Raw genomic sequence first — 57,054 nt, forward strand, 5'->3', positions numbered from 1 at the left:
GATGCGACCAACGTGGCCATGCGCATGGACCGCGTCGACGGGGGTTTTCGCCTCAACGGCCGCAAGTGGTTCACCTCCAACGGCATGCACCCGAACCTGCGGGTGCTCATCGTCATGGGCAAGACCTCGCCGGATGCCGAGACCCACCGCCAGCAGTCGATGCTCGTCGTCCCGGCGGACGCGCCGGGCGTGACGGTGGTCCGGGACCTGCCGGTGTTCGGGTTCCACGACCGCGAGGGGCACGCGGAGGTGCTTTTCGACGACGTGTTCGTCCCCGACTCCGACGTCCTGCGCGGTGAAGGAGAGGGCTTCCGCATCGCCCAGGACCGGTTGGGGCCGGGCCGGATCCATCACTGCATGCGCGCGATCGGGATGGCCGAGCGGGCGCTGGAGCTGATGTGCCGGCGGGCCATGGAGCGCACGACGTTCGGGGTGCGCCTGGCCGACCGCGACAACGTCCGCGACCGCATCGCCCGGGCGCGCATCGACATCGAGATGGCGCGGTTGCTGACCCTCAAGGCCGCGTGGCTCATGGACGAGGCCGGCAACAAGGCCGCGCGCCAGGAGATCGCCGCGATCAAGGTCGCCGTTCCGGCCACCGCGTTGCGCATCGTCGACGAGGCGATCCAGGTCTTCGGCGGCGAAGGCGTCACCGACGACGTGCCGCTGGCGCACTTCTGGGCCGGCCTGCGGGCGCTGCGGCTGGCCGACGGCCCCGACGAAGTCCACCTGATGACCATCGCGCGCGGCGAATTGCGCCGATACCGTGGAGGGCAGGAACAGAGAGGCGAGAAGCGATGAACACGCGAACCGGACACGACGGCGACGTCACCCCCTTCGACGAGGCGCGGCTGGCGCAGTGGCTCGAATCCCTGCCCGGCGCCACCCGCGGGCCCGTGCGGCTGGAGCGGTTGGGCGCCGGCCAGTCGAACCTGACCTATCTGGCACGGGATGCGGAGGGGCACGTGGTCGTCGTCAGGCGGCCCCCGATGGGCGCGCTGCAGTCGTCGGCCCATGACGTCGCCCGGGAGGGGCGGATCATGGCGGCGCTGGCCGGCACCGGGGTGCCGGTGCCCGCGATCCTCGGCGTGCGGTCGGAGCCCGACGTCGCGGAGGTGCCCGTGGTGGCCATGGAGCTTGTCGACGGACTGGCCGTGACCTCTCCGGCGATCGCCGAGGAGATGCCGGTGGCGGCGCGCCGGGCGGTCGGGGAGGGGCTCGTCGATGCGATGGCCGCCATCCACGCCGTCGACCTTTCCGACGTGGGGCTCGGCGGGCTGTCCTCGCACGAGCCGTACGCCCCGCGGCAGCTGCGCCGCTGGTCGGGGCAGTGGGACAAGACGAAGACCCGCGAGTCGGCGGCGCTCGACGACCTGACCCAGCGGCTGTGGGACGGCGTGCCGGAGCAGGACGCGACGGTGCTGGTCCACGGTGACCTGCACCTGGGCAACGTCATGTGCGATCTGGGCACCGGCGAGGTCAAGGCCGTCGTGGACTGGGAGCTGGCGACCCTGGGCGATCCGCTCGCGGACGTGGGCACGCTGCTGGCGTATTGGCCCGAGCGCGACGGGCTGGTGCTGCCCGGGTTCGCCGCCGCGTTGGAAGACGGGTTTCCCACCGGGCCCGAACTCGCCGACCGCTACCTCGCGGCGACCGGCCGCGACCGCGCCGCGCTGGAGTATTGGCGTGTGCTGGGCCTGTGGAAGGTGGCCATCATCGCCGAGGGCGTGGTCCGCCGCGTCCGCGACATGCCCGCCAACGCCGCTCCCGCTGGCGCCCCGACCGCCGAGATGGTCGACGGCCTCATCGCCTACGCCGCCGGCGCCGCCGACCGCGCGGGGTTGTAGCGCCTAGCTTCCGAATCTCTGCGCCACCAAGCGTTCCAGTGCCTTGCGGGCCACGGCGCCGTCGGTCGTGCGCCAGAACGGCGGCATGGAGGCGGCGATCCACGAGCCGTAGCGCTGGGTGGCCAGCCGCGGATCGAGCACGGCGACGACGCCCCGGTCGTCGACCGAACGCAGCAGGCGGCCCGCGCCCTGCGCCATGAGCAGCGCGGCATGGGTGGCGGAGACCTCCATGAACCCCGAGCGCCCGGCCTGGTTCGCCGCATCCGACCGCGCCGACAGCAGCGGGTCATCGGGGCGGGGGAACGGGATGCGGTCGATGACCACCAGCGACAGCGCCGGCCCCGGCACGTCCACGCCCTGCCACAGGGTCAGGGTGCCGAACAGGCAGGAGTTCTCCGAGTTGGCGAACTGCTCCACCAGATTGCCGATCGCATCATCGCCCTGGCACAGCACGTCGAAGGGCACGCGCTTTCGCATCTCCTCGGCCGCCGCCTCCGCGCCCCGGCGCGACGAAAACAATCCCAGCGTGCGACCGCCGGCGGCGGTGATGAGCTTCGCCAACTCGTCCATGATCGCCGGATCCGTGCCATCGCGGCCGGGCTTGGGCAGATGGCGGGCGACGTAGAGGATGCCGGACTTCGCGGGATCGAACGGGGTGCCCACGTCCATGCCGTCCCACTGGCCCTTCGGCAGGCCCCACGTGGCGGCCATGGCGTCGAAACGCCCGCCCAGCGCCAGCGTCGCCGACGTCAGCACCACGGTGTTTTCACTGAACAGGCGGTCGCGCAGCAGATCCGACACCGTCAGCGGCGCCACGCACAGTGCGCGGCGGTCGGTCATCCACACCACGTCGCCGTCGTCGAGCGCGAGCATCCGCACTGCGGCGTCGTGCATGTTCTCCAGCGCGGCGCGGACGGTCTGGCGCTCGGTGGCGTCGCCCTCCTGGCCCGTGGCCAGCGCCGTCTGCGTCTTCCACAGCGCATCGCGCAGGGCGGTCAGCGGCACGCCGGCTTCCGGGGGGATGTCGTCCCAGCGGCCGACGCCGCCGTCGCCAAGCGACACGAGGGCCTCCTGCAGCATGCCCGCCGCATCCTCCAGATCCCCCGCCTGCTCGGCGGCGCCGACCTTCTTCGCGCGCTTGGCCGTCAGGGTGATGCCGGTGGCGGTGAGCTCCTCGGTGGCCACGGAGGTGATGCGGCCGTCGAGCTCGTGGGCCTCGTCGACGATGACGTACTCGTGCTCCGGCAGGATCAGCCCGTCCGACATGGCGTCGATGGCCAGCAGCGCATGGTTGGTCACCACGACGTCGACGTCGGCGGCGCGGGCCTTGGCGGCCTCGGCGAAACAGGACTCGCCCATCGGGCACTTGGCCGCGCCGACGCACTCGCGGGAGGTCACCGACACCTGGCGCCACGCCATGTCGGACACGCCGCGGTCGAGGCTGTCGCGGTCGCCGTCCTCGGTCTCGTTGGCCCATTCGCGCAGCGTGAGCACCTGCGCGGCCGTGCGCGACAGGGCGGAGGGATCGATGAGCGCGCCGGTGTCGCCGATGTCGGCGCCGGGGCCCTCGTCCAGCGGCACCTCGGCAACCTTGTTCTGGCAGAGGTAATTGTTGCGGCCCTTGAGGATGGCGAACGTCGGCCGCCGGTCCAGGTGCGGCTCCAGCGCGTCGGCCAGGCGCGGCAGATCGCGCTCGACGAGCTGGCGCTGCAGCGCGATCGTCGCCGTGGACACGATCACCGCGCGGCCGTCGGCCATCGCCCGCACGATCGCGGGCACCAGGTACGCCAGCGACTTGCCCGTGCCGGTGCCCGCCTGGACGGCCAGGTGGCGGCCGTTTTCCATCGCTTCGTGGGCGGCGCGTGCCATCTTCACCTGCCCGGCGCGCTCCTTGCCGCCGAGCGCGGCGACGGCGTGGCCGAGCAGCTCCTCGACGCGGTCGGCGCCCTCCCGCTCCGCCTCACCGCCGTCGGCCACCGCCTCAGACACCGGCTCAGACACCGGCGAAGCGCACGTGGAGGACGGGCTCGTCGCGCGACAGCGCCAGGCCCTCCCACGGCAGGGAGATCAGGGCGCGGGCCAGGTGGTCGCGGCTGTCCTCGAGGGTGGGCAGGCCGTCGGCGAGTTCGCCGCCGCGGACCATGGGGATGGTCAGGTCGATGGCGTCGAGCGTGCCGGTGTCGGGGGCGTCGGAGCCCAGCGGGTAGGCGATTTCCTCCACGGCCGTGCCGGAACGCCGGCACGCGCGGATGGCCGCCTTGGCCCCGCCGTGGCTCTTCTTGTCGCGGGACCGCTTTGCGACGGGCACGCCGTCGACCTCGACCAGCTTGTACACGAGCCCCGCCGTGGGAGCCCCCGAGCCGGTGACCACCGACGTGCCCACGCCGTAGACGTCGACGGGTTCGGCGCGCAGCGCGGCGATGGCGAATTCGTCGAGGTCGGAGGAGACGACGATGCGGGTGTTGTGGGCGCCCAGGCCGTCGAGCTGCTGGCGGACCTGGCGGGCCAGCACGCCCAGGTCGCCGGAGTCGATGCGCACGGCGCCGAGCTCGGGGCCGGCGACCTCGATGGCGGTGGCCACGCCGGCGGTGATGTCGTAGGTGTCCACCAGCAGCGTGGTGTCCAGGCCGAGGGTGTCCACCTGGGCGCGGAAGGCGCCGGCCTCGTCCGGGGTGCCGTCGGCGTTGGTGTGCAGCAGCGTCCACGAGTGGGCGGCGGTGCCCGACGCCGGGATGGCGTAGCGGGCGGCGGCCTCCAGGTTCGACGTCGCCGTGAACCCGGCCAGGTAGGAGGCGCGGGCGGCGGTGACGGCGGCGTGCTCGTGGGTGCGGCGCGAGCCCATCTCGATGATCGGGCGGCCGCCGGCGGCGGTGACCATGCGCGCCGCGGCCGAGGCGATGGCGGAGTCGGCGTTGAGGATGGACAGGATCACCGTCTCCAGGATCACGCACTCGGCGAAGGTGCCGCGCACGGTGAGGATCGGGGAGGCGGGGAAGTACAGCTCGCCCTCGCGGTAGCCGTCGATGTCGCCGGTGAAGCGGAATTCGCGCAGGTAGCCCAGCGTCGCGTCGTCGAGGAAGTCGAGCGTGGCCAGCTGGTCCTCCGTGAACCGGAAGCGGCGGATCGCGTCGAGGACGCGCGCGGTGCCGGCGACCACGCCGTAGCGGCGCTCGTTGGGCAGGCGGCGCCCGAAGACCTCGAACGCGCATTGCCTGTCCGCCGTGCCGTCGCGAAGCGACGCCTGGAGCATGGTCAGCTCGTACTTGTCCGTCAGCAGGGCGGTCGACTCGGTGAGGGGGGTCGTCGGATTCGTCACGGGGACGAGTCTAGTCCGGCGCGCGGGCGGGGTGGCCCGGTGCACGGGATCGCGCTCGTCGTTATCCTTGGGCCCATGACCATGCCAGCCGCCACCCCGATGGGCGTCATCGACGCCGAGACCGTGACCGAGTCGAATCGGCCATGGCAGTGCATCGTGTGGGATGACCCGGTCAATTCCATGAGCTACGTGACCTACGTGTTCCAGATGCTTTTCGGCATGGACCGCAAGAAGGCCCACGAGCTGATGCTCACGGTGCACAACGAGGGCAAGGCCATCGTGTCGTCGGGCGAGCGGGACAAGGTGGAGTCGGACGTGAAGAAGCTGCACAAGGCGGGCCTGTGGGCCACCATGCAGCAAGCGGATTGAGATCAGCCGATCAGAGGAGAGAGCCCATGCGCCCCTGGAAGAGGAAGCGGGGGATGCTGCGAGGCGGGACCCGGTACGTCACGGTCCTGGAGCCGGCGGAGCGGACGCTGCTGGGGGAGTTGTCCGCCACCGTCGCCGATGCCCTGATCGGGCGGGCGCGGTCGGCGCCGAAGGATGAGCTGGCGGAGCTGACGGGCATGCCGTCGGGGCATGCGGAGGCGCCGGAGGATCCGCGGCTGGCGCGCCTGCTGCCGGATTTCGCCGCCGAGGGCGATGAGTCGGTCGAGGGCGAGAATCAGCTGATGCGCCAGTTGCACGAGTCGGACATCGTCAAGGGCAAGTTGACGGATCTGCGCGCGATCATCGAGGCCCTGGAGCCGGCGGACAACGGCCAGGTGTCGTTGACGGAGGAGCAGGCCAACCAGTGGATCGGGGCGATCAACAGCCTGCGCCTGTACCTGCATGCGGCGCTGGAGGGCCACGATGGGCCGATCGCGAAGGCGGAGGAGACCGACGCGATGTACCAGTGGCTCAGCTACAACCAGGAGTCGCTGGTCCAGGAGCTGATGCGGGAATGACCGCGGGTGCGGTCCACGTCGCGTCGGCGTCGTTCGGGGGCCGCTTGACGACGGGCCCGGCCGCCTCCCCGTCCCACCTGCCCGGAGTGTCGGTCGGCCATGCCTCGGCCGCCGACACCGGCGTGACCGTGGTGGTCTGCCCCGAGGGGGCGGTGGCGGCGGTGGACGTGCGCGGCGGCGGGCCGGGGACGCGGGAGACCGATCTGCTCGATCCGCGCAATACGGTGCGGGAGGCCCACGCCATCGTGTTGGCGGGCGGGTCCGCCTTCGGGTTGGCCGCCGCCGACGGCGTGATGCGCGGCCTGGCCGAGCGCGGCCACGGGTTCGGGGTGACCGAGGAGTTCCCCGACGTCCGCGTGCCCATCGTGCCCGCCGCCGTGATCTTCGATCTGCTGCTGGGCTCCCGCGAGGTGCCGGATTCCGAGTTGGGGCGCGCTGCCCTGGACGCGGCGCTGGACGGTGGCGGGGAACACGCTGAAGGAGCGACTTCCGGCTGCGTCGGCGCAGGCACCGGCGCGATGGCCGGGGCACTCAAGGGAGGCGTCGGCCAGGCGGCGGTGACGTTGGCCGATGGCTCGACCGTCGCCGCCATCGTCGTGGCCAACCCGATGGGCGCCGTCGCCGGTCCCGACGGGCGCCTGTGGTCGGATCCCGGCCGCGGCGCCATCCCCGAGGAGGCGCTGGCCGCCCTCGGCGAGAAGTTCCTGGGGCTGACCAAGGTGCCTGTGCCGAAGGCCGGCAGCGAAGAAGATTCCGGGAGCACCCTCAACACCACGATCGGATGCATCGTCACCGATGCGGCGCTGACGCAGGATCAGGCCCAGCGGCTGGCGATGTCCGGCCACGACGGCATGGCCCGCGCCATCCGCCCCTCCCACCTGCCCATGGACGGCGACACCCTCTTCTGCCTGGCGACGGGAACGTTCCGCGGCGCCGGCGCGTTGGAGGGGGAGAAGGATGCCGCCGCTCCGGTGGATCCCGCGGCGCTGGCCCTGCTGGCCGCTGCCGCCGCGGATGCCGTCGAGCACGCCATCGTCGACGCCGTGGCGTCGGCGCGGACGCGGGCCGGGGTGCCCGCGTTCGCCGAATTGGCGGGCGCCGCGAACCCAGAAGACACAGAAGACACCGAGAGGACCCGACCACAGTGACCATGCAGCCCGGAGCACGGGGACGACGGCCCGACCCCGACGCGTGGGGCCCGGGCTACGGCGCGCCCGTGCCCGCCCGCCGCCGCACCACGGCGCTGGCGCCGAGGACCGCCGACGGCGGCATCGGTTCCGCGCTCGGCGCCGGCATCGGGTTCACGGTGCTGACGTGGGTGGCGTTCTTCGTCAACCAGATCTTCTTTTTCGGGCCAGACAATTTGAACCAGCGGTTCGGGCTGCGGCCGCTGGACCCCCAGGGCCTGTGGGGCATCCTCTTCGCCCCGTTCCTCCACGCCGACATGCAGCACCTCATGGCCAACACCGTGCCCGCGGCGCTGTTCGCGGCGCTGATCGCCTTCACGTCGAAGAAGCTGTGGCTGCAGGTCACCGCCGTGGTGATGGTCGTTTCGGGCGCGGCCACGTGGTTCATCGGCGGCATTGGCACCGCCCACGTCGGCGCCTCCGGCCTGGTCTACGGCTGGCTGGCGTTCCTCATCGTCCGCGGGTTCTACAACCGCGCGCCGGGCCAGATCCTGCTGGGCATGATCCTCGGCTTCGGCTACTCCGGCCTGATCTGGGGCGTGTTCCCCACGGAGATCGGCGTGAGCTGGCAGATGCACCTGTTCGGGGCCATCGGCGGCATCCTCGCCGCCTCCATGCTCAAGCGCGGGAGGGCGGGGCGATGAGCGTCGCAAAGCACGTGGACGACCACCCGGACATTGGCCGCACGGCCCCGATCGGGGTCTTCGACTCCGGCGTCGGCGGGCTGACCGTGGCGCGCGCGATCGTCGACCAGCTGCCGCACGAATCGATGATCTACGTCGGCGACACCGCCAACGGCCCGTACGGCCCGCTGCGCATCGCCGACGTGCGCCGGCATGCCGAGGCCATCGCGGATGACCTGGTCGAGCGCGGCTGCAAGATGATCGTCATCGCCTGCAACACCGCGTCGGCCGCCTTCCTGCGCGATGCCCGCGAGCGGTACCCGATCCCCGTGGTCGAGGTGATCCTGCCGGCCGTGCGCCGCGCGGTGTCGGCGACGCGCAACGGCAAAGTCGGGGTCATCGGCACCGCCGCGACGATCCGCTCGCGCGCGTACCAGGACCTTTTCGACGCCGTGCCCGGCGTCGACGTCTCCGCAACGGATTGCCCGCGGTTCGTCGATTTCGTCGAGCGCGGCATCACCTCCGGCCGGCAGATCCTGGGGCTGGCCGAGGGCTACCTCGCCCCGCTGCAGGCCGACGGCGTGGACACCCTGGTGCTCGGCTGCACCCACTACCCGCTGCTGTCCGGCGTCGTGCAGCTGGCCATGGGCGACGACGTCACGCTGGTGTCCTCGGCCGAGGAGACCGCCAAGGACGTGCTGCGCACGCTGACCTCGCTGGACCTGCTCGCCGACCCGGAGACCGACCCCGCGCCGACGCGGGTGTTCGAGTCGACGGGCGACCCGGAGATGTTCCAGAAGCTCGCCGCCCGATTCCTCGGCCCCGCGATCTCCGACGTCACCGTCCACGGCGGGCGCTGAGGCCCCGGGCAGACGGCGGGGCGGGGGACCGAATCCGGCCCGCGGCGGAGCGTCGACATGCCCCATGCCCGGCCGCCGTGGCATTGTGGGGATATGAAAGTGACGGTACTGGGATGCACGGGGAGCATGTGCGGCCCCGACGCGGCCGCCTCCGGGTTCCTCGTCGAGTCGGGCGACGGGGCCGATGACCGGGCGTTCGTCATCGACTTCGGCCCGGGCGTATTGGGGCAGCTGCAGAAGTACCGCGACCCCGCCGAAGTGGACATCGTGCTGTCGCACCTGCACGCCGACCACTGCCTGGACATCCCCGGGCTGCTGGTGTGGCGCAGGTTCCACCCGACCAAGCCGTCGGCCCACCGCAACCTGCTGTGGGGCCCGGCCGACTCCGCCGACCGGCTGGGGCACGCCTCCGCCGAAACCGGCGACGGGTTCGACGACATCGGCGACACCTTCGACGTCCGCGCCATCGGCGAGGGCGCGCCCTTCGAACTCGCGGGCCTGACCGTCGAGCCGATCCCCATGGTCCACCGCATCGAGGCCTACGGCTTCCGCGTCACCGGCCCGAACGGAACCATCGCCTACACCGGCGACACGGGCTGGACCGACACCGTCGTCGACCTGGCGCGCGACGCCGACGTGTTCATCTGCGAGGCCACGTGGTGCGGCGACGGCGAGGGCAAGCCCGCCGACATGCACATGTCCGGCGCCGAAGCCGGCCGCGCGGCGGCGCTGGGCGGGGCGAAGAAGCTCGTGCTCACCCACATCCCTCCCTACGGCGACCCGGAGGGCGCGCTGGCCGCCGCCCGCGCCGAATTCGACGGGCCCGTGGAACTGGCGCGCCCCGGGATGGTGCTCGAACCGTAGGCCGGTACCGTTGGGGCCATGACTTCTGATTTCACCCGCGCCGACGGCCGCGCCGGCGACGAGATGCGCAAGGTTTCCATCACCCGCGGTTTCACCGACAACCCGGCGGGCTCGGTGCTGGTGTGCTTCGGCAACACCCGCGTGATGTGCACGGCCTCCGTCGAGCAGTCCGTGCCCCGCTTCAAGCGCGATTCCGGCGAGGGCTGGCTGACCGCCGAGTACTCGATGCTGCCGGCCGCCACCCACGACCGCATGCCGCGCGAGTCGATGCGCGGCAAGGTCAAGGGCCGCACCCACGAGATTTCCCGCCTGGTCGGCCGCGCCCTGCGCGCGGCGGTGGACCTGGGGCAGCTGGGCGAGAACACCATCAACATCGACTGCGACGTGCTGCAGGCAGACGGCGGCACCCGCACCGCCGCGATCACCGGCGCCTACGTCGCCCTGGCCGATGCGCTGACCTACCTCCACGCCGCCGGCGCCGTGCCGGGCGCGCCGCTGAAGGCGCCGGTCGCCGCGGTGTCGGTGGGCGTCATCGACGGCCGCGTCTGCCTGGACCTGCCGTACGAGGAGGACTCCCGCGCCGACGTCGACCTCAACGTGGTCATGACCGCCGAGGGCAAGTACGTGGAGATCCAGGGCACCGGCGAGGCCGCCACCTTCGGCCGCGACGAGCTCGACGCGATGCTCGACGTCGCCGGCAAGGGCCTGCGCGAGCTCATCGCCCTGCAGCAGGAGGTCCTGCGCGCGCCGTACCCGGGGGAGCTTCCCGACGGCCGCGTGCGCGCCTGAACGCCGCCCCACCCCGGATTCCGGCCCCGGCATGTTTCCGGCATGTTTCACGGGCCTCACGTTTTGACGGCGATGTGCGCCGCACGGCGAAACGTACGTGACGTGAAGCCCGCATGGTGGAAAACTGGTGGGTGGACGACGCACCTACCGTCGCGTCGGCGGCGCCACCCGCCGCCGGGAATCCGACCACGGGAAGGGGAACGGCGATGAAACTTCTGGTCGCCACCCGCAACAAGAAGAAGCTGGGCGAACTGTCCCGGCTGCTCGAGGGAGCCGGCGTCGAAGGCGTCGAGCTGCTGTCCATCGACGACGTCGACGAGTACCCCGAACGGCCGGAGGACGGCCGCACCTTCGAGGCCAATGCGCTGATCAAGGCCCACGACGGTGCCGACGCCACCGGGCTTCCCTGCCTGGCCGACGATTCCGGCCTGTCGGTCGACGAGCTCAACGGCATGCCCGGCGTGCTCTCCGCCCGCTGGTCCGGCGGCCACGGCGATGACGCGGCAAACAACACGCTCCTGCTCGGCCAGCTGCGCGACATCCCCGAGAAGCGCCGCGGCGCGTCCTTCGTCTCCTCCGTGGTGCTGGTCGTGCCCGGCGCCGGCGAGATCGGCGACGGCGTCGCCCCCGACTCCGGCGACGGCGACCTGGTCCTGTCCTTCCACGGCGAATGGCGCGGCCGGGTGCTCACCGAGCCGCGCGGCGACGGCGGCTTCGGCTACGACCCGCTGTTCGTCCCCCGCGAGGAGGACTCCCGCGTCAAGGCCGGCCGCGACGGCGACACCGCCGGGGCCGAGCCCCGCACCGCCGCCGAGCTGCCGCCGGAGGAAAAGGACGCCATCAGCCACCGCGGCCGCGCGCTGCGCCAGCTCGTCCCGGAGCTCGCCCGCCTCGCCGGCTCGCAGGGCTGACCGCACCACCGTTGCAGCCCGCCCCTGCACCAACGACACCGCGCCCCGCGTTCCAGGTGATGGAATGCGGGGCGCGGGGCGTCGTAAAGCAGTGTTCTAATCCAAGTTGAACGTCGCCTTCACCTCGTCGCGGCGCTTGCGCTCCACGATGAAGGACAGCAGCGGCACGACGCCGCCCAGCGCCGTGATGATCCACTTCGCCGGCGTCCACCGGGCCTTCGTGCCCAAGTTCACGATCGCGATGAGGAACGCCATGTACGCGAACCCGTGCACCTGCGCCACGAAGAAGAACCAGCCCGGGGCCTCCTGGCCCTCCGGCATGATCACGTACTTGTAGACCATCTCCGCCACCAGCACCAACAACATCACGCCCGTGATGTAGGCGGTGATGGAAAAAGCGGTCAGCGCGGTCTTGACGCGCTTCTGCCGGTTCGGGTGGATCGCGCGGCCATCGGTGGCGGGCGCGGTCTCCATGGCGGACCTGCCCTGGCGGGCCTGGTTCGGGTCGGTCACTTCTTCTCCTCGTCGACGTCCGCGCCGGGGCGCGTGGGCAGGAAGTCCTCGGGGATCTCCGTCATGTCGCCGCCGCGGTGCTCGACGCCGGCTTCCTCGTTGCCCTGGAACTTCTCCCGCTCATACTGCATGTACTTGCGGTACGCCCAGATGAAGAAAATGCCGAACGCCGGCCACTGCAGCGCATAGCCCAGGTTCTGGAAGGAGCTGGTGGAGCTCCAGCGGCTGAGCTGCCAATAGGCCAGCGCGAGCGTCGCGATGACCGCCGCGGCCAGGAAAATCAGCTGGATCACGCGGGTGCGCCGCTTGAACGGGCCGTGCGCGTTTCCGTGCTCGCGACCGTCGGGGTGCGGCTGGGACTTCTGCCTGGTGGATGACACGCCCACCACCCTAACCGGTTACCATTGTCGAAGCCCGCGTCGCCCCGCGGAAATCCCCCTCGGGGGATCGGGGCAGGTGGGCGGGCGCCCGTGGCGGAATTGGCAGACGCGCAGGATTTAGGTTCCTGTGCCCGAGGGCGTGGGGGTTCAAGTCCCCCCGGGCGCACTTATTCGGGCGGGGCCCGGGACCGGTCGCGGGGCCGGGCCCGGGCTTTTTCGCTTGGCGACGGCTATCGTGCACCCCCATGAGCATCTCCATGCACATCGACGAATACATGGCCCGCCGAGGGATCACGCCGGACGACACCGTCGTGGTCGATGACCCCTGCGCCGTGTTCGACGGCGCGGTGGAGAAGGCCGAGGGGCTCGGGGACGGCGGGGTTGGCGGCGACGCCGGGGAGGCGCGGGCCAAGCTCGACGAGGCCGCCGCGACCGTCCGGGACCTGCTCGGCTGATCTACCTGAGCGGCGGTTGCGGGGGCGTGGACGTCGTCAAGCAATCGTTGGTGCCAAGGAGATGCCATCGATTTCTGCGACCTGGGTGGATGCGGTTGGCGACGTGGCGTTGGCATCTCCTCGGCACGAGACGTGGGGAGGGGCGGGTCTGTTCGACATGCGCGAGCGCGGACGGCGTGGGACGGTAACGCCATGGGGGACGAATCGGGGGATTCGCGGCGCGTGGACGTGCGTCGGCGAACAGGTGGACGCAATGGGATGGCCGGCGGCGGCCGGGCAACGCTGCCACTGCGCAAGGGCGGGCTTCGCGACGGCACGTCGATGGCGGAAATCGGCGATATCAGGCGGCGCAGCGACCTCATCGCAGATGGGCTGACCCGCCACGAGATCACCCGCGCCGAATCCGAAGGCTGGTTGCTGCGCGAAGGGCGCTCGGCGTACCGGTTCGCCGTCACCGGCCTGCGGCTGCGGATGGAGCTGGTGATCGCGCGAGCGCCGGACGCGGTGTTCTCCCACCGCATCGCCGCCTTCGAGCATCGCCTGTTGCGGAATCCGCCCGCCCGGCTCGACGCCATCGTCCCGCGGAAACGCGGGACGGTCGCCGGTGCCCACGTGTGGCGGCGCGATGCGGTGCAGGCGATCCGCGTGCGCGGTATGCGGGTGACGTCGGTGGCGCAGACGCTCGCCGACATGGCTGATGAATGGGGATTCGAGGTGACCGCGCGGATCCTCGACGATCGGTTCCCCACGCCGGAATCCAGGGTGGGGGTGCTCCGTGATTTCGGGGAGCTGCCGGCGGCGAAACAGACGAAGCTCGGGCCGATCCTCCGGTGGGCGCCGGTGGGGCGCCGGTCGAAGGCGGAGGGTCGAATTGCCCGTGCGCTGCAGCTGCGCGGGTACGACGTCGCGCTCAACGTGAAGATCGGGCCTTATTCATGGGACATCGTGCACGAGGGCGCGCGGCTGATCATTGAGTACGATTCGCGCCTCCATCACGACAATTCGCAGGCGTTCCGCACTGATCGCGCGCGGCAGAACAACCTCATCCGCCGCGGCTACCGGATCCTCCGCTACATCGACGACGACGTCGAGTTGGGGTTCGACCGCTTCATCGACGAGATCTGCTCGACCATCGATTGGTTGCTCGGGCAGCCATTGCGGACGAGCGAGTGGGACGAGACCTACTGCGAGGACCTCTACATCGACCGCCAGATCTTCTGGGAGCAGCGCAATCAGGCTGCATGGCCCCATTGGTGACCGCGGGGGGAGACGAGGTGGGTGAAGGCGTCGAGTTTCGGCGAGGCGCGCTCCGGGCTCGTGCCGAGGAAATGCCATCGGTTTTCGCGACCTGGGCGTATGCGGTTGTCGACGCCGCGTTGGTATCTCCTGGGCACGGGCGGGGCTGGGGTGTGCGGGGATTGTGTGGGGAGTGCTTTGCGACGGGCCGATGCGGGCAATGAGGGGCCGGGGCGCGCGGGTGGCGTTATGGGGTCGTTATGGGGTCGCGATGGTGCCGTGACCCTGGTGGGGTTCGTGGCGGGTTCGTGGCGGGAACGGGACGCTGCCGGGGCGGGGCGGCGCCGGTGGGAGAGTGACCTTGATCACGTCTGACGCCGGGAATGCGGCACCGCGAGGGTTTCGGCGCGGGGTCGAGTGAGGGGCGGTGCGGGCGGTGGGGGAGTTTCTTCACCGGGCAAACATGCACGTCGTAACGCGTAACTTGGCCAGGTTTACGCCGTTGTTCCGCATCTTTGCACGGATTCGCGACTGTTATGGAGAGGGCTGTAAACCTGGGCGGCATCGTCGTAAAGCCATAAACATGAGGGAACCTTCACGAATCTTGTGGCATATTTGTCGGGCGAACCAACTTCGCGGGCATTCGCATGTCAATGCCCGCGGATCCCAAGTCTGAACAAGGAGCCCACCGCGTGACCCCCAACCAGAAGCCGGAGCACCGCACCGCAGCGGACGCGTTGTCCATCTTCCGCTCGCGCCCCACCGCCGACGACACGTCGCGCCGCGTCGAGCCCACGCTGTCCCAGCGGCTCACGGAGGGCGAGAAGTTCGCCCTCAGCTTCTCCGGGCAGGGCTACCCCTGGCTCGAGACCCTCACCACCTGCGTCGCCGCCGGCGTCGACGGCCGCGTCCGCGAGCTCGTCGCCGCCGCCGAGGAGCGCCTCGCGCCCGTCGCCGACCGCCTCGCCGGCCAGCGCCCCGACGGCTTCACCCCCTTCGACTGGGCCGAGAAGGCCGGCGCCGCCCAGGCCGCCGAGGCCAGCCCCGCCGCCGACGCCGACGCGCTCGACGCCGACGCCGACAAGAAGGCCAAGAAGGCCCCGGTCTCCGTCGCCGGGCTGCCCGACCTCAACGCGCCGGCCATCTCCGTGCCGGGCATCCTCATCGCGCAGATCGCCGTGCTCGACCTGCTCGCCGCCCAGGGCGTCGACGTGTCCGCCAACGTCGCGGCCATCGGCCACTCCCAGGGCGTCCTCGGCGTCGCCGCCGTGCAGAACCCCGACCGCGCCGCCGACGTCGTCGCGCTCGCCGAGATCATCGGCGTCGCCGTCGCCCGCCAGGGCCGCGTCACCGGCATGACCGCCCGCTCCGAGGCGGGCTCCGGCTCCGGCTCGTCCGTCGCCGGCTCCTCCTACCCGATGATGGTCGTCGCCGGCGTGCGCCCCGACCTGGTCACCCCGCACCTGGCCGGCGACGCCGTCGTGGGCCTGCGCAACGGCCGCACCATGTGCATCGTCGTGGGCACCCCCGCCGACCTGCGCGCCACCGAGGTCAACCTCGAGCGCGCCGCCAAGAAGGACGCCGCCGAGCTGACCGCGAAGCTGCGCGGCGGCGCCCCGTTCGCCCCGAGCTGCTCCCCGCTGCAGGTCGGCGCCGGCTTCCACCACCCGGACATGGCCGCCGGCGTCGAGGAAGCCGTCGAGCTGGCCTCCGCCATCGGCATTGACGAGGCCTTCGCCCGCCCGATCGCCGAGCACGTGCTCGTCGGAGCCATCGACTGGCCCGCCGACGTCGCCTCCGCCGTCGACGCCGGCGCGGATTGGATCCTCGAGGTCGGCCCGGGCACCGGCGTCGCCCCGCTGACCCGCGCGCTCGTCGCCGGCACCGGCGTCGGCGTCGTCGCGGTGGCCGTCGACCAGGGCCAGGCCGAGCTGTTCGAGCCCGGCACCGCCCCGGCCGCGCCGCAGTCCTGGGACGCCCACGCCCCGCGCCTGGTCACCCGCGACGGCCGCGCCCGCGTCGAGACCAAGTTCACCGAGGCCACCGGCCGTTCGCCGATCCTGCTCGGCGGCATGACCCCGACCACCGTCGACCCGGCCATCGTCGCCGCGGCGGCCAATGCCGGCTTCTGGGCCGAGCTCGCCGGCGGCGGCCAGGTCACCCCGGAGATCTTCAACGACAACGTCTCCCGCCTGCACGACCTCCTCGACGAGGGCGCGTCGGCGCAGTTCAACACGATGTTCCTCGACCCGTACCTGTGGGGCATGCACATCGGATCGCGCCGCCTGGTGCAGCGCGCCGTGGCCGCGGGCCGCCCGATCGACGGCGTGACCGTTTCCGCGGGCATCCCCGAGGTCGACGAGGCCGTGTCGCTGGTCCGCGAGCTGCGCGCCGGCGGCATCCCGCACGTGTCCTTCAAGCCGGGCACCGTCAAGCAGATCAAGTCCGTCCTGGCCATCGCCGACGCGCTGGCCGCCGACGACGAGCTTGCCGACGTCCCCGTCATCATCCAGGTCGAGGGCGGCCGCGCCGGCGGCCACCACTCGTGGGAGGAGCTCGACGACCTCCTGACCGCCACCTACGCCGACATCCGCGCGCGCGACAACGCCGTGCTGGCCGTCGGCGGCGGCATCGGCCGCCCGGAGCAGGCCGCCGAGTACCTGCTGGGCCGCTGGTCCGAGAAGCACGGTTACCCGGCCATGCCGGTCGACGCGATCATCATCGGCACTGCCGCGATGGCCGCGAAGGAGTCCACCGCGTCCTCGGGCGTGAAGAAGATGCTGGTGGACACCAAGGGCACCGACGCCTGGGTGCGCGCCGGCGGCGCCGAGGAGGGCATGGCCTCCGGCCGCTCGCAGCTGGGCGCCGACATCCACGAGATCGACAACGCCGCCGCCCGCGCGGGCCGCCTGCTCGACGAGGTCGCCAACGACGCCGACGCCGTCGCCGCCCGCCGCGACGAGATCATCGCCGCGATCGACGGCACGGCCAAGCCGTACTTCGGCGACGTCGCGGACATGACGTACCGCGAGGTCCTGGACCGCTACCTCGAGCTGGCCGCGCCGGAGGGCGAGTTCCTCGACCCGTCGTGGGCCGCCCGCTTCGACGTCATCCTCGACCGCTTCGAGGCCCGCCTGGCCGACGCCGATTCCGGCGAGTTCGACTCCGTCCGCACCGGCGCCTCCGCCGACGCCAAGTCCGGCTCCGCCAAGTCCGGCTCCGCCACCGTCGCGCTGCTCGCCGAGGCCTACGACCTCGACGCGCGCCTCCACCCGTCCGACGCCGAGCACTTCCTCTCCGAGGCGTGCCGCACGCCGGGCAAGCCGGTCAACTTCGTGCCGGTCATCGACGCCGAGGTCCGCCGCTGGTGGCGCTCGGATTCGCTGTGGCAGGCCCACGACGAGCGCTACGACGCCGACGGCGTCTGCATCATCCCGGGCACCGCCGCGGTGGCGGGCATCACCGCCGCCGACGTGCCGGTCGCAGAGATCCTCGGTTCCTTCGAGGAGGCCGCCGCCGACGAGCTGGCCGCCGCCGATGCCGATTCCACCCAGGCCGCTGACGCCCCGGCCGCCCCGGTCGCGCGCGTGCTGGCCAACCCGATCATCCGCTGGGCGGGCCGCCAGCAGGCGAACCCGGCCCTGCAGCTGGGCGCCCGCTCCACGTGGCTGCTTGACGACGACTCCTCCTCCGCCACCCAGCCCGACACCGGCGCGACCCTGTCCGCCGAGGGCGACGGCGCCGCCGTGCTCACCGTCCCGCTGGAGGGCTCCGGCGGCGACCACGAGCTGACCCTGCGCTTCGACGCGTCGGGCCCGGCCGGCACCGTGCCGGTCATCTCCGTCGACGACGCCGCGGCGTCCATGCGCGCACTGACCGCCATCGCGGCCGGCGGCACGCTGCCGGAGATCACCGGCGGCATCGCCGAGTGGGAGTCCGTCTGGACCACCTCCGCGGCCGCCGACCACGGCGCCGTCACCGGCTCCAACTCCCGCACCGCCCCGGACGCCCTGGTGGGCCACGCGTGGCCGGCGATCTTCGCCGCCGTGGCCGACGCCACCACCGAGTCCGGCGTCCCGGTCGTCGAGGGCATGCTGGCCCTGGTCCACCTGGAGCACCACGTCCGCCTGGTCACCGCCGCCGAGTCCGCCAACGCCGAGGCCGCCGGCCCGTCGCTGCTGGCCGACGGCACCCGCCTGGCCATCACGGCGCACGCCGACGATGTCGCCGACACCGAGATGGGCCGCGTCGTCGTGGTCCGCGCCGAGATCCGCGACGCCGATGCCGATGCGGGGGAGGACGGCGAGGGCAACCTCGTCGCCACGCTCTCCGAGCGCTTCGCCATCCGCGGCCGCAACGGCGACACCCCGGCGCAGGTCAACACCGTGCCGCTGCCGACGGTCACCGACACCCCGCGCAGCCACCGCGCCACCGTCACGGTGACCGCGCCGCGCACCCTGGTGCCCTTCGCCACCGTCTCCGGCGACCGCAACCCGATCCACGTCGACGACCGCGCCGCGATGCTCGCGGGCCTGCCGGGCGTCATCGTCCACGGCATGTGGCTGTCCGCCGCCGCCGAGCACGCCGCCATCGCGGGCTCCTCGGCCGGCCTCGGCGACCGCATCACCGAGTTCACCTCCACCATGCTGTCCCCGGTCCTGCCGGGCCAGGAGGTCACCTTCACCGTCGAGCGCCGCGGCGTCGACTCCCGCCCGGGCAACGGCGAGGTCCGCGACGTCATGGCCACCGTCGACGGCGAGCCGGTGCTCTCCGCCACGGCCGTCATCGCCGCGCCGACCACCTTCTACGCCTTCCCCGGCCAGGGCATCCAGTCCAAGGGCATGGGCCTGGCGGCGCGCTCCAACTCCGCCGCCGCCCGCGCCGTGTGGGACGAGGCCGACGCCGTCACCCGCGAGAAGCTCGGCTTCTCCGTGCTGGCGATCGTCCGCGACAACCCGACCGAGGTCACCGTCAACGGCCGCCGCTTCCACCACCCGGAGGGCGTGCTCAACCTGACGCAGTTCACGCAGGTTTCCATGGCGACGCTGGGCCTGGCCCAGGCCGCCGAGCTGCGCGAGGCCGGCGTCCTCGACGAGGACGCCTACTTCGCCGGCCACTCCGTCGGCGAGTACAACGCGCTGGCCGCCTTCGCCGGCGTGCTCGACGCCGCCGCCGTGCTCGAGGTCGTCTACCACCGCGGCCTGACCATGCACTCGCTGGTCCCGCGCGACGCCAACGGCCGCTCCAACTACGGCTTGGCGGCCCTGCGCCCCGACAAGTGCGGCGTGAAGGAATCCGACGTCGAGGAGTTCGTGGCCGGCGTCGCAAAGCAGTCCGGTGAGTTCCTCGAGGTCGTCAACCACAACCTCGCCGGCAAGCAGTACGCCGTGGCCGGCACCGTCGCCGGGCTCAAGGCTCTGCAGGCCGCCGCCAACGAGGCCGCGCCGGACGGCAAGGCCTACGTGCGCATCCCGGGCATCGACGTGCCGTTCCACTCGGCCGTCCTGCGCGACGGCGTCGACGAGTTCCGCGGCCACCTGGACCGCCTGCTTCCCGACGAGGTGGACCCGGAGGCCCTCGTCGGCCGCTACATCCCGAACCTGACCGCCACCCAGTTCGCGCTGACCGAGCAGTTCGTCCGCGAAATGGCGGAGGTCGCGGAGTCGACGGTCCTCGACGGCATCCTCGCCGACTTCGGCGCCGCCGCCGCGAAGCCGGGCCGCCTGGCCCGCACCCTGCTCGTCGAGCTGCTGGCCTGGCAGTTCTGCTCGCCGGTGCGCTGGATCGAGACGCAGGACCTGGTCCTGGGCGCCCTCGGCGTCTCCCGCGTCATCGAGGTCGGCGTGGGCACCGCCCCGACCATCGCCAACCTCGCCGCCCGCACCGCCGCGCTGCCGCGCCACGCCGACCGCGACGTCACCGTGTGGAACGTCGAGCGCGACCGCGACCTGGTGTTCGCCCGCGACGAGGTGCGCCCCGAGGCCGATGAGGCCGAGGCCGACGCTGGCTCGGATGGCGCCGACGCCGGCGCGGCCGTGGAGGAGACCTCCGTGCCGGCCGAGCCGCTGCAGAAGCCGACCGAGGCCGCCGCGGCCCCGGCGCCGGTGGCCACCTCCGCCGAGCGCCCCGCCGACATCACGGTCACCCCGGCCGATGCCGTCGAGCTGCTCATCGCGCTGTGGACCAAGGTCCGCCCGGATCAGATCGGCGCCGCCGACTCTATCGAGACCCTCGTCGACGGCGTGAGCTCCCGCCGCAACCAGCTGCTGCTGGACCTCGGCGCCGAGTTCGGCCTGGGCGCCATCGACGGCGCCGCCGACGCCGACATGCCCTCGCTGAAGGACAAGATCGGCGGCATGGTCCGCGGCTGGAACCCGTGGGGCCCCGTCCTCGGAGAGGCGCTGGCCGATGGCCTGCGCCGCGTCACCGGCCCCGCCGGCGCCCGCGCCAACCACGTCGCCGACCGCGTCCGCGACACCTGGCAGCTCGGCGACGGCTGGGTCGAGGCCACCGTGGCCGAGGTCGTCCTCGGCTCCCGCGACGGCGCATCCCTGCGCGGCGGCGACCTGGGCCACCTGGCCCCGAACCCGCCGTCGTCGTCCAACGAGCTCAACCAGCTCATCGACTCCGCGGTGCAGGCCGTCGGCGCCAAGCGCGGCGTCACCGTGACCATGCCCGCCACCGGCGGCGGCGCGGGCGGGGTCGTCGACTCCGCGGCTCTCGGCGCCTTCGCTGAGCAGGTCACCGGCACCGGCGGCGTGCTCGCCGTGGCCGCGCGCACCATCCTCGAGCAGCTGGGCCACGAGCTCACCGGCGCCGTCGACTTCGAGGCCGACGACGCCGACGACAAGCTGCTGGACCTGGTCACCGCCGAGCTCGGCTCCGACTGGCCGCGCCTGGTCGCCCCGTCCTTCGACGCCGACCGCGCCGTGCTCATCGACGACCGCTGGGCCACCTCCCGCGAGGACCTGGCCCGCATGTGGGCCGCGACCTCGGAGGACGACCTGGCCGCCGCCACGCCGACGGCGATCTCCGCCTCCGCCGCGAAGCAGGCCGAGTTCTGGGCCGGCCGCGCCACCGCCGCCGGCCGCACCACCCTGGCCGCCGCGTACTCCGAGTTGGCCAAGACCGCGACGAAGCCGGGCGAGGGCGCCCGCGCCTCCGACGTCGCCGTGGTCACCGGCGGCTCGCCGGGCTCCATCGCCGCGGCCGTCATCGGCGGCCTGCTCGCCGACGGCGCCACCGTGGTCGCCACCACGTCGTCGCTCAACCCGGGCCGGCTGGCGTTCTACAAGGAGCTCTACCGCACCAGCGCCATCGACGGCGCGGCCCTGTGGGTCGTCCCGGCGAACCTGACCAGCTACCAGGACCTTGACGCGGTCATCGACTGGGTCGGCAACGAGCAGACCGCCACCGTCGGCGGCGGCTCCGTGGTCACCAAGCCGGCCATGTCGCCGACGCTGCTGTTCCCGTTCGCCGCCCCGCGCGTCATGGGCTCCCTGGCCGACGCCGGCCCGGCCGCCGAAATGCAGATGCGCCTGCTGCTGTGGTCGGTCGAGCGCCTCGTCGCCGGCCTGTCGCAGATCGGCGCCGACACCGACGTCGCCCACCGCCTGCACGTGGTCCTGCCGGGCTCGCCCAACCGCGGCCGCTTCGGCGGCGACGGCGCCTACGGCGAGTCGAAGGCCGCGCTCGACGCGGTCGTCACCCGCTGGAACGCCGAAGAGGTCTGGGGCTCCCGCACCTCCCTGGTCCACGCCCACATCGGCTGGGTCCGCGGCACCGGCCTCATGGGCGGCAACGACCCGCTGGTCGACGCCGTCGAGGCCAAGGGCGTGCGCACCTACGCCACCGAGGAAATGGCCGACCTCCTGCTGGAGCAGGCCACCCCGGAGGCCCGCGCCAAGGCCGTCGAATCCCCGATCACCGTCGACCTGACCGGTGGACTGGGCGATGTCGACCTCAACATGTCCAAGCTCGCCGAAGAGGCCATGGCCGCCGCCGACAAGGACGGCGAAGGCGAGGACGGTGGCGTCGTCAAGCCGCGCGCCATCCGCGCCCTGCCGGGCCTGCGCAAGCCGCTGGACCGCACCGCCCCGGACTTCGGCGGCGTGAAGGTCGCGCCCGAGGACATGATCGTCATCGTCGGCGCCGGCGAGCTCGGCCCCTACGGCTCCTCGCGCACCCGCTTCGAGGCGGAGCTCGGCGAGATCTCCGGCGCCGGCATCGTCGAGCTGGCCTGGACCATGGGACTGATCAGCCACGACGGCGGCTGGCTCGACGCCGACGGCCAGCCCATCGACGAAGAGGACATCGTCGAGCACTACCGCGACGAGGTCACCGCCCGCGTCGGCGTCCGCCGCTACGGCGACGACGGCGACCTGGTCGACAACACCATGACCGAGCTGACCACCGTCTACCTCGAGCGCGACCTGTCCTTCCCGGTCCGCGACAAGGCCGCCGCGGTCACCTTCGTCGAGTCCGACCCGGAGAACACCACCGCGCGCCCGGACGAGGAGTCCGGCGAGTGGATCGTCACCCGACTGGCCGGCACCGCCGTCCAGGTGCCGCGCCGGATGGCCATGTCCCGCTACGTCGGCGGCCAGATCCCGGAGGGCTTCGACCCCGCCGTGTACGGCATCCCCGCGGAGATGTGCGAGAACCTCGACCGCGTTTCCCTGTGGAACATCGTCTGCACCGTCGACGCGTTCCTTTCCTCCGGCTTCACGCCGGCGGAGCTGCTCGGCGCCGTCCACCCGGGCCTCGTGTCCTCCACCCAGGGCACCGGCATCGGCGCGATGGAATCCCTGCGCAGCCTGTACATCGACGGCATCCTCGGCCTGCCGCGCGCCAGCGACGTCCTGCAGGAGGCCCTGCCCAACGTCATCGCCGCGCACGTCATGCAGTCCTACGTCGGCGGCTACGGCCAGATGGTCCACCCGGTCGCGGCCTGCGCCACCGCCGCGGTGTCCGTCGAGGAAGGCCTGGACAAGATCCAGCTGGGCAAGGCCGACTTCGTGGTCGCCGGCGGTTTCGACGACCTGTCCACCGAGGGCATCACCGGCTTCGGTGACATGAACGCCACCGCCGACTCCGCCACGATGGACGCCAAGGGCATCGACCGCCGCTTCTTCTCGCGGCCGAACGACCGTCGCCGCGGCGGCTTCGTCGAGTCCCAGGGCGGCGGCACCGTGCTGCTGGCCCGTGGCTCGGTCGCCCGCGACCTCGGCCTGCCGGTGCTCGGCGTGGTGGCCTTCGCGGAGTCCTTCGCCGACGGCGCGCACACCTCCATCCCGGCCCCGGGCCTGGGTGCGCTGGGTGCGGCGCGCGGCGGCACCAGCTCGCGCCTGGCGCGCGCGCTGGCCAAGCACGGTGTCGCGGCGGATGAGGTGTCCATCCTGTCCAAGCACGACACCTCCACCAACGCCAACGACCCGAACGAGTCGGAGCTTCACGAGCGCGTCGCCGATGCGCTGGGCCGCGACGAGTCGAACCCGCTGTTCGTGGTGTCGCAGAAGTCGCTGACCGGCCACGCGAAGGGCGGCGCGGCGGCGTTCCAGATGATCGGCCTGACCCAGGTGCTGCGCTCCGGCGTGCTCCCGGCGAACCGGTCGCTGGACTGCGTCGATCCGGAGCTGGCCAAGCACGGCCGTCTGGTGTGGCCGACGAAGCCGATCGAGATGGGCGGCGCGCTGCCCATGAAGGCGGGCTTCGTCACCTCTCTGGGCTTCGGCCACGTGTCGGCGCTGGTCGCGATCGTGCACCCGGAGGCGTTCCACGCTTCCGTGGCCGCCGAGAACGGCGAGGATGCGGCCGCCGCCTGGCGCACCGCCGCCGATGAGCGCGAGGCCGCGGGCCTGCGCCGCATCGACGAGGCGATCTACGGCGGCGAGGGCCTCTACGAGCGTCCCGAGGGCCGTCGCCTGGGCGATGGCGGCGAGTACCGCGACACCGCGACGCTCGAGAAGGCGGTCATCCTGAACCCGGATGCGCGCCTGGTCGATGGAGTGCTTGACGACGACCCGGCCTCCTAACACCCCGCCCGGGCCGCGCCAGCGCCGTCCGGGTGGAGCCGCGTGAGCCGCGGCGGTGATCCCGATGGGGTCGCCGCCGCGGCTTTCGCGTCGCCGGGAGAGCCGGGGCTTCACATCTGACGAGTGTGCGCTGTGGGCCCCGTACCGCACACTCGTGGGCCGGGATTGGGCTGCACATTTGACGAGTGTGCGCTGTGAGCCCCGTATCGCACACTCGTCGGCCGGCCGTGGGCTGCACATCTGACGAGTGTGCGCTGGGAGCCCCGTACCGCACACTCGTGGACCGGCGCGGAGCCAAGACCGCGAGAATGCCGCGGTTTCCGGAACGAGTTTCGGGCGTTCGTTTTCAGCGCCTTTCGAGGACGCCGTACGTGGCGCAGCTGGCCCGGGAACCCGGGATTGGCCGAGGTCAAAGGTCGATGAGGTCGAATCTGGGGGTTGTGGATAGGGAGGCGTCGTAAAGCGAAGTTATCCACAGGCGGAGCTGGTTCGGGGCGCGAGGTCGGCAATGCCCCTCGAAGCTCGGGCGCATGAGATACAAAGACTCGAATCTGCCCATCGGACCCTTGACCAGCGGTGACCTGCTGGCGAAACACGGTATTCACGGCACCGAACTCGCCGCCAACTACGTTCAACTGCGCGATGGCCGCCACGTGCGCGCCGACCACGCCCGCGACATGGGCATGCTCATCGACCACGCGACGACCCGCTACCCCGACGGCGTTATCGGATTCTGGGGAGCCGCCCACGCCTACGGGCACAAATGGTTGCCGTGGGACGCGCTGCCCGCGGTGTTCGTGGAGTCGACGCGGCGCACTCCCGTCGATGCGATCAGCCTGGACCAGCATCTTCGCGGCGCACATCCCGGCTCGCCCGCGCTGCCGATGTTCGCCATGGCGCGGAACGCACTGCCGTCCGGTGCCATCGAGGTTCGGGGCGGCTTGCGCTGCACCTCGCCGCTGCGCACCGCGTTCGACTTGTCGCGGATCCAGGTGTTTCCCGATGCGGTCGCCGCCGTCGACGGTCTGTGCGCGGCGGTGCCCGGCCTCATCGACGACGTTCGCCGTGCGGCGCAGGTCAAAGACCGGTCCATGCGCGGCATCGGCCGATTTCGGGAGGTCGCGGCGCTCGCCAGCGAGCTGTCCGAAAGCCCATGGGAGTCACGGACCAACGTGCTGATTCATGCGATCGGCCTCGAAGGCATGGTCCAGCAGCACTCGGTCATCGTCGTCATCGACGGCATCGAAATCGAGGTGCGCATGGACTTCGCGAACGTGTTGGCGCGCACCGGCGTCGAGTACCTGGGCAAACACCACCAGTACGAGCACAACCGCCGATGGGATCAGCTGCGCACGGCGGCGCTCGCGCGGCTCGATTGGAAGCTGGTCCCGCTCGATGCGCGAGCCGTGACGACGAGATGGCACCGCACCGCTCGAGGGCTCAGGACGACCATGGCCCAGCGCATGGAACTCGGCCGGCTCAAAGGCTGGGGGTGAGTGGCCGGGCCGTTGGCGCCGGGGCCCGTCGCCGGTTGCCTCCTCGACCTCTGCGGTCCCATTCGCGCCGGGCCCCGGGGCTTCACATCTGACGAGTGTGCGCTGGGCGCCCTGTACCGCACACTCGTCGGCCGGGATTGGGCTGCACATCTGACGAGTGTGCGCTGTGGGCCCCGTACCGCACACTCGTCGGAGCGCGGGCCGCGGAGACCGGTCGCGGGGTAGCCCCCGGGTATCGTGGGCGCATGGACTCAGGGGCGGCTTCGACGACGGGAGCAGAGCGGGGCGCGGCGACGGGAGCAGGGCAGGGCGCGGCGGCCGAGCCGGCGAGCTCGGAGTTCGCGGGGCTGGAAGCGGCCGTCCTCGGCACCGGCATCGATCTGGTGCACGTGCCGTCGTTCGCGGCGGACCTCGCGCGCCCGGGTTCGACGTTCGCGGCGTCGGTGTTCACGGTCCGCGAGCGCGCCGCGGCCAATCGCCGGGGCCTCACCGGCGACGCGCTGGCCCGCCATCTCGCCGGCCGCTGGGCGGTGAAGGAGTCCGTGATCAAGGCCTGGTCGCAGGCGCTTTACGGCGCCCCGCCGCCGATCCCGCGCGATGAGCTCGATTGGCGCGACATCGAGATCGTCGCCGACGCCTGGGGCCGCGTCGCCGTCGCGCTCCACGGCCGGGTCCGCGCCGCCGTCGCCGAGTCCCTGGGGCCGGGCAGCACCGACGACAAGGGCAGTACCGACGACACGAGCTTTGCGACGCCCACCTCCTCCCCCCAGGAGCGTTTCCACATCAGCATCAGCCATGACGGCGACCACGCCATCGCCATTGCGATTCTCGCGGTGCACTGAGAAACCCACGGTGCACTGAGAAACCACGGAGGAACCACGGAGGCCCGGTCCATGGACGAATCGACACGGGCCCTGCGGTCACCGTCGCCGATCGGGCCGCCGGCGTTGCGATCCGATTTCCGAGTGGTTAATTCCCTCGGCCGGGTGTTCCCCCTCTCCATCTTCGCAGGTAGACATGAGGAATCACCGTCCCGACGAGGAGACTGAGCCGATGCCCATGCCGATGCCATTGCCGATGCCTGTCCATCCCGCCGCGCCCGCCGCCCTCACCACACGCACGGCGACGCCGACGCGCCGCATCGTGATCCTCCAGCCCGACGAGGGCGTTCCCGCCGATCGAATCGGCCCGTGGTTGGCGGAGGCGGGCGCGGAGTCGTCGACCGTCAAAATGTGGTGTGAGCCGGTGCCGGCCATCGCGGAGCTGCTGGACGCCCGGGCTCCCGCCTCCCTCATCATCCTCGGCGGCCGCGACAACGCGCTGAACCGCGGGGCGTACCCCTGGCTCGGCGATCTCCACGCGCTCATCCGCGGCGCCATCGCCGCCGACGTCCCGGTGCTGGGCATTTGCCTCGGCCACCAGATCCTCGCCGACGCGCTGGGCGGGGAGGTCACGGTGGGGCATCCGACGGCGGGCGAGGAGGGGATGCGGCTGGTCTTGCTTGATGACGCCGGCCGCGCCGACCCCTTGTTCGCCGGCTTCGGGGCGGCGTTCGCGGCGGCGGAATCGCATCATGACGTGGTCGTCCGGGTGCCGGAGGGCGCGACGGTCCTGGCCTCGTCGGAGCAGTGCCGGGTCCAGGCGTTCCGGTTCGGTTCGGCGGTGGGAGTGCAGTTCCACCCCGAAGCCTCGCCGGAGTTGATGGCGTCGTGGACGGCCGGGGACGGCGGCGACGGGGATGCGATGCTCGCGGACATGCGCGCCGCCGATGACGCGGTCGGGGCCGCTGGGCGGTCTCTGATCGCCGCCTTCGCGGGCGCGTAGCTTCGGGGGCGGGTGGCCGTCGTCAAGCAATCCGGCCAGCGGCACCCGGGAAAAAGCGCTAGCCCCCGGCCTTTTCGGCGACGGTCATGAGGTAGGAGATGAGCATCCGCTTGACCTCCTGGACCGTCAGCTCGTAGTGCAGCTCGCGCATGCCGGCGTCGCCCGGGCGGTCGACGGAGTAATTGAGCAGCGAGTACGTCGTGTGGATGAGCAGCCCCGAAATGAAGCTGCGCACGTGCGCGTCGGACCGGGGGGCGAGGGGGCGGAGGACCTCGGAAATGCCGTCGAGGAGCTCCTGCTCCGTCTGCGCCGCCGTCGCCCGCGTCGCCGGCGTCGACTGCACCGCCAACCACACCGACCGGCGCGACGGATCGTCGAGCCACAGATCGGCGATGTGATCGATGAACTCCGACAGGAACTCCGGCCACTCCAGCGCCGGCACGAGCTCCGCGAAACGCGTGATCTCCGCGACGACGCCGGCGGTGTCCTGGCGGTCGAGCTCGCAGATCATGACGTACTTGTTGGCGAAGAACTGGTACAGCGTCCCGATGGGCACGCCCGCCCGCTTGGCCACCTCGTCGAAGGTGAAGGACTCGAAGCCGACGTCGACCAGCACCTCGCGCGCCGCCGACAGGATCCGGGCGTAACGCTCGCGGCTGCGCTGCTGCGCTGGGCGGCGGCGGGGCCGGAGGATCTCGTGGTCGTGGTCCGGGTCGGTCGCCGGGTCGAGGCGCACCGAGGCTTCATCGGCCTTTGCGCCGGCCTCCTCGGCCGACTCGGCGCCGCGCTCAGTCACCGGCGTTCAGGTCGCGCAGGACGCGGCCGACGTGGCCCTTCGCGCGGACGTTGTACCAGGCGTTTTCCACGTTGCCGTCGGCGTCGACCAGGACGGTGGAGCGGATGACGCCCTGCACGACCTTGCCGTAGTTTTTCTTCTCGCCGAACGCGCCCCATGCGGCCAGCGTCTCCTTGGACGGGTCGGACAGGAGGGTGAAGTCCAGGCCGTGGTCGTCGCGGAACTTCGCCAGCTTCTCCGGCTTGTCGGGGGAGATGCCCACGACGTCGACGCCGGCGTCATTGAACTGGGCGGATTCGTCGCGGAAGTCGCAGGCCTGCGTGGTGCAGCCGGGGGTGTTGGCCCGCGGGTAGAAGTACACCAGCACGCGGCGCCCGCGGTAGTCCGACAGGGACACCTCGCGTCCGTCGTCCGCCACGAGCGTGAAGTCGGGGGCTGCGTCCCCGGGTTCGAGCCGGGTGGTGGGCGGTGCGGTGGTGTCGTTGTCGGCCATGGGGCTCATGGTAGCGGGATTAATGGGTGTTGGGCGCCCAAAGGTGCTTTCGAGTGTTACCCTTTTCCATCAGACGACCGTTCACCGATCAAGGGGAGTCCACGTGGCCCGCAGCATTGACGACATCCAGCGCGACATCGAGCGCAACCGCACCCAGCTCGCCAAGACGCTGGACGAGCTTTCGGTGCGCACCAATCCGAAGAACGTCGCCGACGACGCCAAGTCGCGCGCCGTCGACGGTCTGCAGGAGCCGAAGGTCCAGGCCGTGCTCGGTGCCGTCGCCGTCGTGATCGTCGGCGCGATCGCCCTGTCGGTGTCGCGCAACCGCAAGCGTTCGCAGGAGATCGAGCGCATCCGCGAGATGATCGAGGCCGCGTCCCGCTAGTTCGGGCAGGCAGTGCCGCCGGAGGGTGGGTCCCGTTGGGGCCCGCCCTCTTTTGCTTTGCGACGGCCGTGCCCGGCGTCGGCTTCGTTCGGCGACGACCTCCGTCCCGCGTTCATCCACCCAGCCTTCGTCCACCTCGCGTTCGTTCGCCCAGCCTTCGTCCGCCCTGACGCTGTTCGCCCCCACCGCTGAAATTCGTTGGTGCTGCCCCATCGATTCAATTTCGTCCCGTACGTGTCACCTTCGAGGGGCGCGCACGGGATGAAGTTGAAGAAAAGGCGGGTCGAAAATTCAATCTCATCCCGTACGTGTAGCCCTCGGAGGCCACGTACGGGATGATCTTGAATAGGCCCGTCTCAGGTTCTTTCAGCGTCGGATTCTGGCTCGCTGTGCGGCGAACGTTGGCGCCGTGACCTGCGGAAACCGAAGATGGGCGCTGTGTGTCCCGCAGCGGCGTTGAGTGGTGCGGGGGTGTGCGTGCAGAGGTCCGGCGCGGCTACGGGCCGTGTGGCGTGCGGGATGCGAAAACCCCCGCCGGGATGAACCCGACGGGGGTGATGTTGTGCGCCATCAGGGACTTGAACCCCGAACCCGCTGATTAAGAGTCAGCTGCTCTGCCAATTGAGCTAATGGCGCTTGCGTTTGGCGTTGGCCTGCTGTGCGCTGGCCTCCGCTGCAACGAGAAGAAATATAACCCCCATCGCGGCGCGATACAAAATCGGCTGGTCAGTGCGGGTTTTGGTGCGAGTGATCGAGGGGAATGGCTACTCCGAGTGTGCGAGAGGCGGGGAAGGTAGCGCGAGAGGTGGCAAAGGTGGCGCGAGGAGGCGCGGGTGCGGCGCTCCGCAACGGGTGAATGGGGCGCACTCGCGGCCAGTCGGACGCGTGAAGCCCCCCGTACGTGCGACGCTGCTGTATTGATAGCCAAATTATGTCCGGCGCCACCTGCGGCGACGTGATGTTGCCGGATTGTGACCTGACCAAGGGTATCCTGACGTGCGTTTTTCTGGGTCAAGCGACTAAGTTGGCCGAGTATGCGTTTGCGCTGTCCGCGCCCGGGGTGAATCCGGTGTGCGCGGGCCGTCGCAAAGCAAAGATGAAGTCGACGGCATGAACGAGTGTGTGGAGCGATTGAAGAACATGGGTGTTGAGCTGAACCGGGGCCGCCGTTTCCGGGGCATCGTCGCGGCCTTCGGCGTCGCCGCGCTGGCGCTGACGGGCTGCACCGTCGGCGACGTCGGCGAGTCGGACGAGGCCGAGGTGGTCGAAGAGGCCAAGCCGAAGCCGGTGGCCAACGTCGAGGACGGCGCCGGGGATTGGTCCGTGACCGAGCCGGTGACGGTGTCCATCGACGACGCGAAGCTCGATTCGGTGTCCATGACCAACGAGGACGGCAAGGAGGTCGAGGGCGAGCTGTCGGAGGACGGCACGTCGTGGACCTCCACCGAAAACCTCGGCTACGGGCGCGTGTACTCCATCGAGGCGAAGGCCGGCACGGAGGAGCTGTCCAGCTCCTTCCAGACGGTCGTGCCGAACAACCAGACCTACGGCTACCTGTCTCCAGCGGAGGGCTCGACGGTCGGCGTGGGCCAGACCATCTCCATCAAGTTCGATGAGCCGATCGCCGACCGCCAGGCCGCGCAGGACGCCATCAAGGTCACCACCGAGCCGGCCGTCGAGGGCGCGTTCTACTGGCTGAACAACGCCGAGGTGCGCTGGCGCCCGGCCGAGTACTGGCCGGCGGGCACCTCGGTCAACGTCGAGGTGGACATTTACGGCAAGGACCTGGGCAACGGGTACTACGGCCAGGAGAACAACTCCACGAACTTCACCATCGGCGACCGCGTCGTGGCCATCGCGGATGATTCGACGAAGACGATGACCATCGAGCGCAATGGGGTCATCGAGAACTCGATGCCCATCTCCATGGGCTCGGGCCGCTGGCCGACGCCGAACGGCACGTACCTGATCGGCGACCAGCACACGAACATGGTCATGGACTCGACGACGTACGGCCTGGCGCTGGAGGACGGCGGCTACAAGACGCCGGTGAAGTACGCGACGCAGATGTCCTACTCGGGCATTTACGTCCATGGTGCGCCGTGGTCGGTGTGGGCGCAGGGTTCGCAGAACGTGTCGCACGGCTGCATCAACGTCACGGACGCCAACGCGGCGTGGTTCCAGCAGAACACGAAGCGGGGCGACATCGTGATCGTCAAGAACACCATCGGCGGCACGCTGCCGGGCACCGATGGCCTGGGCGATTGGAACATCCCGTGGGAGACCTGGAAGGCCGGCAACGCCGACCAGACGTCCTCCTGGTAAACGTCCCGGTAGTCGTCCCGGCCCGTTGCTTTGCGACGGCCACCCCGCACCCCGTTCGGCCTCACCGGCCGAGCGGGGTTTTTCGTGGTGGGGCCGCTACACCATCCCCAGCTCGGTGGCGCGGGCGACGGCGGCGGTGCGGGAGCCGACGCCGAGTTTGGTGAAGACGTGGACGAGGTGCGATTTGACGGTGGCCTCGGTCAGCACGAGCCGGGCGGCGATGTCGCGGTTGGACAGGCCGTCGGCGACGAGGCGAAGGACCTCCGTCTCGCGGGCGGTGAGGCTGCGGCCGGGGTCGTGCAGCCGGCCCATCAGGCGGGTGGCCACGTCGCCGGAGAGCACCGTCTCTCCGCGGGCGGCGGCGCGGACGCCGTCGACGAGCTGCGCCGGGTCGGAGTCCTTGAGCAGGTAGCCCACCGCGCCGGCGGACACGGCGCCGAGGATGTCGGCGTCGGAGGAGTAATTGGTCACCACCAGCACCTGCGGGGCATCGGGCAGCGCCCGGATGCGCGACGTCGCGCCGACGCCCCCGGCCTGCCCGTGGGCGCCGGGGCCCTCGCCGAAGCGCAGGTCCATGAGGACCAGGTCGATGGGGGAGCCGGAGTCGTGTGCATCGGACACGGCGCGCACCGCGTCGTCCGGGGTGGCGGCCTCCGCGGCGACGGCGATGTCCCCGGCGGTCTCCAATACGGCGCGTAGCCCCGCGCGGACCACGGGATGGTCGTCGGCGAGCAGGACGGTGATCATCGGGGCTCCTCGAGGGTTGGGCGGGGGACGTGGGGGCGGTGGGCGTCGTCAAGCGGGACGTGCACCGACACCCCGCATCCCGCACCCGGCGCGGACTCGATGGACACCGTGCCGCCGAGGGCGGCGATCCGGCGGCGCACGCCCGCGATGCCCACGGCACCCGGCGGCGCGGCGGCGGCCGGGTCGAAGCCGATGCCATCGTCGACGACGTCGAGGGAGACGGAATCGGGCTGGTAGGTCAGGGTGACGGCGCAGCGGGTCGCGCGGGCGTGGCGGGCGACGTTGGCGATGCTCGCCTGGGCCACGCGAACCAGCGCGGCCTCGGCGTCGGCGGGGATCGGGCGGGGGTCGCCGTCGACGCCGAAGTGCGCGGGCGAGCCGTCGGCGGTGACCGGGGCGGAGGCGCAGACGCGGGCCAGTGCGACGGGCAGATCCGCGCCGGTCAGCGCCCCGGGCTGCAGTGCTGCGATGATGCGGCGGGTCTCGCGGAGGTTGTCGGCGGCGACCTCGCGGGCCATGCGGATGGACTCGACGGTGCGCGCCGGGTCCGTGCCGGGGCCCTGCGCCGACGCCTCCGCCGAGTGCAGCAGCAGCTGGATCGAGGAGAGCCCCTGGGCGACGGTGTCGTGGATGTCGGCGGCCAGGCGGGCGCGCTCGTCGAGTTCGCCCGCCCGGCGCGACATCTCGGCGACGTCGGCGCGGGCGGCGAGCAGCTCGTCGATGGCGTCGGCGCGGATGGTGGCCTCGCGCATGAGCAGGCGGAAGCCCATGCCCACCATCAGCGCCACCGCCGCCCCGAGGATCGGCCCCGCGACGCCGCCGACCCGCCAGCCGACGTGCCAGGCGATGGTGGCGATGGCCACCGCCGTCAGCACGCCGACCAGCGCCACGGCGTACCAGCCGGCGACGGCGCGCAGCACCAGGAAGAACAGGGGGAACGCCAGCCACACGCCATCGGCCGACGTCCACGCCAGACCCGTGAAGCACGCGATGACCGCGGGCAGCCACCAGCGCGGGCCGTCGCCGGGCTGCATGCGGCCGACGGCGTAGACGGCGGCGAACGCCACCAGCCACAGCCACGTCGCCGGCGACAGGTGCCCGGCGTCGGCCGAGGCGATGCCGCGCAGCGCGACGAACACCAGCAGCACCGCGACCAGCAGGTCCAGGCCGACCCGCAGCCATCGCCAGACCCGGCCGAGTGCGGCGGGGTCGGTGGCGGCGGGGCCGGCCGGTGCGGTGGAGTCGCGTGCGTCGCGGTGGGGGTTCACGCCCCCAGGGTAGGGGCGCAGGCCGCGCGGGTGAAGGCACCGGCCCGCGCCGCCACCGCCCGGGGTCAACCGAAAGTTGGGGCCGAAGTGCCATCCCGCGGGCGATTCGCCGCACCGCCCCGTCCGGCGAGCATGGGGGCCATGTACCAGGCAACACGTGAATTGCGCGCCGCACCAGGGCGCACCGCATTGATCACCGTGACCGTCGGTTTGATCGCGGTCCTCGTCACCTTCCTGTCCGCCCTCGCGGCGGGCCTGTCGCACCGGTCGGTGTCGGCGCTGGACGAACTCGCGGGCCCGGATGACGCGATCATCGTCGCCGACTCCGGTGCCCCGTCGCTGGCCGCGTCCCGCTTGACGACGTCCCAGGTGGAAGCCGCCACCGCCTCCGGTTCGGGGGAGGCGTGGTCGGTGGGCCGCGCCCGCATCGGCGGGGAGCCGGTGTTCGCGTTCCCGGATTCTTCGCTGCGCGACGACGAAATCCGCCCCTCCGACGCCGTCGCCGGGAACCTGCCCGACTCCGGCACCGTGACCTTCGAGGGGCGCACGGTGACGGTGGCGGGCACGGCCGGCGACATCTGGTGGGAGCACCAGCCCGTCGTCCTCGTCGCCCCCGAGCTCGCCGAGCGCATCGCCGGTGCGACCTCGGCCGTGGTGGTCGACGAATCGGATGGGGAGGCTGGAGAAGTGGAGGGCACCGTCGTCATGCGCGGCGACGAGCGCGCGGACCTGTCGGCGTCCAACAAGGGCGAGCAGATGTCGCTGGGCGCGATGACGTCGCTGCTGTTCGTCATCTCGGCGCTGGTCGTCGGCGCGTTTTTCATGGTGTGGACCGTGCAGCGCATGCGCGGAGTGTCGGTGTCGTCGGCGCTGGGGGCGTCGCGGCCGGTGCTCGTCGCCGATTCGCTGGGGCAGGCGCTGATCGTGCTGGTCGCCGGCGTTGGCGCGGGTCTCGCAGTGACCGTCGCGGCGGGCACGTGGCTGGCCGCCGGCGACGTGATGCCCGTGGTCATCGACGCGTCGACGACCGTCTGGCCGGCGCTGGCGCTCATCGGCACCGGGCTCATCGGCGCCGCCGTGGCTCTGGTGCCCGTGCTGCGCGTCGAGCCGAGGGAGGCGCTGGCCAATGCGTGACTGCCCCGACCGCACCGACCGTTTCGAGCACCGCGACCAGGAGAACCACATGAATTCCCACGACAGCACCACCGCACTCCACATGTCCGGGGTGACCCTCGACGTCGTCGATGGTTCCGCGACCCGGCGCGTCCTCGACGACGTTTCCCTCGACGTGGGGCGCGGCGAGATCGTCGCCGTCACGGGGCCCTCCGGTTCCGGAAAGTCCACGTTGCTGGCGGTGGCGGGGTGTCTGCAAGCGCCGGATGAGGGCGTCGTCAAGCTCCATGGCGCAGACGGCGACATCGACCTGACCGCCCGGGGCGCGGCGGCGGCCCGCGTGCGCCGCGGCCACGTCGGCCTGGTGTTCCAGCAGCCCAATCTGTTGCCGGCGTTGACGGTGTGCGAGCAGCTGATCGTCATGACGCGCCTCGGCCGCATCCTGCCGCCGCCCGCCGCCGAGCGCCGCCGTGCCCGCGAGCGCGCTGCCGACCTGCTCGACGCCGTCGGCCTGTCGGGTCTGGGGGAGCGCCGCCCGTCCACCCTGTCCGGCGGCCAGCAGGCGCGCGTCAATCTGGCCAGGGCGCTGATGAACGACCCCGAGCTGCTCCTCGTCGACGAGCCCACCGCCGCCCTCGACCGCGCGTCCGCCGAGGCCGTCACCGACCTCATCGTCGACGTCACCCGCCGCGTCGGCGCCGCGACGCTGTACGTGACGCACGATCCCGGGCAGGCCGCGCGGGCCGATCGCGTCATGGAGATGCTCGACGGCCGCCTGACCGAGCGCGCCACCGCCGGCGCACGCTAAAGCCCGAGCACGCTAAAACCCGCGCATGCGAAAAGCCCGGACCAATCGGTCCGGGCCTTTCATTCGGGGTGACTGACGGGACTCGAACCCGCGACACCCAGGATCACAACCTGGTGCTCTACCAACTGAACTACAGTCACCATCGCGTTCACGTCAGCGGCGAATGCCCTGCCGTGCAGCGGATTACAGGATAACCCACGAACCGCGCCGGACAAAACCGCAGGTCGGCGGGTTGCTTTGCGACGGCCCTGCGGGCCTCACTCCACCGGCACCTTGGCGGCGGCGCCCTCGGCGGCCGCGGCGACGTCGTCGGACGTGGGCCCCTCGCCGGGCACCATCATGGCGCGGCGGTAGTACTCGAGCTCGCGGATGGACTCGCGGATGTCGGCCAGCGCCCGGTGGGACATGCCCTTCCCCGGCTGCCCGTAGTACACGCGCGGGTACCAGCGGCGGGCGAGCTCCTTGAGCGAGGAGACGTCGATCATGCGGTAGTGGAGGTGGGTGTCCAGCTCCGGCATGTAGCGGTTGATGAAGCCCCGGTCCGACGCGATCGAGTTGCCCGCCAGCGGCGCCTGGCGCTCGGCCGGCACCCATTCGCGGACGTAGTCGAGGACCTTCTGCTCGGCCTCGGCGACGTCGACGGCCGATGCGCGGATCTCCTCGGTCAGGCCGGAGGACTCGTGCATGGTGGTGACGTAGTCGTCCATCTGCGCCAGGTCGGTCTCGGAGGCGTGGACGACGATGTCGACGCCCTCGCCGAGGATGTTGAGGTCCGCGTCGGTGACCAGCGCGGCGATCTCCACGATGACGTGGCGCTGCGGGTCAAGGCCGGTCATTTCGCAGTCGATCCACACGATGCGGTCGTACTTCGCGGGCGTGGCGTTGCCGCCGTTCCCGTTGCCGGTGCCGGCGGTGTTCTCGCTGTTCGTGCCGTCGGTCACTGGGACATCCCTTCGTAGAATCGGCCGATGATGGGGGCGACGAGCCAGCGCGGCAGGTAGTTGCCGGCGGTATTCATGCCCTTGCTCAGGGCGCCGGGCACGACGCGCAGGCGGTTGGCGGCCAGGGCGTCGAGGCTGTCGCGGGCGCAGTCGTCGGTGGAGGTCCACAGGAAGTCGGGGACGTTGTCGTCGACTTCGTTGGCGCCGTCCTCGCGCTCGTCGGGGCGCACGGGCCCGGGGGCGAGGAGGGTGCAGTGCACGCCGGTGCCCTTGAGGTCGTAGTGCAGCGACTCGGTGAACGTGTTCACGAAGGCCTTGGTGCCCACGTAGGTGGCGTTGTTCGGGATGATCGTCGTGCCCGCGGCCGAGCCCACGTTGAGGATGGCGCCCGAGCCCCGCTCGATCATGGGCTTGACGACGAGCTGCGTGAGGTCGAAAAGCGCCGTCGCATTGAGCTCGAACTGGGCGCGTTCGTAGTCCTGGTCGAGGTCCTGGAACCGGCCGAAGGTGGCGATTCCGGCGCAGTTGACCATGACGCTGATCTGGCGTGCGCGCAGTTCGTCGCAAAGCTCGGCCCGGGCCTCCGGGTCCGACAGGTCGCAGGGGCGGACCTCGACGGTGAGGGAGGGGCCGGACAGCTCGGCGGCCAGGGCGGCCATCTTGCCCTCGGAACGGGCGACGAGGATCAGCGAGTGGCCGCGCCGGGCGAGCTCGCGCGCCAATGCCTTTCCGATGCCTGATGACGCGCCGGTGACCACGGCGCGGTAATCGGGATGGGGGGCGGGCAATGCCATTTTCGTCCTCGCGGTCGCTCGATGGGTGGTTACCCCGCCAGCCTAGTGCCGCGACGGCGGCCCGCACGGGCGGGGATGGTGACCATCATTCAGGTCAGGGACCTTTCTGAGGTGGTGTCAATGGATGAAAATAGGTTGTTTTCCCATGTTGGAGGGGCAAACGGGTGTCCCCGCCTTCGGCGTGGAAAGCCGGGATCGGCGGCGGCGCGGATTAGCATTGACGGCGAATCAAACCATCGCGGTGGCCCACCCGGCCATCGCCCGCCGCCTCCGGGCCGGCGGCGCAGGAAAGGGAACGACGATGAACGGCGACAATCCCGGCACGGGCGGCGCGAAGCCGTCGGTCGACGAGGCGATCATCGAGGCCGCGCGCGACAGCATCATGTCCGTCGGCCTGCGCCGCACGTCCATCGCGGAGATCGCCCGCAACGCCGGGGTGTCCCGGCCGACGGTCTACCGCCGGTACGCGGACCTCGACGAGCTGGCCAACGAGGTCATCACCCGCGAGTTCCTGCGCATCCTCGCCGACCTGCGCGAAATGCCCGGCGACGCCCGGCACCGCATCGTCGCCCGCTTCCGCATCATCCTGTCGCGGCTGTCCGACGGCGAGTTCTTCCTCAACCTCGCCGAGACCGACCCCGAGCGCATCGTCCGCGCCATCATCCGGCCGAAGGGCTCCAGCGAGCGGTCGATCATCGAGCAGTTCATCCTGCCGGGCATCGTCCACGGCCAGGAGGACGGCTCCGTGCGCCAGTACGACCCGACGATGCTGGCCAACAACGTGTTCATGGTCATGCAGTCCGCCGTGCTGATGTGCTCCAACATGCTGCGCGAAAGCGCCACCGGCGACGGCGACTCCGCGGGCGCCGTGGACAACGCGGTGGCCGAGGTCACCGAGATGGTGGACCGCTACCTGCGGCCGTAGGGGCTGGGCTCATAATCAACACCGGGTTACCGTGGAGGCATCCGCACTCCCGAGTCCCCGGAGGGGATTGACATGCGCTCCCTGTTCCTCGTCGCCGCCGCCATCCACACGCTGCTGGTGGCCGCCGTCATGCTGACGCTGAACGTCGACATCATGGTCCTGTCGGCCATCGCTCTCCTGGCCACCCTGATCATCGGAGGCGTCGCCTTCGCGCGCCGGGGGAGGGGCGCCGGCATGTGGGCGGGTGCCCTGGCGGGGCTCATCGCCATCGCAGGGTGGGGATCGTGGCTCGTCCTCTGGGCAATGGATCCCGGCCGCGGCGGAGCGGCGATCAACATCTGGGGCATCTTGCTGCCGGGGCTGGCGGTGCTCGTCTACCTCGTGGCGGCGGCGCTGCCGTCGTCCGCGGGCACCCGGCGCACCGTGGTGGAGTGAGACCCGGGGCCATCATCTGCTCGTGGCCGTGATCGGCGAAGTGGCGCCCCCGGCAGGATTCGAACCCGCGACCAGCCGGGTAGAAACCGGATGCTCTGATCCACTGAGCTACGGAGGCATGCGAGACGGAATTCTAACCCGGCTCCTCGGGGCGTCGTAAAGCGGGGCCCGGGCCCGTGACGGGGGAGGTCGCGGCGCCCAACCGGAGTTCTGCCGCCCGGCGGCGGGGGTCTACCCTAGGGGGCATGACTGCGACGATGACCCGACCGACCCACAAGGTCCGGGGAACCTACGGCTGGTACGTGGTTTTCGCCCTGGTGGCCGGCGCGCTCGCGGGCGCGCTGTCGCTGGCGTTCAACATGGATTCGCGGGCCACGCTGGGCATTCCGGACCCGGGCGCCGTCACCACCGTGGGCTTCCCGCTGGCCAAGGCCGGCGGCGAGATGCTCGCGGCGCTGGCGATCGGCTCGTTCATGTTGTCGGCCTTCGGCTCGCGGCCCCGGCCCGACGGGACGGTGGACCTCGACGGGTGGGCCGCGGCGCGCACGGGGCGGTGGGCGATCTTCAGCTGGGGCGCCATCGCGTTCCTGCAGATCCCGCTGGTGCTTTCCGACGTCTCCGGCCAACCGCTGTCCACGACGATCAGCCCGGAAAACTGGTCCGTCGCACTCGACCAGGTCAGCGAGGCGCTGGCGTGGCTGTGGGTGGGCATCTTCGCCATGGTCGTGGCACTCGGCTCGGCGCTGACCCGAAAGTGGATCTGGCAGCCGGTGTTCTTCGCCATCTCGCTGGTGTCGATGATGCCGCTGGCCGTGGTCAGCCACAACGCCACCGGCGGCAACCACGACTACGGCACGAACTCCTACATCTGGCACCTGACGTTCACCGTGTTCTGGGTCGGCGGCCTGATGGCGCTGATCGGCCACGCCCGCCGCCGCGGCGAATTCATGTCGGAGGTCGCGTCGCGCTACAGCTTCGTCGCGCTGGTCGCGTTCGTTGCCATGAGCGCCTCGGGCGTCATCAATGCCGCGATCAACCTGTCGTGGCAGGACCTGTTCAACAACAATTACGGGATCCTGGTCGTCGTCAAGGCCGTGCTGATCATCGTGCTGGGCCTGTTCGGCTACATGCACCGGCGGGTGACCATTCCGAAGCTGGACCACGACCGTGGCGGGTTCGCCTTCTGGCGCCTGGCCATCGTCGAGGTGCTGGTCATGGCCACCGCCGTGGGCGTGGCCGTGGCGCTGGGCCGCACCCCGCCGCCGCCGAACTACTCCGACCAGGTCGGCGGCGAGGGGCTGCCGCCGATCACCCAGATGGAGGTCAAGCTCGGTTACGAGCTGGACATCCCCTTCGGGTGGGAGGCGATGTTCACGCAGTTCCGCTTCGACATCTTCTTCGGCTCGGCGGCGATCATCGCCGCGTGGATCTACCTGTACTGGCTGCGCCGGCTGCACAAGCGCGGCGGCGAGTGGCCCATCGCCAACACCATCTGGTGGCTGGCCGGCTGTGGCCTGCTGCTGTTCACGTCGTCGTCGGCGCTGGGCGTGTACATGCCGGCGCAGTTCTCGGTGCACATGCTCGCGCACATGCTCTACTCCATGGCCATCCCGGTCATGCTCGCGCTGGGCGGCCCGGTGACGCTGGCGCTGCGCGCGCTCAAGCCCGCGGGCCGCGATGGCCTGCCGGGCATCCGCGAGTGGCTGGTGGCGTTCATCAACAACCCGGTGTCGCGGTTCCTGACCAACCCGGTGGTGGCCACGGCGCAGTTCGTCGCCGGCTTCTACCTGCTGTACATGACGCCGCTGTACGACTACATGGCCGGCGAGCACGCCGGGCACCTGTTCATGAACATCCACTTCCTCATCTCCGGCTACATCTTCTACTGGGTGATCATCGGCGTCGATGCCGCGCCGCAGCAGATTTCGCCGGCGGTGAAGCTGGTGTCGCTGATGGGCTCGCTGCCCTTCCACGCGTGGTTCGGCATCACCCTGATGCAGATGCAGCAGGTGCTGGCGGAGGACTACTACCGCGAGCTGGCGCTGCCGTGGCAGGTGGATCTGCTGGCCGACCAGAACGTCGGCGGCGCGGTGGCGTGGGCGCTTGGCGAAGTGCCCATGTTCATCGTCATGGCCGCACTGTTCGTCCAGTGGCGCCGCAGCGACGAGAAGGACGCCGCGCGCTACGACCGCAATGCCGAGCGCGACCACGACGCCGAGCTGGAGGCCTACAACGCCATGCTCGCCGCCCGCCGCGGGCAGGGCATGACGGATGAGGAGCGCGAGTACTACACCGGCACCGTCGACTCCGACCACGAGGTCCACCTCGGTTCGGCGAAGGACGCCGGCAAGCAGCGCCGCAGGTAGGCGGCAGGTTCGGCAGAGCGCGCGGCGGGTTTCCCGCCGCGCGCTTTCGCGTGCGCGCACCACGCTTGACGACGGTTGCGCGCAACTTCGGTAGCGCAGCGTCGTCGTCAAGCCGGGCAGCCCGTGGGCTGTGGATGAGCGGCGTAATCCCGGATTCATCCACAGGCACGGGATCCGGCGGTGGTGCCGGCGTGCGCGGGGCGGCAGGGTCGGTCGTGCGAGGCCCGGAGGCGAGCAGCGGTTCCGGGGTCCACGACCAGAAGGGGGACTCGCAGTGTCCGAAATCAACGTGACCGTCGTCGGGAACATCACCAAGAATCCGGAGATCAAGACCACTCACGGCGGGAAGCTGGTGACGCGCCTGCGCGTCGCCTCGACCCGCAAGCGCCACATCGACGGCCAATGGGTCGATGCGGAGAAGGCGTACATCGACGTCGACTGCTGGGAGCATCTGGCGCAGAACGTGGTGAACACGTTCGGCAAGGGCGACCGCATCATCGCCGAGGGGCGGCTGCGCACCGACGAGTGGCAGGACGAGGAAGGCAACAAGAGGTCCTTCACCAAGGTCGTCGCCGATTCCGTCGGCGCGGACCTGCGGTTCGCCACCGCGGTGATCACCCGCAACAAGACCAGCGGATCCCGCACGGCCGAGGCCGAGCGCCGGGCGCGCGAGGCGGAGGAGATGGGGCAGGGCGGCGGCCATGCCGGCGGAGACGGGCAGTCGCGCGGCTCGGGAGAGGCCGGCGAGGTGAAGGCCTTCTTCCCGGAGGACGCCAAGGTGCCGGATATGGCGGCGGCCGATACGGAGTCGGCGGATGTGGCGGTGTCTGACATGGCGGCGTCGGGCATGGACGCGACTGACTTGGGCACGGCCGACACCGAGGCGCCGGAGGCGGAGGTCGCCGAGATGGCCTCGTAGGTCCGGCGGGGTGCGCGGGCCGCCGGTCGGGGAAGAATCCGGCGGTACCGGTAAGGTGAGGGCGAATGTGCGCGGGCGGTGACCGTCGTCAAGCAACAGCCGGGGACGCGACCAGCGGACCCGGGACTGGCGGGGACGGATCGCCGCGCACCTGATACGAAACCACCTACCTCCGAAGGAGAGCGCAGCTGTGGCTGAGTTCATCTACCAGATGAAGAACGTGCGTAAGGCGCACGGCGACAAGGTCATCCTCGACAACGTGACCATGGCGTTCTACCCGGGCGCCAAGATCGGTGTCGTGGGCCCCAACGGCGCGGGCAAGTCGTCGATCCTGAAGATCATGGCGGGCCTGGACCAGCCGTCCAACGGCGAGGCGTACCTCGAGCCGGGCGCCACCGTGGGCATCCTGCTGCAGGAGCCGCCGCTGAACGAGGAGAAGACCGTCCGCGGCAACGTCGAGGAGGGCCTCGGCGACATCTTCGAGAAGAAGCAGCGCTTCGAGCAGATCGCCGAGGAAATGGCGACGAACTACACCGATGAGCTGATGGAGGAGATGGGCAAGCTCCAGGAGGATCTCGACGCCGCGGATGCGTGGGAGATCGACTCCAAGATCGAGCAGGCCATGGACGCGCTGCGCTGCCCGCCCGGCGACGAGGCCGTCACCCACCTGTCCGGTGGCGAGCGCCGCCGCGTGGCCCTGGCCAAGCTGCTGCTGTCCGAGCCGGACCTGCTGCTGCTCGACGAGCCCACCAACCACCTCGACGCCGAGTCGGTGCTGTGGCTGGAGCAGCACCTGCAGAACTACCCCGGCGCCGTGTTGGCCGTGACCCACGACCGTTACTTCCTGGATCACGTCGCCGGCTGGATCTGCGAGGTCGACCGCGGCAAGCTCTACCCCTACGAGGGCAACTACTCCACGTACCTGGAGCAGAAGGCCCAGCGACTCGAGGTCGCGGGCAAGAAGGACGCCAAGCTGCAGAAGCGCCTGAAGGACGAGCTGGCGTGGGTCCGCTCCGGCCAGAAGGCCCGCCAGGCGAAGAACAAGGCCCGCCTGGAGCGCTACGAGCAGATGGTGGAGGAGGCCGAGCAGTACAAGAAGCTCGACTTCGAGGAGATCCAGATCCCGACCCCGCCGCGCCTGGGCAACCAGGTCGTCGAGGTGACGGACCTGGACAAGGGCTTCGACGGCCGCACCCTGATCAAGGACCTGTCGTTCACGCTGCCGCGGAACGGCATCGTCGGCGTCATCGGCCCCAACGGCGTGGGCAAGACGACGCTGTTCAAGACCATCGTCGGCCTCGAGCAGCCGGACGACGGCGACGTGAAGGTCGGCCAGACCGTCGAGCTGAGCTACGTCGACCAGAACCGCGCGAACATCGACGGCGAGAAGACCGTGTGGGAGGTCGTCTCCGACGGCCTGGACTACATCCACGTCGGCCAGAACGAGATGCCGTCGCGCGCGTACCTGTCGGCGTTCGGGTTCAAGGGCGCCGACCAGCAGAAGCCGGCGAAGGTGCTCTCCGGCGGTGAGCGCAACCGCCTGAACCTGGCGCTGACGCTGAAGCAGGGCGGCAACCTGATCCTGCTGGACGAGCCGACCAACGACCTCGACGTGGAGACCCTGTCGTCGCTGGAAAACGCGCTGGAGCAGTTCCCGGGCTGCGCCGTGGTCATTTCCCACGACCGTTGGTTCCTGGACCGCACCTGCACCCACATCCTCGCGTGGGAAGGCAACGTCGAGGAGGGCCAGTGGTTCTGGTACGAGGGCAACTTCGAGGGCTACGAGAAGAACAAGGTCGATCGCCTCGGCCCGGAGGCTGCCCGCCCGTCGCGCGTCACGCACCGCAAGCTGACCCGCTAGCAGCCGGCCAGCTACAACTGGGGAAGGCGCCGGTCCGGCCCCGCCGGGGCGGCGCGCTCCCGCCGATTCGAGAAAGGTTGTGCACATGCCCGATACCAATGCATTTCTGACCACCGTCCCGGTGCGCTGGTCCGATTTCGACCAGTACGGGCACGTCAACAACATCGCCTATCTCGAATACGCCCAGGAGGCGCGGGTGGCGTTCGCCAACGCCAGCGTCGAAGGCGGCGGCGGGAAGTTGGGCACCGTGGTGCGCCACATGGAGATCGACTATCTCCGCGCGCTGCTGCCCGACACCCGCGAGGTGCTCGTGGAAACCGAGATCATCGCCATGGGCAACACCTCGTACACCATCCGGCAGGCCATCAAGGACCAGCACGGCCACATCGCCGCGATGCTGACCACCGTCATGGTCCTGTTCGACCTGGAGGAATCCCGCGCCCGCGAGCTGACGCCGTCGGTGCGCAAGACGCTGGTGCGCTTCGCCTCGCCCGAGCTGACCGCCGGAACCGGTGACGGCGATGAGTGACGGTGCGGTGCGCGCCGGGTCGGGCGGGGAGAGCCTCGTCGTCCACGACGCCGCGGCACTGACCAACCTGGGCGTTCTCGCCCGCAAGGCCGAGGCGATGGACCCGCAGGCTCTGCTGCGGATCCGCGCCACCGCGCCGGGTTCGCCGGATGATCCGGTCGCCGCATCGCGGCCCGCCGGCATCGCCCGGGTGTGGGCGACCACCCCGTTTGGTCCGATGGCCTGCCGCACCATGGCCATCACGCCCGGCCGCGACGACATGATCGTCCGCGCCGATGCGGTCTCCGCCGCCACCGGCGATGCCCGCTCGGTGCCGCAGCTCGACGCCGCCGTGCCCATGACCCTGGGCTGCGGAGCCGCCGCCGATGCCTCCTGGCCGGGCCGGTTGCCCGTCGACGGTGGCTGGTCCGTCCTCGATGCCGTGCCCGCCGCCGTCTTCCGCGAATTGGAGGCGCAGGCCAGGGGAGTGGCGAAGGAAGAGTCGGGCCCCCTCGGCTTGCCGACGTCCCTGCTCGACCAGAAGGTCCTCACCGTCCGGTCCAGTGGAAGCGAGTCCGCCGAGATCTCCATGCGCGAGGTCTTCGCCCTGTGCACGATGGGATTCATCCCCGTCGAGCCCGCCGCGAATGAGCCCGTGCGGGTGTCGGTGAAGGGACGCTGGCGTCGCCTCGATGGGCGCTTCGGCAGCGTCTACGCCTCCGAGGGCTTCGGCGTTCTCCCGATTTAACGGGCCTCACCAGCGGCACCGATCAGCGGCCGCCCCCTCCCGTCCACCGCCCCTCCCCGGTTAACCCACCCCGAATGGCCAAAATGGGCTGTTTTAACGGGTGGGTTAGGACATTCGGGGTGGGTTAGCGTGCGTGTCCGCGCCGCCCGCCCGCGTTCCGTCAGGCGTGGGTGTTGATGAGCATGTCCGCCACCCGCACCATGTGCTCCCACACGGCGTCGCGGTGGGGCTTGGGCAGCTCCTCATCCGACACCTCGGCGAGCGACAGCGCCATCAGCTCGAGCCACCGATCGCGGGCCGCCATGTCGATGACGAACGGATGATGGCGCATGCGCAACCGCGGATGGCCCCGCTCCACGTTGTACGTGTCGGGGCCGCCCCAATACTGCTCGAGGAACATCCGCAGCCGGCGCTCCGCACCCTCCCAATCGGACTCGGGGTACATGGGGCCGAGGATGTCGTCATCCGGAACGCGGGCATAGAAGCCGCGCACGATCTTCGCGAACGTCTCCTCGCCCACCTCACGGTAGAAATCGCTGTACTGCGGCTGGTCGCCGCCGGGGGCTGCCTGGGGGGTCTGGCCGTTGCTCATGCCCACCAGGCTACCCAGCCGCTCAGGCCTCCGGCACGAACCCGTCGCACTCCCGCGCCGCCAGCGCACGCTGCACGCGATCACGGTTCTCCGCGACGATGCGCTTGACCGGGGCGGGCACGGAGTCGTCGTCAAGCACCTGCGAAGCCTTGTCCAGACCGGCCTGCGAGACCTCCCAATGCGGGTAGAGGCCGTCGAGCATGCGCTGCGCGGTCTCGGAGGAATACTCGCCCCACCAGCCCGGGGCCTCGGCGAAGTAACGGTCGGTGAACTCGCCGAGCAGCTCGTCGGACCCCGCGGCGGCGAAACCGGCCATCATCGACCGCAGCATCAGGTTCGAGGGGGCGGCGGGGCCGGTGGCGGTGCAGGTGTTCCACACGCGGATCTTGTTGTCGAGCTCCGGGATCGCCGCCCGGGCCTTCGCCGCGGACTGCGCGCCCAGCGCCGACTGATCGTCGCGCTCGACGGCGCTGATGTCCGTCAGGCCCTTGTCGCCGGCGGCGACGAGGACGGTCAGCGCCTTCCACGTCATGTCGGCGTCGACGGTCAGGCCCTCCAGGCCGGCGTCCTCGGGCGCACCTGCCAGGATCGCGCGGAAGACCTCGACCGACCCGGCGGCGTCGGCGGGAAGCATGGCCAGGGCGTTGACGAAGGCCAGCTGCGCATCCGAACCGTTCTCGGCCGCGCGGGCGTGGTCGAGCAGCCCGGCACCGAGCACGCGGCGGCCCTCCTCGGCCCAATCGCGGGCGGCGTAGCGCTCAACGGCGGTGACGGCCTGCGCCAGTACGCGCTCGAGCACCGAAATCTGATCCTCGGACGGGGCGCCGCGCAGCACCATGTCCACGAAATCGCGGGCGCGGACCTTCGCGGCGCGCGTCATCTCCCACATGGTCGACCACGCCAGGGTCCGCGGCATCGGATTCTCGAAGGCGCCGATGTTCTCGAGCAGGAACGATCGCGAGGCGACGTCCATCTCTATGAAGCAGTAGCTCAGGTCATCGTCGTTGACCAGGACCACGTCGCCGGCGGGCACGCCGGAAAGCTCCGGGACCTCGGTGGTCTCGCCCTTGACGTCGACCTCGACGCGGTGGGTGCGGCGCAGCACGCCGTCGGTCATCGCGTAGATGCCGACCGCGACGCGGTGGTCGCGCAGCTCGCCCGCGCCCGGCTCGGCGCCGGTCTGGCGGATGGCGAAGACGTCGTAGACCTCGGCGGCGCCGTCGCCATCCTTCGTCGAGTAGCCGGCGGACAGCGTGTTGATGCCCGTCGTCGTCAGCCACTGGTCCGCCCACCCGGACAGGTCGCGGCCCGAGGCCTCCGACAGCGCGCCGAGCAGGTCGGCGAAGGTGGCGTTGCCGAAGCGGTGGCGGGCGAAGTGCAGCCGCGCGCCGGCGAGGAACGCATCTTCGCCGACGTAGGCCACCAGCTGCTTGAGCACCGACGCGCCCTTGGCGTAGGTGATGCCGTCGAAGTTCTGGTCGACGGTGTCGATGTCGGAGGCGTCCGCGGCGATCGGGTGCGTCGACGGCAGCTGGTCCTGCTGGTACGCCCACGCCTTCTCCACGTTGGCGAACGTCGTCCACGCGCCGGTGTACTCGCTGACGTCGGCCTGCGACGCGCACGCCGACCACGTGGCGAAGGACTCGTTGAGCCACAGGTCGTCCCACCACTGCATGGTCACCAGGTCGCCGAACCACATGTGCGCCATCTCGTGGAGGATGGTCTCGTTGCGGCGCTCGTACAGGTAGCCGGTGGTGCGGGAGCGGAAGACGTACTCGTCGCGGATGGTCACCGCGCCGGCGTTTTCCATGGCGCCCATGTTGAACTCGGGGCAGAAGATCTGGTCGTACTTGCCGAAGGGGTACGGCTCGCCGAAGTTCGCCGCGTACCAGTCGAAGCCCTCCTTGGTTTCGCGGAACAGGCGCTCGGCGTCGAGGTGCTCCGCGATCGACGCGCGGCAGTACAGGCCCAAGGGGATGGTCAGCTCGCCGTCGGGCTGGTGGTCGGCGGGGGTCTCGGGATGCTTGGCGACGGTGCCGGCCCACTCATCGCGCACCTCGTGCCAGGGGCCGGCGCAGAATGCGATGAGATACGTCGACAGCGGCACGTCCACGCGGAAGCGGTGGATGCGGGCGGCGGGGCCGTCGAGCGGCGGGATCTCGCCGTCGGCGGGGGCGACGTCGGAGATCTCCGCCTCGGAGTTGGACACGATCAGCCACGAGCCCGGGGCGGTGACGTCCATCGAATACGTCGCCTTCAGGTCCGGCTGGTCGAAGCAGGCGAACACGCGCTTGGCGTCGGCGGTCTCGAACTGGGAGTAGAGGTAGGTCTGCTCGTCGGCGGGGTCGGTGAAGCGGTGCAGACCCTCGCCGGTGGTGGTGTAGCGGCAGTCCGCGTCGACCACGATCTCGTGGTCTCCGGAGGTGAGGTCGAGGCGGAGGCCGCGTTCGTCGTCGTAAAGCTCCTTGGAGCCGCCGCAGGCCGACTCCGTGACGTCCGTGCCGTCGATGGTGACGGAGCGGACGTCGGCATTGCGGAGGTCGAGGAAGGTCTCGCCCGCGGACTTCGCGGTCAGCGTGATGGTGGTGATGGACCGGAAGGTCTCGTCACCCGGGGCGGTGGTGGTGCCCGGGGCGCCGGTGACGTCGAGGGAGATGTCGTAGTGGGACACCTCGAGCATGGCAGCGCGGTCGGCGGCCTCGGTCTGCGTCAGGTTCGTGGAAGTCATGGGGTTCAGGGTAACCGCGCGGCGGTGGGCGCGGCAGGAAGTCCGCGGACGGCTCCGGGCGGGGATGCGGGCGCCGGGGGAGTGTTCGCGCGGAGCGAATGGTGATCCATCAACAAGAATTTTCGTCTACCCTGGCGAACGCAGCCAACGAAAGGAAATCTCCATGACCGCCCGCGAATCCGTGACCTTCTGGTTCGACGCCTCCTGCCCCTACTGCTGGATCACCTCCCGCTGGATCAAGGAGGTGGAGAAGGTCCGCGACATCGAGGTCACGTGGCAGCCGATGAGCCTGTCCGTGCTCAACGAGGGCCGCGACGAGCTGCCCGAGGACTACAAGCAGCGCATGGTGGCCAACTGGGGCCCGGCCCGCGTGTTCACCGCCGTCGCCGTCGAGGACGGCGAGGACAAGCTCGACGCCCTGTACACCGAGATGGGCACCCGCATCCACAACGGTGACCAGGGCCGCAAGAACACCGCCGACGGCTACGACGACGTCGTCCGCGAGTCGCTCGCCGCCGTCGGTCTGCCCGCCGAGCGTTTCGACGCCGCCCACTCCGACGACTACGACGCCAAGCTGCGCGAGTACCACGCCGGCGCGATGGACGCCGTCGGCGACGAGGTGGGCACCCCGGTGGTCAAGCTCGGCGACACCGCCTTCTTCGGGCCCGTGCTCACCCGCATCCCGCGCGGCGAGGACGCCGGCAAGATCTTCGACGGTTCCGTCCTGCTGGCCGCGTACCCGCACTTCTTCGAGCTCAAGCGCTCCCGCACCGAGGCCCCCGAGTTCGATTAAATGAGCCCGGCCATCCAGATCCGCGACGAGCTGGAGAACAATCGCTTCGCCTTGCTTGTCGACGAGCAGTACGCGGGCTTCGCGTATTACGAGAAGTTCACCGGCATGCGCGATTTCACGCACACAGAGATCGGCTCGGCCTTCGAGGGGCGGGGCCTGTCCAAGGTCCTGATCCAGGACGCCCTCGACCAGGCCATCGCCGCCGGCGACGAGATCGTGGCCACGTGCCCCGCCGTGCGCCGCTTCGTGCGCAAGAACCCCGAGTACAAGGAGCACGTGCGGGAGGCGTGACCTCCCGGCGTCACAGGGGACCTGGGCGATGAGCGCCCCGCCGTAATCGGCGGGGCGCTTCGTCATGGGTGGACCGGTGCTGGCCATGATCGGGTTCGGGTGACGTCAGTTCAGGCTGTCGTACTCGTAGTCGTAGGAGATCTCATCGAGAAAGGTCTTGGCTTCCTCGACCTTGGATCGTGAGTTGACGAGATTGCCTTCTTCATCGTGGTACGTGACGCAACCGAAGTAGTAGGGGCTGGGAACTCCGAAGCCGTTGACGAATTGGACCGTACCCAAGTTGACCGTGATGAATGCGGTGTCCTCGGTGCCCTGGTGGGATTCCGCGACTTCGGGCAGCGGCTCCAAGGGATCATCGAATTCGGCAGCTGCCGGGTGTTTCGCGTAATCGGTGACGCTGGACTCGCATCCTTCGATGGCGGTCTCTGAGATTCGGGCGTTGATCTCCTCTTTCTTGCGGAACTCTCCCGCCACCGCCGCTATGACGAGGACGCAGAGCAGTGCGGAGATGACGCCCACAGCGACGACGACGCGAAACCACCAGCGTTTGTAGAAGGGTTTCGGGGCCGGCGGAATCGGAGGCATGGCCCAGCCCTGCGGGATTGGTTGATAGGGGGAGGTCACGTCTGCTTCTTTCGGTGGAGAGGTGGAGGTGGAAATGCACCGCCATCATGTACGACGATCCGGATGGCCCCGCCGGGCTCGGCGAACCTTCATTCGGGAAATGCCATTCAAGGACGTTCTGCCATGCATGGCGGGCACTTAGTCGTGAATGTGGGGGATGGCGATGGACTGGCCGGGGGTAAGGGCCCGAGGGCTGAAATATCGCTATAGCTCGCAGGCGACGAGATCGTTGTTCCGGTCCAAACCGGGTCGGTATCCCGGTGCGCCGGCCGGAATCGGTGCAGCGCCGGCCGCGCGAGCTTCAGCGCAGTTTGCGTAGTAGACGCCACCGCCGGCGTCCGCCGGCGGCGTGTAGGCGGGAGCCGGCTGAGGCTGGGGAGTCGCCGTCGGGGGAAGCGGTGCCGGCGGTGCGGGAACGTACGGGCGGCGATCTCGGTCGTCGTTGTCCTGCTCTCCGTCGACGAAGAAGGCGGGCTCGCTCGTCGGGGGAGTTGAGGAAGACGTCTCGGCCGAAGTGGGGACGGACGACGAGGTGCTGCTCGAGGTTGACGAGGAAGACGTGGCGGGGCTGCTGGGGGACGAGGGGGCGGTGCTCGACTCGGCCGTGGTCACGGCGTTGGCGCCGGACTGTTCGGACTTGGAGGCCAGTGCGCCAAGGCCGAGGAAGCCGGCGAGGAGAAGCCCCAACGAACCGGCCACGATCTTCAGCGGTGAGCGCTTCTTCTTTGGCTTCTGTGGCCGGGAGATGCCCATCGGAGCGGGTGATCCCTCGAACAGCTGGTGTCCCCCAGCAGCGGGCAGGTGCGATGTACGCGGCTTTTCCGAGAACGGGTTGGTGAACGGAGACTCGGGTGCCGGCGTCGGCCGAGATGCTGCATCCGTCCGCAGTGCGCTGCGGCGTGCAGAGTTCGCCGCGACAGGCGCGAGTTTCGGCAGGGGCGACACCTCGGGTTCGAGGTCGGCATCGGTGAGGTCCGCGGCGCGGGCACATTCCAGGGTGACCTGGGGGACGTCGCCGGACCCGTCGATGAAGGCACGCGACACCGTCACGCAACCCAGTGCACGGAAGTGATTGACCGCCGGCAGTACCTTTTCGCCCATTGCCTTCGACAACTCGCCGACCCGCTTGCCGTTGAGCCGAACTTCGACGCCGTCGTACTTGGTGCGAACCCCGAACTTCGCGGCGTGGAGGGTTGCGAGAACCTGGCATCGTCCGGATGCCGGGAGGATCGAGCGCAGGTAGTCCGCATGGCCGTCTTCCCCGGTCACCTGGATGATGTTGCCGGACGGCATGAGCACCCAGTTGCCGGATGACGGTGGGTTGTTGACCGGGACCACCACATCGGGCTCCCGCAAGGACACATCGATTTTGATCGCGGCGGACCCGGAGGCGGCGCCCTTTTTGACGCGGGCGACCGTTGTGGGGCTGAATCCGGACGCGAGGATGCGATTGAGCTGCGCATACGCTGCGGCGTCCGTCGCCCGGAGTGCGCCGATGCGCATGCCGCGCCACATGACGACGAGTGCGGGATGCGCCCCGGACCCGCTGCCCGATGTTTCCGGGGATCCGTCGGATGCAATGGCGACATCCACGATGTGATTGCCGCCCCCGGCAATGAGTGCCGACAGTTCCGCCAGTGCCTTCTTGGTGGCCCGTCGCAGATCGACGGATGTGGTCATTTTGTTGCCGCGGGCGGAAACGTCGTAGGTGGTGCCGGACACGGTGCTCCTTTGGGTGGGGCGCCGAAACCGACCCTTCCCAGCGGGGTCGTGATTCCCATGCGCCGGGGATCCTGCTCCGGAAAATGATAGAGGGCGGAAACGAAAAACGGGCACCCCGGTCAAACTGGGTGCCCGCTTTCGGGGTGAGCGCTACATGCCCTTCGAGCCGTCGACGACGGTGAGCTTCAGCGCCGGGGTGTGCACGCCGTCGCCGCCGGCCACTCCCGCGACCAGTCCCGCGTCTTCGCCTTCGCCGGGGCCCGAGCCGAGCTTCGCCAGGTCGTCGGCGGTGGCGCCCTCGCCCTCGACGGCATCGGCATCGGGGTGCCAGGCCGGCGGGACGTACACGCACGTCGGATCCGACGCGCGGTAGTCGCCGGTCAGCGCGAACGCCGTCGACCGCGACCCGCCGCACACGTTGTGGAAGCCGCACACGCTGCACTTGCCGTGCCAATTGTCCGGATCGCGCAGCTCCTTGAACACCGGCGACTCGGAGTAGATTTCCGGGAAATCCGTCTCCTTCACGTTGCCGCAGTGCAGTGGCAGGAATCCGTTCGGGTACACGTCGCCGATGTGGTCGATGAACGCGAACCCGGACCCCGAATTCACCGCCATCGGCGAGCGCGGCGGACGGGGCTTGGCGGGATGCTCGCCGAGGAGGGCGGTGGTCTGTGCGGTGAGGTCGTCGTAAAGCGGCCCGCCCTGGTACTTCGGGCCACCGGTCTCCTCGGCCTCGCGGCGCTGCAGCACGACCCGGCGGTACTGCGGGGCCTCCGTGGTCTTGATGGCGATGCGGTCGGAGATGTCGACGAGCCAATTGAGCACGTCCTCGCGCTCCTCCGGCGACAGGCAATTGAGCGCCGCCCCGCGGCCCGTGGGCACGAGGAAGAAGACGTACCACATCTTCGCGCCCATCTCGATGACCTTCTTCAGCAGCGCAGGGGCCTCGCCGATGTTGTCGCGGGTCAGCGTCGAGTTGATCTGCAGGCGGTAGCCGGCCTCGTTGATCACGGGGGCCATCTCGACGGTCTTCTCGAACGTGCCCGAAAAACCGCGGAACGCGTCATGGGTGGCCGCGGTGGCGCCGTCGAGCGACATGGACATCGCCTTGCCGCCGGCCTCGCGCAACGACTGGATGCGCTCCGGCGTCAGCTTCGGCGTCACCGACGGCGACAGGGACACGTTGAGGCCCTTCGACGTGCCGTATTCGGTCAGCTCCTCCAGATCCGCCCGCTCGAACGGGTCGCCGCCCGTGAACACCACCAGCGGCAACGGCTTGTCGTACGACGACAGCGCATCCAGCAGCCGCTTGCCCTCCTCCGTGGACAACTGCTCCGGGTGCGGCTCATGCTGGGCGTCGGCCCGGCAGTGCTTGCACACCAGGCCGCACGCCCGCGTCACCTCCCAGATCACGATGAACGGCTTCGTGTTGATGTCGTGGCGGACGGTGCGGACTGCTGGGGGCCGATGCACGGGGCTTCCTAGGGTTGCCGGGAGAGGGAAAATACGCCTTCCCCAGCCACTTTACGCCCCGGCGCCGGCTTATTCGAAGGCCTCCGGCCCCGCTACAGCGACGTCTTCCACTCGGTCGGCTCACCGGAGAAGCTGAACAGGGCCTCGTGGGTCAGCGTGTACTCGCCGGGCGCGCCGTCCGACTTGAAGCAGACGGTGCCCGCGCGCGAGCCCCCAGGCGCCAGGTCGACGGCGTCGAAGTTGGTCTCGCCGCCGAACTCGGTGCTCAGGATGACCCCGCTGGGATCGGTGAGCTCCCAGTCCATGGCGTTGAGGCTGACCGTGTCGGAGTCGGAGACGTTGAGCACCGACACGTCCGCGCACACCTGGTTGTCGCCGAACACGTCCGGGCCCGCATTGCGGAAGTTGGACGTGGTCATCTCCGCGTCACCGACGGTGACCGTGTCGCCGACCTGGGCGGGGCCCGACTGCTCCGCGCCCTCGCCGCCGCCATTGGCCTCCGCGCCGGCCGCGGCCGTGTCGGTCGTTCCGTCGCACGCGGCGAGGGAGAGGGCCAGGGCGGCGAGGCCGGCGGCGATGGTGGACTTCTTCATGATGCACTCCTGATGCGTGATGGCTCCCGCTGCGAAACCGCCCGGTGCCGGATGTCCGACCCCGCGGTCGCCCGCCGGTCGGAGCCGCCCCATCGGCGACGAATGCAGAATCGCACCCCTCCCGGATCGCCTATGTTTATGCGTCGAATGAACGGGCGAACGGCGTTGCGCAGCGCCGGAAAAGGGAGGCTTTGCGACGGGGGACGGTGGACGTCGTCAAGCGAAAACCCCCGCCACCAGCGCCCCCTCGCCCCGCCGCCGACAATGCGCACCCCCGCGCGCGGGCCTGGTTATGCTGGTCCCATGCGTATTTACCTTGGCGCGGACCACGCCGGCTTCGAGATGAAGAACCTGATCAAGGACCACCTGGAAAAGACGGGCCACGAGGTCGTCGACTGCGGCGCCCACGTGTACGACGCCGCCGACGACTACCCGGCCTTCTGCATCGAGGCCGCCTCCCGCACGGTCAACGACCCCGGCTCCCTGGGCATCGTGCTCGGCGGCTCCGGCAACGGCGAGCAGATCGCCGCCAACAAGGTCAAGGGCGCCCGCTGCGCGCTGGCCTGGTCCGTCGAGACCGCGAAGCTGGCGCGCGAGCACAACAACGCCCAGCTCATCGGCATCGGCGGCCGCATGCACTCCGAGGAGGAGGCGCTGGCCATCGTCGACGCCTTCGTCTCCCAGCCGTGGAGCGAGGAGGACCGCCACCAGCGGCGCATCGACATCCTCGCCGACTACGAGAAGACCGGCATCGCCCCCGCCCTGCCCGAGCAGGAGTAGGCCCGGCTGCGCGACGCCTCGCGCGGCTCGGCGGTTGAGCTGCTTATCGGCGGCATCCCACTGTGCGTGGGGTGCCGCCTTTGCTTTGCGACGGCCCGGTCACGGCAAGTCCCGCGTTGCCGCGCCGGGGGCGTGGTGGTTCTGGCCGTGGGACCTCCCGGCCGCGGCAAGTCCCGCGCTCTCGTGCCGAGAGGATGCCACCGATTTCGGCGACCTGCGGAAACGTAGTTGTCGACGCGGCGTTGGTATCTCCTGGGCACGGGCGGGCGCGGGCGGGGGCGTCGGCCGGAGGGTTTCGTGCGTATGCGGTGCCAGCGCTGCACATGTGCAGCTCGTGACCTGCGGCGATGGAAGTGGAGCCGCGGGGGAGTAACCGCATTTGCACGAAACCCGCGGCCCAAGCGGACCGCGGGTGCGTGAAAGGGGAGTGGCGCTCAGGCGCCGGGGCTAGAAGTCGAAGTCGAATCCGCCGCCGTCGAAGAAACCGCCGCCATCGCCGCCGCCGTCTCCACCGAACAGGCCGCCGTCGAAGAACCCGCCGCCGTCGCCGCCGGCATCCCCGATGTCGCCGCCCATGTCGCCGCCGGCATCGCCCGCGTCACCAGCATCGCCCGCGTCACCGGCGTCGCCACCATCACCAGCGTCACCGCCATCGCCCGCATCGCCGCCGTCACCGGCGCCCTCGGAGCCGTCGCCGGCGCCGCTCTCGAAGTCGGACGCGGCGTAGGCGACGCCCGCCATGCCGTTGAACATCATGGAGAACAGCAGCACCGAACCCATGGTCCACATGCCGGTGCGCAGCGCCGACTGCCACCACGGCTCGGAGTACCAGCCGGCCGGGACGGGGCGCCCGGCGACCTTGCCGCCGGGGTAGTAGTTCGGGGTGTCCTCGGTGGCCACGGGCGACGCGGAGATCTCGCGGCCCTCGTGCTCGATGGTGCGCTGCTCGGTGACGGAGCCGGCGGAGCGCTGGCCCTCCAGCGGCGGCAGCGCGGGCCCGGCGGGCATGCCCATGATCTCGCGCGCGGCGTTGACGTAGTGCAGGCCCTCGAGCGCCGACTCCCGCGCCAACTGCGCCTGCTTGACGGTGTTGGCCGTGGAGATCTGCGCGGACGCGGCGTTGTAGCGCTCGGACGCGTCGGCCATGGCCTGCGTCGAGGCCGTGTCGGACCCGGCGATGGACAGCACCTGGGACCCCAGCCGCTCGATCCAGCGCCGCGCGTCGGCCACGGCGTCGGCGACGTCGTCGTGGGCGCGCTGTTCGATGTGCTTGTTCTGGCGCTTCTGGGTCATCTGGATCAGCAGGACGCCGCCGATGATCACGACGGCGATGAGCAGGAGAGCTTCCATCTTCTGGGGCACGGTCCTATCGGGTTGGTGTCCGCGCGTGTCGGTGTCCGCGCGTTCGGGTGTCACTGGGTGCAACGGGCGAGCGCCCCGATTCGTTCCATGGGGCACGCATTTTCGCCCGACTTTTTGCCCGACTTCTTGCCCTCCGGTTTCCCTTTCCTTCTTGCTTTGCGACGCCGCCCCTCCACCTCTCCACCGCACGTTCCGCCGAAGCCGGAGGCGTAACATTGCGGGGAGATAACGTTCGCGTCGAAAAGCATGATTTTTGTGATCGGCCACACATAGTGTGGCGTCATGTCAACGACGGGGCCCACCAGCAAACGCACGCTCTACCCTGCGCCGCGCACGTCGCCGGTCGCGGAGCCGCTGCGGCACGACGTCGACCTGCGCGGGCTGCTCATCGGCACGGCGTCGGCGGCCGGCCAGATCGAGGGCGGCGACGAGAACAACGACTGGCTCGACTGGGCGCGGGTGCCGGGCAACATCGCCGACGGATCGACGCCGCTGCGCGCCACCGACCACTGGAACCGGTGGCGCGAGGACAACGAGCTGATGGCGTCGCTGAAGCTGCCGATCGCCCGCATCGGCGTGGAGTGGGCGCGCATCGAGCCGCGGCCGGGGGAGTTCGACCACGCGGTGCTCGACCGCTACCGCGAGGAGATCGCCGACCTGCGCGACAAGGGGATCCGGCCGCTGGTGACGCTGCACCACTTCGTCAACCCCCGCTGGTTCGCCCAGCGCGGCGGGTTCACCGCGGACGAGTCGGCGGCGACGTTCCTGCGCTACGCGGCGACGACCGTGCGGGCGCTCGATGACCTGGTCGACGAGTGGATCACCGTCAACGAGCCCAACGTCTACGCCACCCAGGCGCACATGTTCCGGTCGGGGCCGCCGGGCAACTACTCCTGGCGCGACACGATGGCCGTGCTGCGCAACACCGCGGTGTCGCACATCCGCGGCTACGAGCTCATCCACGACATCCAGGGCGACCGGGCGAAGGTCGGCATCTCCCACCACGCCCGGGCGTTCGCGCCGCGCAATCCGCGCAACCCGGTGCACCGGGGACTGTCGCGGCTCAACCGCCACCTGTTCCAGGACATCGTCGCCGACGCCCACATCGCCGGGACGTTCCACCCATTGTTGGGCGGGAAGAAGATGGGCCGCGGCCTGCCATCGGGGCGCCACCACGACTTTTTGGGGCTGAACTACTACTCGCGCACGGCCGTCGATAAGCTCGACGACGGAACGTTCGTCGGCGCCCCCGTCAACGACCTCGGGTGGGAAATCTACCCCGACGGCCTGGTCGAATGCGCCCGCGACCTGCACGAGCGGTTCGGCGGGCCGGTGTGGATCACCGAAAACGGCACCTGCGACCTCGGAGACCCGGCGACGGG

The 57,054-nt window shown here is 70.5% G+C and carries 48 protein-coding genes and 4 tRNA genes (2 of these 52 cut by a window edge); 32 read left to right on the top strand and 20 right to left on the bottom strand.

Annotated elements, in window-relative coordinates; genetic code table 11:
• Together ACFWGD_RS05730 and ACFWGD_RS05735 are read left to right on the top strand one after the other, a co-directional pair.
• Positions 1-801 carry the 3' portion of an acyl-CoA dehydrogenase family protein gene (locus ACFWGD_RS05730; protein WP_377777635.1) on the top strand. The gene continues 435 nt to the left of window position 1, outside the view, so only the last 801 of its 1,236 coding nucleotides appear in the window; its start codon lies beyond the left edge, outside the window; it ends in the stop codon at positions 799-801.
• Complete coding sequence (locus ACFWGD_RS05735) at positions 798-1,847, top strand: phosphotransferase family protein (protein ID WP_377777637.1); 1,050 nt, start codon at positions 798-800, stop codon at positions 1,845-1,847. The genes ACFWGD_RS05730 and ACFWGD_RS05735 overlap by 4 nt, the downstream gene beginning before the upstream one ends.
• Before the next feature lie 3 nt (positions 1,848-1,850).
• Here ACFWGD_RS05735 and ACFWGD_RS05740 read toward each other — a convergent pair whose 3' ends face one another.
• Positions 1,851-3,836 carry an ATP-dependent DNA helicase gene (locus ACFWGD_RS05740; protein ID WP_377777757.1) on the bottom strand — a complete coding sequence of 662 codons (1,986 nt, stop codon included), beginning with the start codon at positions 3,834-3,836 and terminating at the stop codon, positions 1,851-1,853.
• A 4-nt stretch (positions 3,837-3,840) separates the two neighbouring features.
• Positions 3,841-5,163, bottom strand: coding sequence for a nicotinate phosphoribosyltransferase (locus ACFWGD_RS05745; RefSeq protein ID WP_377777638.1), 1,323 nt, complete (start codon positions 5,161-5,163; stop codon positions 3,841-3,843).
• Between the two features lie 75 nt (positions 5,164-5,238).
• Between ACFWGD_RS05745 and clpS the strand changes: the two genes are divergently transcribed.
• From clpS to ACFWGD_RS05785, 8 genes are all read left to right on the top strand, one after another.
• Positions 5,239-5,532, top strand: a complete 294-nt coding sequence (clpS, locus tag ACFWGD_RS05750; RefSeq protein WP_377777639.1) for an ATP-dependent Clp protease adapter ClpS — start codon at positions 5,239-5,241, stop codon at positions 5,530-5,532.
• 26 nt (positions 5,533-5,558) lie between these two features.
• Positions 5,559-6,110 (top strand): DUF2017 domain-containing protein, encoded by a 552-nt coding sequence (locus ACFWGD_RS05755; protein WP_377777640.1) that lies wholly within the window; start codon positions 5,559-5,561, stop codon positions 6,108-6,110.
• The gene (locus tag ACFWGD_RS05760; RefSeq protein ID WP_377777641.1) at positions 6,107-7,258 is read left to right on the top strand and encodes a P1 family peptidase; all 1,152 of its coding nucleotides are present in this window, start codon (positions 6,107-6,109) and stop codon (positions 7,256-7,258) included. Before ACFWGD_RS05755 ends, ACFWGD_RS05760 begins: the two co-directional genes overlap by 4 nt.
• A 2-nt stretch (positions 7,259-7,260) precedes the next feature.
• A complete protein-coding gene (locus tag ACFWGD_RS05765) occupies positions 7,261-7,941 on the top strand; it encodes a rhomboid family intramembrane serine protease (RefSeq protein ID WP_377777758.1) in 681 nt (226 codons plus the stop codon).
• Positions 7,938-8,780, top strand: a complete 843-nt coding sequence (gene murI, locus ACFWGD_RS05770; protein ID WP_377777642.1) for a glutamate racemase — start codon at positions 7,938-7,940, stop codon at positions 8,778-8,780. Before ACFWGD_RS05765 ends, murI begins: the two co-directional genes overlap by 4 nt.
• Before the next feature lie 93 nt (positions 8,781-8,873).
• Entirely contained in the window at positions 8,874-9,644 is a 771-nt protein-coding gene (locus tag ACFWGD_RS05775) for an MBL fold metallo-hydrolase (protein WP_377777644.1), read from the top strand.
• A gap of 18 nt (positions 9,645-9,662) precedes the next feature.
• Positions 9,663-10,433, top strand: a complete 771-nt coding sequence (rph, locus tag ACFWGD_RS05780) for a ribonuclease PH (protein WP_377777645.1) — start codon at positions 9,663-9,665, stop codon at positions 10,431-10,433.
• Positions 10,434-10,639: 206 nt separating this feature from the next.
• On the top strand, positions 10,640-11,344 hold the full coding sequence (locus tag ACFWGD_RS05785; RefSeq protein ID WP_377777647.1) for a non-canonical purine NTP pyrophosphatase: 705 nt from the start codon (positions 10,640-10,642) through the stop codon (positions 11,342-11,344).
• A gap of 96 nt (positions 11,345-11,440) precedes the next feature.
• Here ACFWGD_RS05785 and ACFWGD_RS05790 read toward each other — a convergent pair whose 3' ends face one another.
• Positions 11,441-11,818 carry a DUF3817 domain-containing protein gene (locus ACFWGD_RS05790; RefSeq protein WP_377777759.1) on the bottom strand — a complete coding sequence of 126 codons (378 nt, stop codon included), beginning with the start codon at positions 11,816-11,818 and terminating at the stop codon, positions 11,441-11,443.
• Between the two features lie 35 nt (positions 11,819-11,853).
• Entirely contained in the window at positions 11,854-12,237 is a 384-nt protein-coding gene (locus ACFWGD_RS05795) for a hypothetical protein (RefSeq protein ID WP_377777648.1), read from the bottom strand.
• An 84-nt stretch (positions 12,238-12,321) separates the two neighbouring features.
• Here ACFWGD_RS05795 and ACFWGD_RS05800 point away from each other — a divergent pair.
• The 7 genes from ACFWGD_RS05800 (at position 12,322) to ACFWGD_RS05830 (ending at position 27,282) form a co-directional block, all read left to right on the top strand.
• Positions 12,322-12,403: transfer RNA gene (locus ACFWGD_RS05800), tRNA-Leu, on the top strand.
• 79 nt (positions 12,404-12,482) lie between these two features.
• The gene (locus tag ACFWGD_RS05805; protein WP_377777649.1) at positions 12,483-12,692 is read left to right on the top strand and encodes a hypothetical protein; all 210 of its coding nucleotides are present in this window, start codon (positions 12,483-12,485) and stop codon (positions 12,690-12,692) included.
• Between the two features lie 258 nt (positions 12,693-12,950).
• The gene (locus ACFWGD_RS05810; protein WP_377777650.1) at positions 12,951-13,949 is read left to right on the top strand and encodes a DUF559 domain-containing protein; all 999 of its coding nucleotides are present in this window, start codon (positions 12,951-12,953) and stop codon (positions 13,947-13,949) included.
• A 776-nt stretch (positions 13,950-14,725) separates the two neighbouring features.
• Positions 14,726-23,962, top strand: a complete 9,237-nt coding sequence (locus ACFWGD_RS05815) for a fatty acid synthase subunit beta domain-containing protein (protein WP_377777760.1) — start codon at positions 14,726-14,728, stop codon at positions 23,960-23,962.
• A gap of 530 nt (positions 23,963-24,492) precedes the next feature.
• Positions 24,493-25,458: a hypothetical protein gene (locus ACFWGD_RS05820; protein WP_377777651.1), complete on the top strand. Its 966-nt coding sequence runs from the start codon at positions 24,493-24,495 to the stop codon at positions 25,456-25,458.
• Positions 25,459-25,703: 245 nt separating this feature from the next.
• Positions 25,704-26,300: a holo-ACP synthase gene (locus ACFWGD_RS05825; RefSeq protein ID WP_377777652.1), complete on the top strand. Its 597-nt coding sequence runs from the start codon at positions 25,704-25,706 to the stop codon at positions 26,298-26,300.
• A 235-nt stretch (positions 26,301-26,535) separates the two neighbouring features.
• Positions 26,536-27,282: a type 1 glutamine amidotransferase gene (locus ACFWGD_RS05830; RefSeq protein WP_377777653.1), complete on the top strand. Its 747-nt coding sequence runs from the start codon at positions 26,536-26,538 to the stop codon at positions 27,280-27,282.
• Positions 27,283-27,340: 58 nt separating this feature from the next.
• On the opposite strand, the gene ACFWGD_RS05835 is transcribed toward ACFWGD_RS05830, so the two are convergent.
• Positions 27,341-28,018: a TetR/AcrR family transcriptional regulator gene (locus ACFWGD_RS05835; RefSeq protein WP_377777761.1), complete on the bottom strand. Its 678-nt coding sequence runs from the start codon at positions 28,016-28,018 to the stop codon at positions 27,341-27,343.
• 52 nt (positions 28,019-28,070) lie between these two features.
• Positions 28,071-28,571, bottom strand: a complete 501-nt coding sequence (gene bcp, locus ACFWGD_RS05840; protein ID WP_377777654.1) for a thioredoxin-dependent thiol peroxidase — start codon at positions 28,569-28,571, stop codon at positions 28,071-28,073.
• A 103-nt stretch (positions 28,572-28,674) separates the two neighbouring features.
• Between bcp and ACFWGD_RS05845 the strand changes: the two genes are divergently transcribed.
• A complete protein-coding gene (locus ACFWGD_RS05845) occupies positions 28,675-28,956 on the top strand; it encodes a DUF3618 domain-containing protein (RefSeq protein ID WP_377777655.1) in 282 nt (93 codons plus the stop codon).
• A 563-nt stretch (positions 28,957-29,519) separates the two neighbouring features.
• Here ACFWGD_RS05845 and ACFWGD_RS05850 read toward each other — a convergent pair.
• Positions 29,520-29,592: transfer RNA gene (locus tag ACFWGD_RS05850), tRNA-Lys, on the bottom strand.
• A gap of 474 nt (positions 29,593-30,066) precedes the next feature.
• Here ACFWGD_RS05850 and ACFWGD_RS05855 point away from each other — a divergent pair.
• Positions 30,067-31,281: an Ig-like domain-containing protein gene (locus tag ACFWGD_RS05855; RefSeq protein ID WP_377777656.1), complete on the top strand. Its 1,215-nt coding sequence runs from the start codon at positions 30,067-30,069 to the stop codon at positions 31,279-31,281.
• 96 nt (positions 31,282-31,377) lie between these two features.
• On the opposite strand, the gene ACFWGD_RS05860 is transcribed toward ACFWGD_RS05855, so the two are convergent.
• Both ACFWGD_RS05860 and ACFWGD_RS05865 read right to left on the bottom strand, forming a co-directional pair.
• The gene (locus tag ACFWGD_RS05860) at positions 31,378-32,028 is read right to left on the bottom strand and encodes a LuxR C-terminal-related transcriptional regulator (RefSeq protein WP_377777657.1); all 651 of its coding nucleotides are present in this window, start codon (positions 32,026-32,028) and stop codon (positions 31,378-31,380) included.
• On the bottom strand, positions 32,025-33,296 hold the full coding sequence (locus ACFWGD_RS05865) for a sensor histidine kinase (RefSeq protein ID WP_377777658.1): 1,272 nt from the start codon (positions 33,294-33,296) through the stop codon (positions 32,025-32,027). The genes ACFWGD_RS05860 and ACFWGD_RS05865 overlap by 4 nt, the downstream gene beginning before the upstream one ends.
• 141 nt (positions 33,297-33,437) lie before the next feature.
• Here ACFWGD_RS05865 and ACFWGD_RS05870 point away from each other — a divergent pair, with 141 nt between their 5' ends.
• Entirely contained in the window at positions 33,438-34,430 is a 993-nt protein-coding gene (locus tag ACFWGD_RS05870; protein WP_377777659.1) for an ABC transporter permease, read from the top strand.
• Positions 34,431-34,479: 49 nt separating this feature from the next.
• Entirely contained in the window at positions 34,480-35,217 is a 738-nt protein-coding gene (locus tag ACFWGD_RS05875; protein ID WP_377777762.1) for an ABC transporter ATP-binding protein, read from the top strand.
• Positions 35,218-35,284: 67 nt separating this feature from the next.
• Here the strand turns inward: ACFWGD_RS05875 and ACFWGD_RS05880 are convergent.
• The 3 genes from ACFWGD_RS05880 to cmrA form a co-directional block, all read right to left on the bottom strand.
• Positions 35,285-35,357: transfer RNA gene (locus tag ACFWGD_RS05880), tRNA-His, on the bottom strand.
• Positions 35,358-35,474: 117 nt separating this feature from the next.
• Positions 35,475-36,053, bottom strand: coding sequence for an oligoribonuclease (gene orn, locus ACFWGD_RS05885; protein ID WP_377777763.1), 579 nt, complete (start codon positions 36,051-36,053; stop codon positions 35,475-35,477).
• 101 nt (positions 36,054-36,154) lie between these two features.
• Positions 36,155-36,952, bottom strand: a complete 798-nt coding sequence (gene cmrA, locus ACFWGD_RS05890) for a mycolate reductase (protein ID WP_377777660.1) — start codon at positions 36,950-36,952, stop codon at positions 36,155-36,157.
• 217 nt (positions 36,953-37,169) lie between these two features.
• Here cmrA and ACFWGD_RS05895 point away from each other — a divergent pair, with 217 nt between their 5' ends.
• Positions 37,170-37,877, top strand: a complete 708-nt coding sequence (locus ACFWGD_RS05895; protein ID WP_377777661.1) for a TetR/AcrR family transcriptional regulator — start codon at positions 37,170-37,172, stop codon at positions 37,875-37,877.
• A 72-nt stretch (positions 37,878-37,949) separates the two neighbouring features.
• Entirely contained in the window at positions 37,950-38,312 is a 363-nt protein-coding gene (locus tag ACFWGD_RS05900) for a hypothetical protein (protein ID WP_377777663.1), read from the top strand.
• Positions 38,313-38,353: 41 nt separating this feature from the next.
• Here the strand turns inward: ACFWGD_RS05900 and ACFWGD_RS05905 are convergent.
• Positions 38,354-38,430: transfer RNA gene (locus tag ACFWGD_RS05905), tRNA-Arg, on the bottom strand.
• Positions 38,431-38,557: 127 nt separating this feature from the next.
• Here ACFWGD_RS05905 and ACFWGD_RS05910 point away from each other — a divergent pair.
• The 5 genes from ACFWGD_RS05910 (at position 38,558) to ACFWGD_RS05930 (ending at position 44,714) form a co-directional block, all read left to right on the top strand.
• Positions 38,558-40,678 (top strand): cytochrome c oxidase assembly protein, encoded by a 2,121-nt coding sequence (locus tag ACFWGD_RS05910; protein ID WP_377777665.1) that lies wholly within the window; start codon positions 38,558-38,560, stop codon positions 40,676-40,678.
• 274 nt (positions 40,679-40,952) lie between these two features.
• Entirely contained in the window at positions 40,953-41,597 is a 645-nt protein-coding gene (locus ACFWGD_RS05915) for a single-stranded DNA-binding protein (protein WP_377777666.1), read from the top strand.
• A 190-nt stretch (positions 41,598-41,787) separates the two neighbouring features.
• A complete protein-coding gene (ettA, locus tag ACFWGD_RS05920; RefSeq protein WP_377777667.1) occupies positions 41,788-43,458 on the top strand; it encodes an energy-dependent translational throttle protein EttA in 1,671 nt (556 codons plus the stop codon).
• An 85-nt stretch (positions 43,459-43,543) separates the two neighbouring features.
• Complete coding sequence (locus ACFWGD_RS05925) at positions 43,544-43,987, top strand: acyl-CoA thioesterase (RefSeq protein ID WP_377777668.1); 444 nt, start codon at positions 43,544-43,546, stop codon at positions 43,985-43,987.
• Positions 43,980-44,714 (top strand): hypothetical protein, encoded by a 735-nt coding sequence (locus ACFWGD_RS05930; protein ID WP_377777669.1) that lies wholly within the window; start codon positions 43,980-43,982, stop codon positions 44,712-44,714. The genes ACFWGD_RS05925 and ACFWGD_RS05930 overlap by 8 nt, the downstream gene beginning before the upstream one ends.
• Before the next feature lie 160 nt (positions 44,715-44,874).
• Here ACFWGD_RS05930 and ACFWGD_RS05935 read toward each other — a convergent pair whose 3' ends face one another.
• Together ACFWGD_RS05935 and pepN are read right to left on the bottom strand one after the other, a co-directional pair.
• A complete protein-coding gene (locus ACFWGD_RS05935; protein WP_377777670.1) occupies positions 44,875-45,306 on the bottom strand; it encodes a globin in 432 nt (143 codons plus the stop codon).
• A gap of 22 nt (positions 45,307-45,328) precedes the next feature.
• Positions 45,329-48,034: an aminopeptidase N gene (gene pepN / locus ACFWGD_RS05940; protein WP_377777671.1), complete on the bottom strand. Its 2,706-nt coding sequence runs from the start codon at positions 48,032-48,034 to the stop codon at positions 45,329-45,331.
• A gap of 163 nt (positions 48,035-48,197) precedes the next feature.
• Between pepN and ACFWGD_RS05945 the strand changes: the two genes are divergently transcribed.
• Both ACFWGD_RS05945 and ACFWGD_RS05950 read left to right on the top strand, forming a co-directional pair.
• Positions 48,198-48,827: a DsbA family protein gene (locus tag ACFWGD_RS05945; RefSeq protein WP_377777672.1), complete on the top strand. Its 630-nt coding sequence runs from the start codon at positions 48,198-48,200 to the stop codon at positions 48,825-48,827.
• Complete coding sequence (locus ACFWGD_RS05950; protein WP_377777673.1) at positions 48,828-49,118, top strand: GNAT family N-acetyltransferase; 291 nt, start codon at positions 48,828-48,830, stop codon at positions 49,116-49,118.
• Positions 49,119-49,223: 105 nt separating this feature from the next.
• On the opposite strand, the gene ACFWGD_RS05955 is transcribed toward ACFWGD_RS05950, so the two are convergent.
• The 4 genes from ACFWGD_RS05955 to ACFWGD_RS05970 all read right to left on the bottom strand — a co-directional run bounded on the left by ACFWGD_RS05955 (position 49,224) and on the right by ACFWGD_RS05970 (position 53,530).
• Positions 49,224-49,742 carry a hypothetical protein gene (locus ACFWGD_RS05955; protein WP_377777674.1) on the bottom strand — a complete coding sequence of 173 codons (519 nt, stop codon included), beginning with the start codon at positions 49,740-49,742 and terminating at the stop codon, positions 49,224-49,226.
• Between the two features lie 204 nt (positions 49,743-49,946).
• Complete coding sequence (locus ACFWGD_RS05960; RefSeq protein WP_377777675.1) at positions 49,947-51,464, bottom strand: excalibur calcium-binding domain-containing protein; 1,518 nt, start codon at positions 51,462-51,464, stop codon at positions 49,947-49,949.
• A 150-nt stretch (positions 51,465-51,614) separates the two neighbouring features.
• On the bottom strand, positions 51,615-52,937 hold the full coding sequence (locus ACFWGD_RS05965) for a TIGR04053 family radical SAM/SPASM domain-containing protein (RefSeq protein ID WP_377777676.1): 1,323 nt from the start codon (positions 52,935-52,937) through the stop codon (positions 51,615-51,617).
• 92 nt (positions 52,938-53,029) lie between these two features.
• The gene (locus tag ACFWGD_RS05970; protein WP_377777677.1) at positions 53,030-53,530 is read right to left on the bottom strand and encodes a DUF4352 domain-containing protein; all 501 of its coding nucleotides are present in this window, start codon (positions 53,528-53,530) and stop codon (positions 53,030-53,032) included.
• 303 nt (positions 53,531-53,833) lie between these two features.
• Between ACFWGD_RS05970 and ACFWGD_RS05975 the strand changes: the two genes are divergently transcribed.
• On the top strand, positions 53,834-54,310 hold the full coding sequence (locus tag ACFWGD_RS05975; protein WP_377777678.1) for a ribose-5-phosphate isomerase: 477 nt from the start codon (positions 53,834-53,836) through the stop codon (positions 54,308-54,310).
• Positions 54,311-54,757: 447 nt separating this feature from the next.
• Here ACFWGD_RS05975 and ACFWGD_RS05980 read toward each other — a convergent pair whose 3' ends face one another.
• Positions 54,758-55,660, bottom strand: coding sequence for a DUF1542 domain-containing protein (locus tag ACFWGD_RS05980; protein WP_377777764.1), 903 nt, complete (start codon positions 55,658-55,660; stop codon positions 54,758-54,760).
• Positions 55,661-55,954: 294 nt separating this feature from the next.
• Here ACFWGD_RS05980 and ACFWGD_RS05985 point away from each other — a divergent pair, with 294 nt between their 5' ends.
• On the top strand, positions 55,955-57,054 hold the 5' portion of the coding sequence (locus tag ACFWGD_RS05985; protein WP_377777679.1) for a glycoside hydrolase family 1 protein. 334 nt of this gene lie beyond the right edge of the window; only the first 1,100 of its 1,434 coding nucleotides appear in the window; its start codon is at positions 55,955-55,957; the stop codon falls past the right edge of the window.

This window comes from Corynebacterium sp. NPDC060344 (assembly GCF_042725215.1).
In the GTDB taxonomy this organism is placed as follows: Bacteria; Actinomycetota; Actinomycetes; order Mycobacteriales; family Mycobacteriaceae; genus Corynebacterium.

What these genes read in the sequence shown, in the direction of transcription:
- ACFWGD_RS05735 (WP_377777637.1), top strand. Translation starts at nt 798, where the DNA reads ATGAACACGCGAACCGGACACGACGGCGACGTCACCCCCTTCGACGAG.
- clpS (WP_377777639.1), top strand. Translation starts at nt 5,239, where the DNA reads ATGACCATGCCAGCCGCCACCCCGATGGGCGTCATCGACGCCGAGACC.
- ACFWGD_RS05755 (WP_377777640.1), top strand. Translation starts at nt 5,559, where the DNA reads ATGCGCCCCTGGAAGAGGAAGCGGGGGATGCTGCGAGGCGGGACCCGG.
- ACFWGD_RS05760 (WP_377777641.1), top strand. Translation starts at nt 6,107, where the DNA reads ATGACCGCGGGTGCGGTCCACGTCGCGTCGGCGTCGTTCGGGGGCCGC.
- ACFWGD_RS05765 (WP_377777758.1), top strand. Translation starts at nt 7,261, where the DNA reads ATGCAGCCCGGAGCACGGGGACGACGGCCCGACCCCGACGCGTGGGGC.
- murI (WP_377777642.1), top strand. Translation starts at nt 7,938, where the DNA reads ATGAGCGTCGCAAAGCACGTGGACGACCACCCGGACATTGGCCGCACG.
- ACFWGD_RS05775 (WP_377777644.1), top strand. Translation starts at nt 8,874, where the DNA reads ATGAAAGTGACGGTACTGGGATGCACGGGGAGCATGTGCGGCCCCGAC.
- rph (WP_377777645.1), top strand. Translation starts at nt 9,663, where the DNA reads ATGACTTCTGATTTCACCCGCGCCGACGGCCGCGCCGGCGACGAGATG.
- ACFWGD_RS05785 (WP_377777647.1), top strand. Translation starts at nt 10,640, where the DNA reads ATGAAACTTCTGGTCGCCACCCGCAACAAGAAGAAGCTGGGCGAACTG.
- ACFWGD_RS05790 (WP_377777759.1), bottom strand. Translation starts at nt 11,818, where the DNA reads ATGGAGACCGCGCCCGCCACCGATGGCCGCGCGATCCACCCGAACCGG.
- ACFWGD_RS05805 (WP_377777649.1), top strand. Translation starts at nt 12,483, where the DNA reads ATGAGCATCTCCATGCACATCGACGAATACATGGCCCGCCGAGGGATC.
- ACFWGD_RS05810 (WP_377777650.1), top strand. Translation starts at nt 12,951, where the DNA reads ATGGCCGGCGGCGGCCGGGCAACGCTGCCACTGCGCAAGGGCGGGCTT.
- ACFWGD_RS05820 (WP_377777651.1), top strand. Translation starts at nt 24,493, where the DNA reads ATGAGATACAAAGACTCGAATCTGCCCATCGGACCCTTGACCAGCGGT.
- ACFWGD_RS05825 (WP_377777652.1), top strand. Translation starts at nt 25,704, where the DNA reads ATGGACTCAGGGGCGGCTTCGACGACGGGAGCAGAGCGGGGCGCGGCG.
- ACFWGD_RS05830 (WP_377777653.1), top strand. Translation starts at nt 26,536, where the DNA reads ATGCCTGTCCATCCCGCCGCGCCCGCCGCCCTCACCACACGCACGGCG.
- bcp (WP_377777654.1), bottom strand. Translation starts at nt 28,571, where the DNA reads ATGGCCGACAACGACACCACCGCACCGCCCACCACCCGGCTCGAACCC.
- ACFWGD_RS05855 (WP_377777656.1), top strand. Translation starts at nt 30,067, where the DNA reads ATGAACGAGTGTGTGGAGCGATTGAAGAACATGGGTGTTGAGCTGAAC.
- ACFWGD_RS05860 (WP_377777657.1), bottom strand. Translation starts at nt 32,028, where the DNA reads ATGATCACCGTCCTGCTCGCCGACGACCATCCCGTGGTCCGCGCGGGG.
- ACFWGD_RS05870 (WP_377777659.1), top strand. Translation starts at nt 33,438, where the DNA reads ATGTACCAGGCAACACGTGAATTGCGCGCCGCACCAGGGCGCACCGCA.
- ACFWGD_RS05875 (WP_377777762.1), top strand. Translation starts at nt 34,480, where the DNA reads ATGAATTCCCACGACAGCACCACCGCACTCCACATGTCCGGGGTGACC.
- orn (WP_377777763.1), bottom strand. Translation starts at nt 36,053, where the DNA reads ATGACCGGCCTTGACCCGCAGCGCCACGTCATCGTGGAGATCGCCGCG.
- cmrA (WP_377777660.1), bottom strand. Translation starts at nt 36,952, where the DNA reads ATGGCATTGCCCGCCCCCCATCCCGATTACCGCGCCGTGGTCACCGGC.
- ACFWGD_RS05900 (WP_377777663.1), top strand. Translation starts at nt 37,950, where the DNA reads ATGCGCTCCCTGTTCCTCGTCGCCGCCGCCATCCACACGCTGCTGGTG.
- ACFWGD_RS05910 (WP_377777665.1), top strand. Translation starts at nt 38,558, where the DNA reads ATGACTGCGACGATGACCCGACCGACCCACAAGGTCCGGGGAACCTAC.
- ACFWGD_RS05925 (WP_377777668.1), top strand. Translation starts at nt 43,544, where the DNA reads ATGCCCGATACCAATGCATTTCTGACCACCGTCCCGGTGCGCTGGTCC.
- ACFWGD_RS05930 (WP_377777669.1), top strand. Translation starts at nt 43,980, where the DNA reads ATGAGTGACGGTGCGGTGCGCGCCGGGTCGGGCGGGGAGAGCCTCGTC.
- ACFWGD_RS05935 (WP_377777670.1), bottom strand. Translation starts at nt 45,306, where the DNA reads ATGAGCAACGGCCAGACCCCCCAGGCAGCCCCCGGCGGCGACCAGCCG.
- pepN (WP_377777671.1), bottom strand. Translation starts at nt 48,034, where the DNA reads ATGACTTCCACGAACCTGACGCAGACCGAGGCCGCCGACCGCGCTGCC.
- ACFWGD_RS05945 (WP_377777672.1), top strand. Translation starts at nt 48,198, where the DNA reads ATGACCGCCCGCGAATCCGTGACCTTCTGGTTCGACGCCTCCTGCCCC.
- ACFWGD_RS05950 (WP_377777673.1), top strand. Translation starts at nt 48,828, where the DNA reads ATGAGCCCGGCCATCCAGATCCGCGACGAGCTGGAGAACAATCGCTTC.
- ACFWGD_RS05970 (WP_377777677.1), bottom strand. Translation starts at nt 53,530, where the DNA reads ATGAAGAAGTCCACCATCGCCGCCGGCCTCGCCGCCCTGGCCCTCTCC.
- ACFWGD_RS05975 (WP_377777678.1), top strand. Translation starts at nt 53,834, where the DNA reads ATGCGTATTTACCTTGGCGCGGACCACGCCGGCTTCGAGATGAAGAAC.
- ACFWGD_RS05980 (WP_377777764.1), bottom strand. Translation starts at nt 55,660, where the DNA reads ATGGAAGCTCTCCTGCTCATCGCCGTCGTGATCATCGGCGGCGTCCTG.